Here is a 54513-nt window from a genome sequence, read left to right on the forward strand (position 1 = left end):
CCCTTCGGCATGGACAATGACCGGATTTATTGCCACAATCAGATCAGGGGTCTCATCCTGTGCCGATACGTCGATGACGATGACGCGCTGGTGCACACCGATCTGCGGCGCAGCAAGCCCGACACCGGGGGCATCGTACATGGTTTCGGCCATATCCTGCACCAGTTCACGGACGGTGTCATTTATTACAACCACAGGAGCGGACTTCTTTTTGAGCTCGGGATTGGGGTACGTGAGGATGGTACGGATCATGGTCTTCCTTGCAGCATGGTTTCTTTAGTGAGCAGCAACAGCAGGTACAGTCGCATCAAATTGTCGAGAATAATTGTAAATAATAATCTTTACTGCTGAAAAAATCAATTTCAACTTTATCCGGTCACGGAGGCGCGAAATGACTGAACCGCTATCAAGAATCAGCACCATCAAGGAAGCAGGCAAAAAAAATGCACCGGACACACGCCTGAAACACGAAAAAATCACCCGGCATGCAGAAGAAACCGATGAAGACTGCGTTGAAATTTCGGAGGAGGCACGGGAAAGGTCCGCAAGCAAATAACGCAGTGACAATCTCGACAATCTGAACGAAGAATCCGCGTAGATCAACTGAAGAAACTTTTGTCCTTCTCGTAAGCTTCCGTGATTTTTTCCAGCAGGAGCTCAATGCGGGCTTCATCCAGATTCAACAACGTGGCAGGCACGGTATCGTGGAGCAGCAGATCATCATCCGGCTCGCGCACTCCGATCCCCAGCTTGTGACAGAACAGATTTGCAAGCCCCACCACACAGGTCAACCGCACCTGGTAGGTATCCTCATCTTCGGCAAAATCAAAGCTGTGATGCTTGAGGACAGCCTGCATGAGAATTGCAGGGAAATTCCACTTCTTTATGACCAACCCCCCGACCTCGGCATGGTTGTAAGAAAAAACCTGCTGTTCAGCATCCAGAAACGACATGCCTTCATTGTAACACTTCTGGACAACCAACTGAAATTGTTGATTATCCAGGTTATTCAGGATGATCTTGCCGATATCGTGAAACAGGCCGCCCAAAAAGGCTTCTTCCTCATTGACGATCCTGGTACTGTTGGCAATGACACGGGCAGCCAGGCCGGCACCGAACGAGTGCTCCCAGAGCATCTTCTCGGTAAGCCCATAGGGTTTGTACACCTGTTTAACCGACGCTGCCACGACCAGACTTTTAAGTGTGCCGAAACCAAGCACCATGATGGCATGTGACAGGGTTTGTATCTGGCGCTGACAGCCGTAAAACGACGAGTTGGATATCTTCAGAACGCGGGCCGCAACAGCCGGGTCTGAAGCCACGACCTTGGCAAGCTCCTCAGCAGATGCACTCTCGTTTTCGATCAGCTGCATGACCTTGGTAGCAACCACCGGAATTGTCGGCAGGTCACTGGCAGACATGATCATCGATTCGAGCTCTTTATTCATTATCTATACCCTCTTGTTTCGTCAGTATATCCAAGTAAATCTGGAATACATTTCTGTCATGTTTTGCAGAAAGGAATCCCGGAAGGTACCCATCCCGTTTATAAGAGCTTGGACGGTTTACTCGACTGTCGGCATTATCTCACACTGTGACAAATAATCAAGAACTTCGCCTAAATAATTGAAACTTTGCCGGATGGCATGTATAATCCCCCACCACTAACGCGCCAATCAAGGAAAATGACATATGCAGAAACCATGGAACTACCTGATGTTGCTTTGCGCCACCACCCTGCTGACCGGCTTCAGCTGGGGGTTCGGAAGCGATCCCTGCAAGAATGCATTGGAGTTGGCCGGTTCGCTTGAATCCCTGCGTGATGAAGTCCAGGTTCGCCAATCCGAGGCAAAGATTCTCTCCCTCTGTCCCGATGGCGCCGCCGGGCACTTTGTATCGGCGGTGCAACTCGAACGCGTCGGAAACCTGGACGGTGCCATCAACGAATATCGCAAGGCACTGCAGCAGGAACGCACCTTTCCCCTGGCCAGCGGCAACCTGGGGCTGCTCTATGCCCAGAAGGGCATGAATGACGATGCCTCGGTCGAGTTGGCTCGCGGCCTTTCTGCGATCCCCAATCCCAGGTATCATAAGGCCATGGCCCGTATTCTGGCAGAACGCAAGGTGTTCCCCCTGGCGATTTACCACTACAATGAGGCCGCCCGGGATTTGACCCGCGACGCCGAAGTGTTTACCGGCCTGGCAGCCGCCTATGCCGCAACCTCCCAACCCGACAAGGCCCTGGAGGAATACCGCCGGGCGTTGACGGCCGACCCCAATTCCGAATCAGCCCATATCGGCATAGCCTCGATTTATATCTCACGAAACGAGCAGGACAAGGCCCTGGAATCCCTGAAAAAGGCTGAAACCGGCAACCCCCAGAATCGCGAGATTCACCTGATGATGGCCGCTATCTACGAAAAAAAGGGCGATGCCAAATCTGCTGAATACCAGTATCTGCTGGGGGGTAAGCCCAAGAACGCCGCAACAGCCGCTCCGCATTCAATAACAGCGGGTGAGGGCCATCTATCCGGCGACCCCGCCAAGGATGCAGAATCAATAAAAGCCGCCATCAAGGAAAACCCGGGTTCGGCAACACTGTATGAAAAACTCGGCAACCTGTATCGCTCAATCGGCAAGGATGCCGAAGCGATTGCAGCCTACAAAGAGGCCGCCCATCTCAACAGCACCAACCATGAAGTCTATTTGAACCTGGGCATTCTTTTTGAGAAGCGCAGCCAGCTTGATGAAGCGGTCGTTGCTTACAAACAGGCCATACGTATCAAGCCGGACAGCGCCGATGCCCACCTGCGCCTGGCTGACGTGCGCAGCAGCCGCGGCCTGTATCAGGAGGCGGTAACACACTACGGCGAATTTCTCAAATTGAAGCCGGACAGCCCCGACATTCAACTCAAACTGGCACGCATTTTCGCCCGCAACAAGGAAACCGGTCTGGCCATTGAGGCCTATTCGGCCTTTCTGAAACACTCGCCTGACAACGTCGAAGCCAACCGCGAGATAGCCGCCCTGTACAGGGCCAAGGGCACCAATGACAAGGCCGTGGAGCATTATAAAAAGGCCTTGGCACAGCAGAAGGACGACATGGACACCCGCAACGCCCTGGTGTCCATCTACGTAAAAAACAAGCAGTATGATGAAATTACCGAGTTGCTCAAAGGAACGGCGGAACTGTTCCCCGATGATCCCAACAACCACTACAAGCTCGGACTGATCTACGAATTCAAGAAAGATTACGAAAATGCCATCGCCGGCTATAAAAAGGCGATTGAGCATAAAGCCGACCACGCCCGCTCGCTCAATGCGCTCGGCCGGCTCTACATGAAAACCGGCCGGATCAACGAAGCCAAGGAAATGCTCGAGGCAGCCAAAAAGGCGGACCCCAGCATGGAAGAGACCGCTGTTTTACTCAACAATATCCGTGACGAGTTCAATCCGGAACCGCGCAAAATCAGCAAAAGTAAAAAAAGCAAATCCAGGAAAAGCAAAAAAGGTGCAAAGGCATCCAAGGGCTCAAAAAGCAAAAAAACGACTGACAAAAAACCGGGTACACAGAAAAAACAGCAGTAGCCAGCCCTTTGGCCGGCAGACAACCTGGGCGGGTCAGCCCAGCACCCCCAACTTGCACACTGTTTCAGACCACCGGGTACTCTCATGACTGAATACAGCTCCTCGGCACCCTATTTTTCCCATATCATCCAGATCGATGCACAGCACTGGCGACAGCTCGATCTGGGACCTCTTTCGCGCCTGATTGCAGATCGCGCCATCCCCGACATCATCTTCTATCGACAGCTGGCATTGCGAATCAACCGCCGCCGAACGGGCGCAACCCCCTTTGTCCATGCCGGTCAGCTCAACATGTACGCCACACTGCTGAAGGTCTACCACCACCTGATTGATGTAATTGCCACGGAGGCAACGCCTGATGTGCTGGTGGACGCACTGAGGCGCTCCGGGCGTACTGCCGCCGACGCGACGACTGCTCTGACCGCTACGAGTTTTGTTGAATTGTTCCCGCCTGACGGGGTACCGCCCGCCGAAGGCAGGCAATGGCTCCATGCGCCGGAATCCGCAATTCCACGCCAGCGGCTGGTTCTGCGGGAACTGCTGCTCCTGCGTCTGGCTGCCGGTAACCCGGCTCTCGACAGTTTCCGTGAGATCCTGGACGACCGCCAGTTGGCGGCAACAGCCCCCGCCTATCCGCAACTGGTTGCAGACCTGGAACTCGCCCTGTCTTACAGCCCGCTGCTGCCGAATCTGGAGATGACACTGGCAGAGGCCCTGAGGGCACCGATCCTGGCCAGCCCGGATTCGCTCTCCGGTCAGGTGGGTTTCATCCGTGAACAGTGGGGCGCGCTGCTGCCGGCCGAACTGTTGGAGGAGCTGCTGATGTCCTTCGACATCCTGCTGGAGGAAGAGCGGGGCTGGGGCGGCACCGGCGAACCGGGACCACCTCCGGTGATGGAATTCGGACGGGGGGGACGTGCCGGCGCTGCGGGCAGCGGGGTTGGCGGTGCCGGCCATGCCGACGGCAGCTCAATCTTCGGCGGCTATGAGTATCCCGAATATGAACATTTCTCAGCGGATGCCGACTGGATGTCCAATGTTGTCCTGATGGCCAAGATGGTCTATGTCTGGCTGCACCAGCTCTCGAAACAGTATGCCCGACCCATCACCCGCCTCGATCAGATACCGGACGCTGAACTGGATCGTCTGGCCGACTGGGGCTTCACCGGACTTTGGCTGATCGGCATCTGGGAACGCTCACCGGCCTCCCAGCACATCAAGCAGTTGTGCGGCAATCCCGAGGCCATTGCCTCGGCCTATTCGCTCTACGATTACGAAATCGCCGGCGACCTGGGGGGCTGGGAAGCGCTGCACAATCTGAAAGATCGGGCAGCACGCCGCGGCATACGCCTGGCCAGCGATATGGTGCCCAACCATACCGGTATCTATTCGCGCTGGGTATTGCAGCACCCGGACTGGTTTGTCCAGACCGACTATCCACCCTTCCCGACCTACCAGTTCAACGGTGAAGACCTTTCCCATTCCCCGGATGTCGTCATCCAGGTCGAGGACGGCTACTGGACCAAAACCGATGCCGCCGTTGTATTCCGCCTGATCGAGCGGGGCACAGGCCGTATCCGCTATATTTATCACGGCAACGATGGCACCTCGATCCCCTGGAACGATACGGCCCAGCTCAACTACCTGATCCCCGGGGTACGCGAAGCGGTCATCCAGACCATCCTGCATGTGGCCCGCAGCTTCCCGATCATCCGCTTCGATGCCGCCATGACCCTGGCCAAGAAACACTTCCAGCGGCTGTGGTTCCCGGTGCGCGGATTGGGCGGCGGGATCCCCTCCCGCGCCGGGCACGGCATGAGCCGCGAGGAGTTCGACACCGTCTTCCCGACCGAATTCTGGCGCGAGGTGGTTGACCGGGTAGCGGCAGAAGTGCCGGGCACCCTGCTGCTGGCCGAAGCATTCTGGCTGATGGAAGGCTATTTCGTCCGTACCCTCGGCATGCACCGGGTCTACAACAGCGCCTTCATGAACATGCTCAAGATGGAGGAGAACGCCAAATACCGCCAGACCATCAAGAATGTGCTGGAATTCAATCCCGAAGTGCTCAAGCGTTTTGTCAACTTCATGAACAACCCGGACGAAAAGACCGCCGTCGAGCAGTTCGGCCGCGAAGGCAAGTATTTCGGGGCCTGCGTGCTGCTGGCAACCATGCCCGGCCTGCCCATGTTCGGGCACGGCCAGATCGAAGGGTATCATGAAAAATACGGCATGGAATACAAACAGGCCTACTGGGATGAAGCGCCCGACGGCCACCTGATCTGGCTCCACGAACAGCGCATATTCCCGCTCCTGCGCTGCCGGGGACTCTTTTCCGGTTCAGAGCATTTCGTGCTGTACGATTTTTACGCGGGCGACTCCGTCAACGAGGACGTTTTTGCCTATTCCAACCGGGCCGGCGAACAGCGTGGCCTGGTACTGTATCACAACCGCTATGCGTCCACCGCCGGCTGGGTCCGTGAGTCGGTCGCCTTTGCAGCACATGCGGATAGCGAGCACACGGACCTTCGCCGCACAACCCTCTCAGCAGCCTTGAATCTTGTCAATGATGACCAGGTGTATTACAGCTTCCGGGACCATACCCTGGGGCTGGTCTTTCTGCGCAACAGCCGGGAACTGGCAGAAAAAGGACTCTACGCCGAACTGGGTGAATACGAATTCCATGTCTTTACCGATTTCCGGGAAATCAGGGAGGACGCCGAAGTATCATGGGGCCGACTCTGCAGCACACTGAACGGCCGTGGCGTCGTCAGTCTGCAGGACGAACTCACCCAGATGAAGTATGCCAGCCTGAATGCCGCCTTCCGGGCCGTTCTGGAACTGGATCCTGCGACCATCACGACAGAATCAGCCTACAGGAAGAAACTTGCCCCGCTGGTGCGGAACTTCCTGGCCGCTCTGCCGGCGCAGTCCGGCGCGGGAGCCGACCTTCAGCGTGCCGTACGGGTACGGTTGCCGGCCGGCCTGACATTCCTGACCATGCTGAAAGGCATCAAGCCATCAGCACCTGCTTCCCGGAAGATGCTCTCCGGAGCCCTGAAGCTTCTTGCTACGCCCAACGGCGGTCAGCTGCTGCTGATGCTGCTGCTGCTCAAAGGCAGTCGTGTCGATCTGGAACAGTATGGACTCGATTACAGCCTGAAACAGGCTGGCGGATATACCGCACCGGAAGAAGGCCAGCGAGCGGCTCTGCTTCTTCAGGCGCTGCTGTCCCGCGATTCGGCCGACTCAGCGGATACGTTCACGCCGTTTGAACGCGCATTCGCTACTCTCGCCGGCAGAAATTTCATGCAAGTACATGTCAGCGGGGGCACGGAATGGTTCAACAAGGAGCGCTTCGAAGAACTGCTGGAATGGTATGCCATCATCAACCTCATGGAGCACGCCGCAAGTCAGCCATCTGCCCGCACGGTTGCAACCTGGCTGGGCCGCCTGGCGGCTGAAAACAGGCAGCAACTGGAGCTGGCGGCCCACGCCGGCTATCGCACGAAACTGCTGTTGCAATTGCTGAAACCGGTCGAAACAGCCCCGAAAAGCGGTGCTGATCCTGTACACTCCAAGAAGCCTGCAAGGAAGAAGACGGATGTTCAAGGCACTACTCGAACGAAGACGGCAAAAACACCGGACAATAAACTACCCCGCTGAGCCGGCGGTACTTCCGGAGCAGTTCAGGGGCTATCCGCGCCTCAATCAGTCCTTGTGCCCTGCGGGATGTCATCTGTGTGTGGAGGCCTGTCCGGTCGGTGCGGTCTGCAATCTCAACGGCCTGACACTGGATATGGGTACCTGCCTGTTCTGCCCTGAGTGCACCCGGGCCTGTCCGACCGGCGCGATTGCGTTTGAACGCAACGAGAAGCTGGCCACATCCGAGCGCGAGGATCTGGTGGTCCGTCAGGACGAAGAGCAGCGGCTGGCACATGCCATGGGCAGGGAGTTGCTGACACTGTTCGGGCGTTCGTTCAAGCTGCGCGAGGTCAGCGCCGGAGGCTGCAACGCCTGCGAAGCCGATACCAATGTTCTTTCCACCGTTGGTTTCGATCTGGGGCGCTTCGGCATCCAGTTTGTCGCCAGCCCGCGACATGCCGACGGCATCTACGTGACCGGACCGGTCACCGAACATATGCGCGTCGCCCTGCTCAAGACCTGGGAAGCGATCCCCGGCCCCAAACTGGTCATCGCCGCCGGCGCCTGCGCCATCAGCGGCGGACCGTACCGCGGCCACCGCGAGGTGCATGACGGCCTGGATACCTTCCTGCCGGTAGATCTCTATATACCGGGCTGCCCACCCCACCCCCTGACCATCCTTGACGGCCTGCTGCGCCTGATCGGGCGGTTATAATCCCCACCTGATCATGAATGTATCCGGCCGGAAAAACCGTTACCAGACTTCGTTCATGAAAGCATTGACCAATCTACAAAACAGCTTCCGGACATGCGACCTGCGCCGCTGGCGGCTCATGCAGATCGCCCTGATTATGCTGGCCGGCGGGGTGGCGTATTCAAATACGCTGCAGGTGCAGTATGTCATGGATGACTTCAGGAATATCCGCTCGATCGGGCCACAGGATATCCTGACAACCCTGCTTCACGGTGGTTCGCGGCGAGTGACAGACGCCACCTTCGCCCTCAACTACCATCTCCATGGCCTGCAGGTAGCGGGCTATCACCTGGTCAATCTGGCGATCCACCTCTCGGCAGCGATCACCCTCTATTTCCTGATTGTTTCTGCTCTGGCTGCCCTGCGCACATCGTTTCCCACCACTGACAGCAGCGAGAAAGGGACGGCCTTTGCAGAATGTCTTGTTCCTTTCTCAGCTGCATTGCTGTTTGCCGTTCACCCGATCCAGACCCAGGCGGTCACCTACATCATCCAGCGCTATACGTCTCTGGCAACCCTCTTGTACCTGCTGTCGGCTCTAGCCTTCCTCAGGGCACGGCTTGAATGCGATAAACGCAGCACCCTGCTGTACCCTGTGCTCCTGGGAGTAACCTGCCTTGCGACAGGAATCCTGGCCGTGGGCAGCAAGCAGATCGCAGTCACACTGCCGCTGATGCTGATATTCCTGGAACTGTTTATGTTCCGGGGACGGCTGTTCAACCGCAGGTGTTATAGGGTCTGCGGAATACTGGCCGTACTTGTACTGGCAGCAGTGCTGACAACCTGGCACGACCGTTCGCTGCAGGATTTTCTCTCCAGCCTGCATCACGCAACGACAGAGGATCATTTCATTTCACGATCGACGTACTTCCTGACCCAGACCCGTGTTGTGGCAACCTACCTGAGATTGCTCTGCCTGCCGTTCGGCCAGAGCCTGTTTCACACCTACCACATCTATACCACCCTGTTTTCCCTGCCGGTTATCGCCTCTCTGGCCCTGCACATCTCCCTGCTCATGACCGCTGCGGTATTGTACCGGGTGTCCGGACGAAAACTGCTCGCAGGTGCCCGGTTACAGGGATCTCTCCAACGGCTGGCCTCCCTGGGGATTGTCTGGTTTTATATCGCAATGACAGTTGGGTCGAGCATTTTTCCGATTACGGATATAATCTTTGAACATCGCATCTATCTCCCCTCTGTCGGTTTTTTTATGGCACTGGCTTCCGGTGCCGCCTTGGCAGCCCTTGGCAGAAAGTCCGGATCCACGGCAGCCTGGTCGCTGCTCATGACAATCTGTCTTGTTCTGGGCGGTCTGACCTTTGCCCGCAATCAGGTGTGGAATGATCCGTTGCTGCTCTGGCAGGATACGGTCAGTAAAGCCCCCGCTAACGGCCTCGCTGCGGCTAATCTGGCAGGGGAATATATGAATGCGGCCCAGCCGGACAAGGCTCTGCCGCATTTTGTACGCGCCCTGGAACTGAACCAGGTCTATCTGACGATGACAAAGGTCCACCTGGGTATGACACTGCAGCGCTTGAACGTGAATAATTCACGATTCACTACCGGCGAAGATATTCTATCCAGCGGTGAGCAGGTGGGAGATGCGGCACTAAGCCGCGAGGAGCATGACCGGCTGCAATGCATCATGTATAACAATCTGGGGTTGGCCTATGAATATCTTGGGGACTTGCGTAAAGCAGGAGAGCCCTATCGGGCAGCTTTGTCGATGAATCCCGACTACGATCTGGCGTGGTACAACCTGGGGCTGCTTTCTATCCGGCTGGGTGATATGGAACAGGTCGTCAAGGCGCTGCAGCAGTTGACAAGGCTCAATCCCGCACTGGCTGAAGCACTGGCAAGACCCAAGCGGTAATCATCCGGCTTAGAACACTGAGAACTTGATATACTTGCGCGGATGCTCCTTGAAGTCTTTGACCAGGGCATCCACATCCTCAATCATCCGGTTCATGCGATCGTACATCTCTCTGTCATTGACCAGCCGCCCGGCAGCCCCCTCGCCAGTATTAACCTTGAGGGCAATACTCTCGATGGATTTAACGGAATTATCCGCCCTGGTCAGCAGTGACAGCCCTTTGTCATAAAATTCGCGATCATTGATCAACAACCCCAGGGTGCCGTCCTTGGAGGTGATCTTCCTGTTCAGTTCACGGACATCATCGGCCGCCTGGTTGCTTTTTTCCGCCAGCGCCACCAGCTTGTCATAGAGCGTCTTGTCGTAGATCAGTTTATTGAGCGTTCCATCCGAGGCCTGGATATCCTGCAGGGTCCGGTCGGCGCGATTGAGGATCGTGATCAGCCGGTCATAAGGCTCCGGGCTGCGGGCCAGCTTGCCCAGGGTGCCATTGCCGTGATTGATGGTGACGGCCAGTGAATTCAGCTCACCGGTCAGCTTGACGATATTCTGATACAGGGCCGGGTCGGTGGTCAGCTTGCCCAGGGTCCCCTTGCCCTGGGTGATCGCATCCACAACCGTGTTCAGGCGCTCGAATGTAGCCCCGGCTTTCTGGACCACATCATCCAGCTTCATGATCGATGTACCGTGGAGGACCGTGACGGGTGTTTCGAAATACTGCTGCGAGGGGGTGATATCCACATATTTCTCGCCCATCAGGCCGCGGGTTTTGATGGTTATCCTGGAGTCCGGCCCGATCTTGCGCAGGGCGCCATGATCGGCCTCCAGAAAGATATTGACCTCGTTGGTCTTGCGCGGGTCCGTAAAATCGATCGCCGTCACGACCCCCACATCCACCCCCGCCAGCCAGACCGGCGCGCCTTCCTTGAGTCCGGCCACATCATCCATCACCACGCGCAGCTTGCCCTTGGCAACGAACATCTTGGTCTTCTGGCCCATCAGCAGCACCCCGACGGCAATAAAGACCAGCGCCACGAAGATGAATACCCCGGCCCGCACCTGCGCCCAGCCAATACGATTGCTTCGTTCCATGTCATTTCCGCCTGTTCATGGTCATGTTTATCCTGTCAAAGCATTGTGCAGTATTCAAAATTTAAACAAACAGCGACTGATCCGTCGGCTGCAGAAATTCACGCACCTCGGGGATGTCGCTTGCCCGCATCTCCGCCTCAGTTCCCTCGAAGATCATGCGGGCCTGGTGCAGAAAGGTGAAACGCTGCGAGGTGCTGAAGGCGGTCGCCAGATCGTGGGTCACCATCAGCGTGGTGGTGCCGGCTGCCTGCAGGCGCTGCATCAGGTTGCAGATGTTGTAGACCCCGATCGGATCGAGGCCGGTGGTCGGCTCGTCGAAAAAAATGTAATCCGGGTCCGACGCCAGGGCCCGGGCGATGGCCACCCGCTTCTTCATACCGCCGGAAAGCTCGGCCGGATACAGGTTGAGCGAGGTCTCCACACCGACGAAACCGAGTTTTTCCCGCACGATCCGCTCGATTTCATCATTTGAGAGCCGCCCCTCTTCGAACAGGCGATAACCGACATTTTCGCCGACGGTCATGGAATCGAACAGCGCCCCACCCTGGAAAACGATGGCAATGCGCTTGCGCAGTTCCATAAAGCGGGATTCCGGGACCCCGGTAATACAGGTATCGCCGATGCAGACCCGGCCCGCATCAGGCTGCAGCAGCCCCAGCAGCAGTTTGAGGATGGTGGTTTTACCGGCCCCGCTGATCCCCAGGATGGTGCGGTTGACACCCCGTTCCAGACAGAAATCAAACGACTCCAGGATCTTTCTGCCCCCGATGGAATAGCACAGCTTTTCCATGCGTATCGAATCGGCGCTGCTCATCAGGACGACAGCCCTCCCATGGCAAGGATCATGCCCCACTCTTCCGCTGAAACCGGCTGGATCGAGAGGCGGCTGCGCTTGACCAGCGGCATCTCCGCCAGCGCGGGATTGTTCCTGATCTGCTCCAGGGTGACCGGCCGCGGCAGGGGCTCGCTATAGCGCACATCCACCATGTACCAGATCGGATTCTGCGCAGAAGCCTTGGGATCAAAATGTTCGTTGTTCGGGTCAAGTGCCGTATGGTCGGGATAGCCCGCACGCACGACCTCGGCGATGCCGACGACAACCGGCTCGGGGATACTGCTGTGGTAGAACAGCACCCGGTCGCCGACCCGGACCGTATCCCGCAGGAAATTACGGGCCTGGAAATTGCGCACCCCGTCCCACGTCTCGGTCATGTCCGGACGGTTCCGCAGGTCATCGAAGGAGAAGCAACCCGGTTCGGTTTTGAAAAGCCAGTAGTTCATGGTGACACCTTTGATAGTTGGTGTAGAGAATTCTTTTTTGAGCCTCAAAAGCGCCCTTGCACAACCTGCTTCTGGCTCGTTCCCATCTTCACCGTTGAGAGCAAACGGGTATGAGGCTGACCGGCCTGGTTTTCATGGGCCGGTCGTGCCTTGTTGGCGATTTCTTTCGTTTGACATCAATCATTCAGCCGGTTAATCAAATTCACAATCACTTTGACGATTGTGTCCTTTTCATCGGGCTTACTCTCGGCAATCAGAAGAGTCAGTGCTACCAGAGCGTTGTCTGCCAAACGTTTGCTGCCGTCGGAGCGATAGAGAATACCATTCATGCCCAGGAAGTAGATAAAGATGGCGGCGGCAATCCGTTTGTTGCCGTCACTGAAAGCGTGGTTTTTAACAACAAAGTACAGGAGGTTTGCTCCCTTCTCTTCGATGCTGGGGTAGAGTTCCTTGCCGTCAAAGGTCTGGTAAATTGTCCCTAAGGCACTCTTGAATCCTTGGTCCTTCTCAATACCAAAGAGACCATCGAACTCGTGCTTCATGGAGGTGATTATTTCAAGTGCCTCGTTGTAGGTGATGACATGCAGCGTCTTCCGGGTGGTTTCCTCAATGGTCAGGGTACCGTGGTCATAACGGTCCAGAAGCGTCAGGGCATAGGCATAATCGGTGATAACCCGGAGAACGTCTTTGCCGGTTTCGCTGACCAGCTCCTGATTGGCAAGGGTGCGGGCCAATAATTCCACGGTCTGGCGCATATCTGCCAGCTTTTCGGCCTGCTCACGAAAACGCTGCTCGTTAAGCGTGTAGCCTTTGACGATGTGGTCTCGAAGAACTCGCGTGGCCCATTGGCGGAACTGGGTCCCTTGTCTGGATTTGACCCGATAGCCAACGGAGATAATGACGTCGAGATTATAAAAACGGATTTTTCTGCGTACCTTGCGGGTACCTTCGTTTTGAACTACCGAGGAATCCTCGGTAGTTCCATCTGGTTGCAACTCCCCCTCTTTGTATGCATTACGGATATGCAAGCCGATAGTATCGCTGTCCTTATCAAACAGATCCGCCATCTGCTTTTGAGTCAGCCAGACGGTTTCATGGTCAAGGCGAACGTCGAGCGAGGTGGTACCATCGGGACTCTGATAGATAATGATGTCGTTAGTGTTGTCGGTAGTCATGGGATTCCCAGTGGCTATTTGCATTACGTTATTTCTATATGCACGTCTATAAGGGGACAGGCTGATTATTGACGCCCCTTTTACGACCTTTTAACCATCCGCGAGATCGTACCGTTGATTCCAGTCCCATTTTCCCACACAGATCGTCTCTCCAATCCTCTTTACCAAAGGGTGTCTGGCGGTTCACGCTGTTTCTGAGCTTTTCTATTTCTGCATCAGTTATTGGCGTATCGACATAACGGGTCCAATTTTCAGGGAGTGGTATCGGAAATGAGTCGATATTTACGCCATCACGTTCGGTGCCGCGTACAGCATGGGAAGACCAGAGCCATTGCGCGGCGCTCTCCGAAAGTCCCGCCCTTACAGGATTGGCCTCAATATAACGGGCTACTGTCAACAAATGATCATTATCCTGGACAATAAAACTCTTGTATCTTCCTTGCCAAACATGGCCACTGGTACCGTAATGCTGGTGATAACGACGAACATGACTTGTCATTAACCATTGCATCATTTTGTTCAGTTGGTCGGCCTGTTCTGGTTGTACGAGAAGATGGAAATGATTTGGCATTAAGCACCAGGCATGCAACCGCACAGCAAACTTTTCCCGCGCAGTCTGCATAAGATCAATGAAAGCGCGGTAATCACCGTCTTTGTGAAAAACCTGCTGTCTGCCGTTACCTCGATTGATAAGATGATAGAATGCGTTGTCGGTTAATGCTCTTGCAATTCTTGGCATAGTTGCACCTCAATAATCAGCCTGTCCCCTTATTCCTTCTATTCTTTGTACCCTTCACAAATTGTCACTCGTTGTCAGATGTGTCGAAGTCGTTGACTGCAACGAACTCATCATTTCCTGATTCTCGTTCAAAGGCTGATCCAACCGGTGCGTCCAGATACGGTGCTATTGACGGATCGATCGCCACGATGGTCGACGCATTGTACCAAGCTAGGTGACTCGCGTCGTCGGCGTATTCCTGTGTTTCGTCTCCACTGAACACACGCCAACCGCTGTCGTGCTCATGGTGTGGCACCTGCCGGAACATCCAACACACTTTGCGACCTTCCTTGGCGATGTGATCTGATGCCAGAATCGGTCCGCAGATGATCTTCCTATCTGTCACTTCAACTACCTCGTTCAACTTGTTATTGACCGGTTAGACAATGTTCCCCATATAGGCAACCGGTTCCCTATATGGGGAAATTGTTACCTCTATAGGGAACCTTGAGGGCTTCGAATGTTCTTGGCTTCTTCCATTACAAATCCGGTTCTCCCCGACTCTCAGCGGAACGCCACAAAAACCTTGGTAATGAAAAAATCCGACACCAGGATGATCACCGACGACATCACCACCGCCCGTTTGGCGGCATTGCCGACCCCCTCGGCGCCGCCGCGGGTGTTCAGCCCCACATAACAGCCGGTCAGGGCGATCACGAACCCGAAGAAAGCCGGCTTGGCCAGACCCTCGATCAGGTCCTGAAAAACCATGAACTGGGGGATGCCCTTGATATACATGGTCGGGTTGATGCCGTAGCCCGAGGCCATGATGTAGCCGCCCAGCAGCGAAATGGCATCCGCCACGACCGTCAGCAGCGGCATGGCCAGCAGCATGGCCAGCAGGCGCGGCGCAACCAGGCGCTTCATGATATCGGTCCCCTCCACCCGCATGGCGTCCACCTGCTCGGTAACGACCATCGTACCCAGCTCGGCGGTAATGGCCGAACCGACCCGGCCGGCCACCATCAGGGAGGCCAGCACCGGCCCCAGCTCCTTGATCATGGTCACCGCCACCATGCCCCCCACGTAGCTGGTGGCGGCAAAGGGCTTGAGCTGGATCAGGGCCTGCAGGGCCATGACCATGCCGGTGAAGAGACCGGTCAATATGCAGATAAAGAGGGAGGAAAAACCGAGCTTGTCGAACTGGACCGCGAATTCGCGGTAATAGAAGGGGCGCCGGAACATGCGCACAATGGTCCGACCCGCCAGGGCGAAGTACCCCTGCAGGTCGGCGAAGAAATCCAGTAATAGTTTGTCGATGATGGCAATGTTCATTGCTTCCCTGCGGGCAGCCGGGCACGGGCACTACTGGCTGCTTTCCATGACGCTGCACTATATCAGCGGCACCGGCGGGAATTCAATTGAAATCAATCAGGATAGCTGCAGCCGCCGTACAGCACATCCGCGGGCCGGGGTACCCATAGCGGCCGGGCAGGCGGCGGATGCCATGCCCTGACAAAATCGCCAACGTCTTCCGGCGACAGGGGCCGGCTGAAATAGTAGCCCTGAATAACGCCGCACTCCCGTTCCGCCAGATAGTTCAATTGCGCTTCCGTCTCGACCCCTTCCGCCACCAGCTCCATATCCAGACCCTGGGCCATGGCAATGATCGTGTTGACGACCGCCGCATCGTTTCTGGTCGTCAGCATCCGGCGAATGAACGACATATCGATCTTGAGCTCATTAATCGGCAGACGCCCCAGGTATTCCAGGGAGGAATAACCGGTACCGAAATCATCCAGCGAAAAGGTGATGCCGGCTGCTGCCAGGGCAGTCAGTTTTTCCATGGTACGGGCGCTGTCGATCATGATCATGCTTTCGGTCAGTTCCAGACAGAGATGGCGCGGATCAAGGCCGGTGGCATCCAGCACCCGCCTGACCGTTACATCCAGATGGCTGCGCATGAACTGCAGGGCCGAAATATTGACCGACATGCGCATGTCCGGCAGATGCTGTTCCCGCCATTGCACCGCCTGGCTGCAGGCCTGCATCAAGACCCACTCGCCCACCGCCACGATCAGCCCGCTCTCCTCCAGAATCGGGATAAACTGGGCCGGGGAAACCGGTGCCTCACCGGTCGGTGTCCAGCGCAGCAGCGCCTCCACTCCGACGATGGTCCCCTGGGCCTGGTTGATCTGGGGCTGATACTGCAGGCTGAACTCGCCGCGCTCCAGGGCCTTGTGAAGCCGTGTTTCCATGGCAAAACGCTGCTCCAGCTGGCGATTCAGTTCGCGGGTATAAAAACAGATGGCGTTCCTGCCATCCTTCTTGGCCTGGTACATGGCCGCTTCGGCGTTTTTCAGCAGGCTCTCGACACATTCGCCATCTCCGGGATACATCACCACCCCGATGCTGGCGGTGGTAATCACATCGGTGCCCTTGATCTCAAAACTGCCGTTCATGGCGCTGCGGATCTTTTCGGCCAGGACCACGGCATCGCCGGCTTCAGTCAAAAACGGCGGAATGACTACGAATTCGTCACCCACAAAGCGGGAGACAAGGCAGTCATGGCCGCACACGTATTCCAGACGATAGGCGATCTCCCTGATCAGCAAATCACCGAACTCATGGCCGAAGGTATCGTTAACCGACTTGAGGTTGTCGATATCCAGCACCATCAGCGCCAGGCACTGGCTCTGCCGGTCGATCAGCTCAAGCTGCGTTTCCAGATGGTTCTTGAAGTAATAGCGGTTGGGCAGACCGGTCAGGGCGTCGAAATGGGCCTGATAATACAGCTTTTCCTCATACCTTTTCCGCTCGCTGATATCCTCCTTGATGGCCACAAAATGCGTAATGCTGCCGGCTTCATCCTTGATCGGCGCAATATTGCACAACTCCCAATACTCACGGTCATCCTTGGCCTTATTGCAGAACTCACCCTGCCATTCCCGGCCGGAACAGATTGTTTTCCACATCTCGGCGTAATAGCTGTCGGGCTGTCGGCCTGAATTGAGAATGCGCGGATTCCTGCCGATCACCTCGTCAGGCAGGTAACCGGTCAGTTGGGTAAACTTGGGATTGACGTATTCAATCAGCCCTTCCAGATCCGTAATGACGACCGAATTGGCACTCTGCTCCACGGCGGTGGTCAGCTTGCGCAGCTCGGCGGTACGCTGGACGACCTGATGTTCCAGATTGTCACGATATGAGCGGTTTTCCCGCACCAGACGGGCGCGCTCCAAACAGCGGGCTATGATCAGCTCCAGTTCCGCCATTTCCTGCACAGGCTTGGCGATGTAATCCCAGGCCCCCCTCCGCAAGGCCTCGATCGCATCCGCCAGAACTCCCGTACCGGACAGCATGATGACCGGCAGGTTGTCATCCATCCGGTGCAGCGCAGTGATAACCTCCAGACCATCAAGCCCGGGCATGCGCAGGTCGGTGATGACCACATCCAGTTGCACCTGCCGCGCAATTTCCAGCCCGTCGCGGCCGTTAGCGGCCTGAATGACAGCGAAGCCGTTATCCTCGAAAAAAGCCGCGACGCTACAGCGAATGGATGCTTCATCATCGATGGTCAGCAAGGTCGGCTTGCGAGTCGATGTCATGGCTGATGCTCCCTGCCGGCAACCGCCAGCACCCGCGACGTAAGCAGACTGAGATCATGCACCGGTTTAAGCAGCACATCGTCAGAGTTCATACCGATTGACCGCAGCTCTTCCGCCAGCACATAGGCTGAACCGGTATGTATCATAAAGCGGGTCTGGGGACAGATTTCGATCGCTTTGCAGATGAAGCGTTCACCGTTCATGCCGGGAAGCCGCATGTCCGTAATGCAGACGGCCGGATTCAGGGCGGAAATCGCCATGAGGGCCTCTTCGGCACTGGCTGAAGTGTGCACCGAAAAACCTTCATCCTCCAGAAAGGCGGTCATGCAATCTCGAATCATCTCATCATCGTCCACAATCAGTATCTGGATTGAACACTTCATTAGGACCTCCCCTTGATCGGCAGGCGGATCGTAAACCGTGCACCCTCACCCGGCTGTGACCAGGCCTCAATGCTACCCTGATGGTTATTGGTAATAATGGCATAGGAGACCGACAGGCCCAGGCCGGTGCCCACGCCGATATCCTTGGTCGTAAAAAATGGTTCGAAGATCCTGTGCCTGGTTTTTTCCTCCATGCCGGGACCATTGTCCGCGATTTCGATGATCGCCTGAGTGCCTGAACAACGCGTTCGCACCGTAATGCGGGGCTCGTGCGGCAGGCCGGCTGCTGCTATGGCCTGGGCCGCATTCTTGATGATGTTCAACAGTACCTGCTCGACTTCCAGGACCGTGATGGCGACCGGCGGCAGTGACCGGTCATAGTTCCGCACAATCCGGATATGCCGGAAGTCATAGCTTTTTTTCATATCGTAGTCATTGGCGGCCAGTTCCAGGACCCGGTCAATAATCAGCGCCAGGTCCACCTGCTCTATGCGGGATTCGCTTCTGCGGCTGAAATGAAGCATACTGGTGATGATCCTGGAGGAGCGGGAACCGGCCTCCCGGATGTGGCTGATAAACCCGGGGATCCCCCGCTTCTCCAGATATGCCCGCACCTTATCCAGGCTGACGCCAACCTCCCGGGCAGCCTCATGGTTGGCCGCGATCTCGGGAGAGATGCGCCGCTCGATATTCTGGGCATTCTGCATGATGGCCCCCAGCGGATTGTTGATCTCATGTGCCATACCCGCCGCCAGTCCGCCGACCATCATCATCTTCTCGGTCTGCATCATGATATCCTCGATGCGGACATGTTCGGTAATGTCGTCGATGCGGACAACCGCCCGCCCGGCACCCTCGGAGGTCAGCGCACAGATCTGTAAATCGTAGAATTTCCTGCAATCCCCCTCCTGCAACTGGACCTTGCCGTGGCTGCAGGGCACTTGCCGGTCAATCACCTCGAACACCTGCCCCAATTGCCACGCGAACTGCGGCAGGAGTGATGCTGCCAGCTCGCCGCGGGCAGCGGCGGACTGAACGCCCGAAAAGAGTTCAGCCTTTTCGTTCCAGAGATCAACCCGCCCCTGACGGTCCACAACCAGTATGATGGATGGCAGGGAATCGATGATATCGGCCAGCGTGCCCCTGAGACGTTTGATTTCCTCAACAGACCCGGCTATGGATGAGAGCAGCGGCATCGCGGTCAGGACCTTTGCTTACAGCTTGAACTGCCTGACCATCTGCTCCAGGTCGGTTGCCAGACGGGACAGGATATTGGCGGCCTCGGTGGTTTCCTGGTTTGACTGGGCTGTTTCCTGAATAATGTCCGTAATCTGGTGCACATTGTTGCTGATCTCGCGGCTGGTGCAGCTCTGTTCTTCAGCGGCTGTTGCGATCTGGTTGATCTGGCCGGTGACTTCATTGATCTGGTCCAGGATCTGCTGCAGGGCGCTGCCGGAACGGGCGGCCTCCGAGGTTCCGGCTTCAACCTCATGGACACCCTCTTCCATGGAAGCAACCGCCTGGCGGGTCTCCTGCTGAATCGCCTTGATCATCCCGGCGATCTCCTTGGTGGCACGGGTGGTGCGCTCGGCCAGGGCCCGCACCTCGTCGGCCACGACTGCAAAACCGCGCCCCTGCTCACCGGCACGGGCCGCCTCGATGGCAGCATTCAATGCCAGCAGGTTGGTCTGGTCGGCAATATCCTCGATGGTGCCGATAATGGCGCCGATTTCGTCGGAGCGCATACCCAGCCCCTCAACCTGACGGGCGGTCTCCTTGACCCTGCCGGCAATGCGCTGCATCCCCTCGACCGTCTGATGAACGATGGCGGCGCCACTGGTTGCCAGTTCACTGGCATGGCGGGAATTGTCGGCCGCCGAATTGCAGTTGTTGGCGATGTCGTGGGATGTGGCGGCCATCTCCTCGCCGGAGGTGGATACCGTGGCAACCTGGCAGGCCACCTCTTCGGTGCCGGCCGCCATATTCTTGGAGGTGGCATGCAGCTGGATGGAGGCCGCCGAAACCTCTCCGGCGGAACCGTTCACCCGTTCCATGACCATCCGCAGCTGGCCTACCATCTGCCGCATCGCCTCATAAATACCGCTGCGGTTCTCCTCAAAGCGCATGGACAGATCTCCGTCGGCAATCTGGCGGGTGATCTCCGCCAGGTGTTCGGGCTCGGTGCCGATATGCCGCAGCAAACGGCGGGTAACAATGACTGACAGGATGGAGATAATAATAATCAGGACCGCCGTTACACCGAGAATCAGGTAGATCCCCTGCATCAGGTGTTTCTTGTTCTCATCGCCGGCTTTTTTGACCAGCGCTTCCAGATCATCGACATAATTGCCGGTGCCGATGACCCAGCCGAAGGGCTGGAAGAGTTGAGAATAGGAACGCTTGGGAAACGCCTGGGTGTCACCCGGCCGGGGGAACCAGTAATCCGTATATCCGCCACCCTGCTGCGCGGCCTTGATAATCTCTTGAATCAGATATTTTCCTTTGGCGTCCTGGATGTTCAGACGATTGGTACCTTCTACCGGCTTGCCGAGCATGACCACGTTCAAGCCTTCCGTTGTGTCGGCCCACAGGTAGCCATCCTTGCCGTACTTCAGGTTGCGCAGCACGTCGGCGCCCAGTTTCTTGGCATCCTCAGGGGTCATTTCGCCCTTCTGCTGGCGATCATGAATCCTTTGCAGGATACTGACGGCCAGCTCCACTTGACCTTTGGCCTGACTGTCAAAATCGCTGAACAGGGATTTCCGGTAGGATGCAATGAAGCTCTGATAGGAGTCAACATACTCCTTCAGGGCGATGGCGGTGGTGACAAGCGATAGCCCGATACTGCTGACAAGCACCAGGATCAGAATTTTTGTTCCAAAACCGATCTTACTTTTTTTGTCTGACATGTGATCTCTCCTCTGAATCTGTTGACGCATCCATGACTGTTGTAGGCGACTGTAGTGAGCAGATGCCGTGCCAATCTCAACAACAGCTGCAATATCGGACAGTTGCACCATTACTGCGTCCAACAGGCATACGACGTCCGTTGCATATGGTTCGTCAAACAGGTGTGCCGGGGACAGATGGGTTTTACGTCAATCGGGAGGGAATCAGGATTCTATCGGCAGTTGCTGGTGCTGGCAGTTGTCGGGGTGCAGCGGCAACGAACGGGGCTCCCTGCAACAGGTGTCGCAGGGGTTCTTAGGCAGGTGGGACGGAGGAAACTGGGCATGATTCAGGAAATTGCCGTTAGCTCCCCCTACCGCAAGGGGAGGGTGGATTTTACCGGCAATAACCAGGCATGATCATTCTTTTGTGCGGTTGAGCCGCTTGTTGATGGCCTGGCGGGTCACTCCCAGATAGCGGGCGGCAACGCCCTGATTGCCGCCGGCCAGGGTCAGGGCCTGGGCGATGAGTGCGTCCTCGGCCTCCCGCAAGGTCGGGATGCGCCCATCCGGAAATCTCAGGCGTTCGGTGGAGGCATCGCCGGCAGCAACGGGGGCCGCCGAAGTCCCCCCCATGGCCTCAATGAAACTCTCCATGGAAAGAATTCCGCGCTGGTGGCGGGCCACCGCATCATAGACCATCGAACGCAGTTCACGGATATTGCCGGGGAAGGCATAGGATGCCAGGTAGCCGACCAGTTCAGGCGGCGGGGTCGGCACATCCTTGCCCATGGATCGGGCCGCTTCGTTCAGCAGGTGCGACAACAGCAGGGGGATGTCTTCCCGACGTTCCGCCAGCGAGGGGAGCGCAACCTGGTGGGTGCAGAGGCGGTAATACAGATCCGCCCGAAAGGCGCCGGCCTGCTGCAGCCGGTTCAGGTCGCGGTGTGTGGCGGCCACAATGCGGACATCCGAGCGGCGGGGGGTGTCGGAACCGAGCGGGAAGTATTCGCCCTCCTGCAGCAGTCGCAGCAGCTTGATCTGGGAAGCCGGTTCCAGGTCTCCGATCTCGTCCAGGAAAAGCGTGCCGCCGGCCGCCTTGGCGATCAGCCCTTCACGCTTTTGATCGGCCCCGGTAAAGGCGCCCCGCAGGTGTCCGAAGAGCGTGTCGGCAAACATCTGGTCATCCAGGCCGGCCACGTTGACCGCCACAAAGGCCCCTGCACGGCCGCTGGCGGTGTGCACGGAACGGGCCAGCAATTCCTTGCCGGTTCCGGTCTCGCCCCTGATCACAACCGGCTGGGAACTGCGGGAAACCGCATCCAGATACTGAAAGATGCGCTGCATGCGGCTTGAGCAGGTGATGCTGTCGGCAAACGCCCCCTCACTCTGCAGGACACCGTCCAGCAGCTGATCCTTGAGAAAGGCCAGCTCGGAGCGCAGCTCACGCGCCTCCAGGGCACGACGGGCACTGGCGATCAGCCGCCCCTTCTCGACCGGTTTGACGAAGTAGTCGACCGCGCCGACCTTCATGCAGGCCACCGCCATCTCCAGTTCATTGGCCGCGGTCACGATGATCACCGGCACATGGGGGTGCTTTTCCCGGATCAGCGAGAGCAGCTCATAGCCCCCCAGGTACGGCATCTGCAGATCGAGCACCGCCAGGTCCACCGCCTGCTGCTCCATCAGCGCAAGCACAGCGCGGCTGTCAACCTCGGTCAGCACGTGGGAAAAGCCCGCACTGCGAAACATGACCGAGTAACTGAAGAGGACATCCTGTTCGTCATCGACCAGCAGGACAGTGAATGGGTTTGCAGGGCTGATTGATTTCATGGAATCATACCTCGGCAACCGGCAGCCGGACTGTAACCACAGTCCCCCTGCCCGGTTCGGATGTAAACGTGATGGTTCCGCCATGGTCGCCGACAATCGAGGAACTGATCGAAAGCCCCAGGCCGGTGCCCCCCTGATCGAGGCGGGTTGAAAAGAATGGTTCCGTGACACGGGCACACACATCCGCAGGCATGCCGATCCCCTCGTCCGCCACCGTGAGAATGACCTGTCGAGCAAGAGGATCGTGACGGGCCTCCACCCGCACGGCGCAGCTGCGGTTCGGTAGCGCCTGCAGGGCATTGACCAGCAGGTTGATCAGCACCTGTTCGATCTGCTGGTGGCTCCCCCGCACAATCGGCAGGTCTTCTTCGCAGAAGACCTGAAAACAGTCGGTGCGCCCCTGGATGTGATGATCGAGAATCGCACGGGCATCGTGTATCACCCGGGCCAGCTGTATGACATCGTTCAGACCGGACGTATCTGTCCGGGAGAAATCCTTGAGTCCGGTGACAACCGTATTGATGCGGGCCGAGCCGCGCATGATCCCGTCAATCAAGCGCGTTCCGTTTTCAGCGGCCTCTGCTATCGGAAGCCCGCCCAGGGTCATGCCGTCATCCTGCCTGCCACACTCCTCCAGCAGCGGCTGCGTATCCCGCCAGATGTCGGCCAGCAGAGCAGCGTTGACCCCGATGAAATTGTTGGGATTATTGATCTCGTGGGCCATGCCGGAGACCAGGATCCCCAGCGAGGTCATCTTGTTGGCCTGAATCAGGCGGGCCTGGGAGGCCCTGATTTCCTGTTCGAGGTGGGCTTTTTCCGTCATGTTGCGCATGGAAAAATAGAAAAACGAGCGCTGCTCGATGGCTACCAGCCACCCCTTGAAGGAGATCGTCACCAGGGAGCCGTCATGGGCAGCGGCCGTCAGCTGTTCATAGAGCAGGATGTCCTTGTCCCCGAGCAGGGCGAGACGCTGTGCGATCCCCTGCCACTCGCTCTCGGGAAAGAGCAGCGCAGCCGGGCAGCCCCGGATTTCTTCGGGATCGTAGCCGAACAGTTCCCTAAAGGCCGGATTGACCTCGACAACCTTCAGGCTGTCAGCGGCACACAGCAGGATGGCGTCCTCATGCTGCAGAAAGAGCTGACGGTAGCGTTCCTCACTCTCCGCCAGCTGCCTGGTACGTTCCTCCACCAGCCCTTCCAGACGCTGGCGGTATTCCCGGTTCTCACGCATCAGCCGGGCACGCTCCAGCACCCTGCGGACAGTGATTTCAAGCACATCCAGATCTTCAACCGGTTTGGTGATATAATCCCAGGCCCCCAGGCGCAGGGCCCGGATGGCTTCACTGATGTTTCCGGCACCTGATATGACAATCACCGGCGTTTCGGGAAAGCCGGCCGCCAACTGCTCCACCACGGCGAAACCGTCCAGAACCGGCATGCGCAGATCAGTAAGCACCAGGTCGGGTGTTTCCCGGAGGCACAGGTCTATCCCTTCACGACCGTTGCCGGCTTCCTGCACACAATAGCCCACATCTTCCAGGTACACCGCCAGCGAGGTGCGCACGAGCGGTTCATCATCGATGATCAGCACCGTCAGGCGTGATGATGTTTCCATGGTAATCTCCATTGCCCGGGTCACGACCGGATTCCAATCAGGCACCGCACTGCGGAGGTGGGCAGGCATGCTTGGCAGGTCTCTCGTGGCGGCAACATACCACACTCATCAAATATCTATAAACCTAAAAAGAGCATTTATCGCAGAGGACGCGGCCAAGGCAACCGGCAATCATCCGCCTCCCCTGCGACAATCGTCGCACCCGCTCCGCAGGTTTCACACCCGGTACCCGCCGCTTCACGCCCCTCCATTCCGGCGTTGCGCCATGAGTTCCTTCGGACCTGCAACCTTTGGCGCACCCCTGACACAAGGCATCCTTTGCATAACATACCAAAACCACGGGTATTTACGGCTGCTTATTGTATTGGCACTGTAACTGCTTACGATCAACCTGCAGGTGCAAAACGTACAAAAATCCGCACGATGAACCGGGTTCAGGACCTCTTCGGCGGGGTCGCAACGATCTTCAAGGAGTCACAATAATGAATGCCAGGGTACTGCTTGTCGATGATGAGGGTATGATCAGGGAGTCGGCGGAGGCGCTCTTTGAGTCCGAGGGGGTCACGCTGCTGACGGCTGCTAGTGGTGACGAGTGCCTTGAACATCTGGGGGCGGGCTTCCGGGGTGTGATCCTGATGGATGTCATGATGCCCGACCTGAACGGCTGGGATACGATCCGCAAGATCGTCGCAGGCGATCTGTTTGACGGCAACATCATTGTCATGCTGACGTCACTGGGCGCGCCCGACAACAAGATGGAAGGGATTCAGGAGTATGTCACCGACTACCTGACCAAGCCGTTTAATCCTGATGAGCTGATGGATACCATCCGGTATTATTTCAGACTGCTGGGTGCGCTGAAGCAGGTCAAGGCTCCGGGCAGCACCATCTCCAAGCAGTGAATATTACACATACAACTGTTTTCCCGCATGAATTTTCAGCAGGATCATGCTATGAGTTCCTCATCTATGGAATCCTACCTCTTCATCAACCCGCACTCCGGCCGATATGACCAACGCCGCATCGACATCGTCATCACGCGCCTGAGCGATGCCGGGCTCTCGCCGATACTGTGCACAGTGACCGCAACGAACGACGGCCCCTCCATCTTCCACACCATCAACACGTCCAGCGAACAACCGCTGGTGATTGTGGCGGCCGGTGACGGAACCATCAATGCGGTTGTCAACGGCCTGAACCCGCAGGCGGCGACCCTCGCCATCCTGCCGCTGGGGACCTCCAACGTGCTGGCAGCCGAACTCGGCATCCCTTCAATTGAAGACGGCCTCGACCGGATCATTGCCGGGAAAACGCAAGCGCTGTCTGTGGGGGTGATTGAAGCGGAGGGGGCCAGCCGGCGTTTCGTACTCATGGCCGGCATCGGTTTTGACGGTGAAGTTGTCAGGGATGTCTGGCTGCCGGGCAAGAACCTCCTGAAGCAGGGGGCCTATGCAATCGCCGCCCTGCTCAGCTGCCTGAGATGGGACAGGAGCCTGGTCGAGATCAGTACACCCGGACAGAGGATAGCATGCCACAGCGTCATCATCTGCAACGCATCGCGCTACGGCGGCAGCTTCAGGCTGGCCCCCGACTGCTCTGTCTTTTCTCCCGGCCTGGAGGCCGTCTGCGTCCAAAAAAACAGCCGCAGAACCTACCTGCAGCTGGTGTTTGAAATGTTTTCAGGACGGCTTGCGACAAGCCGCTCGTTACTCCGCATCCCGGTTGATGGCTGCGAGATCCGGGGGCGCAAGCCGATCCAGATTGACGGTGACTTTATCGGCTATAGTCCGGCACGCTTGAAGTGTGTGGCCTATTTCGCCCGGATAATCGTTTAGCGCTGCAAAGAGTATCAACTCCCGCTCCCCATTACTGTCACTACGTCACAAACACGACCCGCAGGCCGAAAGCCTTCTCAAACAGGTCTTTCTTGGCGGTGGCCCCGAAGATCTCCAGGGACATGTCTTCGGACCCGTTCAAGCGCACGCTGAAGAGCATGCCGCCGAATGTGCAGTCAATCGACTGAACAGTCGAGCTGCGACGGCGGTCGAGCCCGTCGGCCAGCCGCAGGATCCCCCCCAGCCGCCGGACGCGCTGCTGATCCTCTTCGTTCAGGACCTGAAAGGTTTCATGCTTGCGCTTGGGCAGTGATTTGCGGTGGTAGCGGGCGATCTGGGCGATCAGTTCACGATCGCGGGGCGTAAATCCGAACAGTTCCGCATGGCGGATCAGATGATAGGAGTGTTTATGGTGACTGCTGTAGGCGATGAAATAGCCGACGTCGTGCAGTATGGCGGCCGCCTCCAGCAGTTTGCGGTCTGATTTCTTCAGGTTGAAGGGGGCCGAAAGCCCGTCGAATACGGACAGGGCCAGCCGGGCCACATGCAGCGAATGCGGTTCGTCGATGTGGCAGGATCGGACAAAATCCAGGGCCGCCTCCCGCCAGTTCCGCGGTGCCGTGGCGACCGGGATCAATCCGTGTTTTTCCAGCGCCCGGATGATGAGCCCCTCGCGGATGCCGCGCTCATTGACCAGCAGCTGGTTGGCGCCGAAAAAGCGCATGAGTTCCTCTATCACGGCAACACCGGCTACGATGATATCGGCCCGGTCGGCATTCAGCCCCGGCACCAGCCGTCGTTCGGCCAGGCCCTTGCGGGTCAGCATCGCCAGCATGTGGACGACCTCGGAACGCAGCACCTCATAGCCATGGATGGAGGCATAGGATTTGCCGACAGCGCTCATGACCATGGAACCAATGGCTGTCGTCGTGCCACCCGAGCCGATCAGGGTATGCAGCTGAACCCCGGATCTGCTGACCTGTTTTTTGAGGGTGCTGCGCACGTGGCGCTGCAGAAGCTGCAGGTCAACGGGCCGGGTCGGATCATGGCTGAGAAACTGCTCGGTCATGACAACGGCCCCCAGATCAAGCGAATAGCACTCTTCAATGTGGTTTCCCAGGGCGGTTGTAATCTCCAGGCTGCCGCCGCCGATGTCGAACACGGCATAGCGCTTGTATTCCATATCAAAATGCCGCTGGGCGGACACCATGGCCAGCCCGGCCTCTTCCTCGCCGGAGATGACACGAATTTCATGGCCGAGCTCGGCTGAAAGGGTGTCCAGCAGATCCTGGCCGTTACTGGCCCGCCGCATGGCGCTGGTGGCAATCGCCTCCACGGCTCGCACCTTCAGACCGGCGATCAGTTTCCTGAATCGGCCGACCGCCTCGGCAGCCCGTGCCGACGCCTCGGGCGAGATGGCCCCGGTCCGGGTGAGATCCTCTCCCAGCCTGACCGTGCTTTTCTCATCGTCCAGGACCTTGTAGCCCCCCTTATGGTCCGCTTCCACAACGATGCAGCGAATCGAGTTCGTTCCGATATCAATGGCGGCCAGTCGTTTCGTATTCACGTCAAGACTCCTCACAGATGAAAGCTATACAGCAGCGGTCGTGACAGGGCCAGCTGGATAAACGCGGCAAGATATACAGCCGTATCCCGCTCCAGTGCGGCGTTGATCCCCTGCGACTCATCCGGCGGCAGTTTCAGCCTGTTGCTCAATACCCCGAACTCGACCATGTCGTTCAGCTTGCCCAGCAGTGCCTGGTACTCCTTCAGCTCCTCCAGCGTGGCACCGTACTCCTGACTGCAGACCTGCCCGATGGTCTCCAGCAGATAGCGCCATTTCTTGACCGCTATGCGGAGTTTATGGCGCAGTTCCCCATTCTCCGGGATGATGGCGGGCGCCAGCAGCGCGTGCAGCGCCTGAAAGCGCTGCACGGCTGTGTCCGATAAATAGACCGGCAGGGCTTGATCCGTGCTGTCTCTGCACGTCCTTTCGGCCAGGCTGGTCATCGCTTCCCTCAGTACCGTTCCCATTGCCCGGCAGGGAAAGCGCTTGAGAACCTTGGTGACGGTTTTTATCTCCTGCTTCCGGATCCGGCGCAGCCCCTCAGTCAGAACGGGAAGAGCCAGCGGCAACGATGTCACATACAAAAGGGCTTCATCAATGTTGCGCACATGTCCTAATTCACGGGTAATCCGCCTGAGCCCCTTCGACAGGGTCTTTGCCGCTCTTTTGGATATGAATGGCTCAAACAGCCCCAGCGATGCCCGCATGCGACGCGATACGACCCGCAGGTCATGAATCGAGTCCGTATCATGATGACAAAGAACCATCTTCCGTAACCTGCGGAACTCGTCCCACTGGGCATGCAGCACCTGTATTGCCTGCCCACCTATGCCGGCGCTATGCAGGTCATTTCTGCCCACGTTGTCGTTGCGGCTGTTTTCAGCCATGGCCCGGTAGCTCCATATATCCGTGTGACGCCAGCCAGCTGTTGGTGGAGGCGGCATGTGCTGATGGCTGCCTGCAATACGCCCTGATATCTTCCACGGTATCGATATCCTGGCGAGGATCAAGCAGCGTATAGGTCACATAATCACTCGCGCAGATGTCGAGCGTTGCACCCAGGACCCGGGATGTGCTCCAGGGGATATTTCGAAACAGTGCGGCGTTAAAGCCATCCTTGTGTGCGGCGACCAGGCAGTAGCCGCCGTCAAAGGCCGGGGAAAACACCACGTCAACCCCCTCCATGGCAACACTGGCCGACTGCAGCAGCTCAGCGTCAACCCCCGGTATATCGCTGCCGAGCAGCATGACCCGCTGCCAGCCGACCGAGAACAGCCATCCAAACGCGGCTGTCATGCGTTCACCCAAAGAATCGCCCTCCTGCATCATAACACCTTCGGCAGCGGTCACCCACTCTTCAGGAAGACCAACAGCATCCTGACCATCATGGAACAGGTACATCGGCAGAGCGCTTGCGGTAATATTCGCAATGCAATCCGCCACCATAGCCCGGTAGAAATCACAGGCGGCCTCGTTGCCCAAATCGCAGGACAGACGGGTCTTGACACGCCCGGGAACCGGGTGGCGTACAAAGAGCGCTACGGAGGTGTGCTGCGGGGTAGATTTCATTGCACTGTTCCTGTTTCAATACGTTGCGACAAGCGGACATTCATCGGGAGGCCGGATACCCGGCACACATGAGGAATGTGATCTTCATGTGTGACTTTCGCCGCGTGATTACTTCCTCTCTATGATCAAAGACACAATTCCCCGAAAGAATCAATATCTATCGCCTGGCGACCCTGTCACGTCAGCGGACGACAAGCAAAAACTGGATCGAATTGCAGCGCGGCTTTCATCGACCACAAACGATGTGGTTGTCATCTGCCCGCGGGGCGGCGGCGGTGCCAAAAACACGTATGACTATCTGAAAGAAAAGGGCATTGACGAGAAGAGGATTTTCATCCTCAAAGAGGGCATGCAGGGCTGGCCACATAAGGAATTAACGGTAGTTGGCAAACATTATCGTTTTTATTTTAAAGCAGTTACATACATACATCCTTCAATACAACAGAGCAAGCAGTGTCCTCCCAGTTCCCCGTATTCCTTTTTCAATTTTTCGGTATACGAATGTCATTATCTTCAAACGAACCATATTCGGCCAGTTTGTGACAGGCTACGCAGTTGATCCTGGACTTGACTGAGCTTCGCTGGTAAATCGCCTGATTTATCGGTTTATGTTTTTCTTTCCAATAGGGGATATCGGTAATTCTCGCCGGGGGATTTTCTTTGTTGATCGAGCGGAGAAATTTGAGCGACGCTTCCTCATGGGACGTTTCCGCAGCATACTTGACAAGAAAAGCCTCGATCTCTTTCTTCGCAACGTCATTGATGGAGGCATCGTCGCCAAAATGGTCATTGAGGCTGGTCATCATCTTTTTCCAGCTTTCAGCCGAGAGTGAATTCGGTGGGAATGCCATATGGCAGGAACCGCACTCTTTCAGGTAGATTTGCGGTATTGACAGCTTCACCGGTTGTTTTGTTTCCATTGCACTGGTCAGATAGAGCATTGCCCCTAGCGGTGAAATTACCCATAAGTAAGAGATTAAGCGCATTGGTGTGACAGTCAATATCGGTTTTTCGGTTTCATCAGAGAGTTTTGTTCCCGTAAACATGGCAGAGATGATGCCGGTTTTGTGTCGTATTGTTTCGTTCAAAACTCCGCACACATGGCCGAAAATTACTCCGAGCAGGAGATAGGAGAGCACCCGATGCAGCAATTTCAGTTGGTCGGCATAAGCGTAATAATCGATGTACAGGAATCTGAAAATGCCCCTCCCTTCGTCTATACCGAAAACAATCACTCCGGTTAACACCGCCAGCAGACCGAGCGTGATTATGCCGAGGGCGCTCCAGGAAGCTGCGGGATTATGGCCGGTATTGTTTGTTTTTTCATTCCTGGTGATTGCCTTAAAATAGCTGAAAAGCTCTGCCAGCGAGAGATGCAGGGAACTGAAGCGCGAATAATGGGGGCCGTTGAGCCCCCAGAATATCCTGAAGAGCAGGAGGATCGCAACCGCAACGCCGGTGCCGATATGAAAGGTAAGCCAGCTATCCTTGTTGACCAGGTCAATGCCGAAAAAACTGAGTATGTCAGCGGTAACAACAGTGCAGAGTACGAATATCACCAGAGACCAGTGGAATATACGCGTCTGGATGTCCCAAACATTGATTTCTTTCATAGCATTGCCCTTTGCATGACGGCTGTTGCGTTATTTTTCAGGGTGGTAAACGAAAAGCCCGTTCATTATTTGGGGATCTTCACCTTATGCTCGTCAAAGTCACCTTTCTCCGCCGTCAAATGACAAGCGACGCAGTTCGAAGCTGTACCGATGGACTTCCTTTTGAAGACTGCTGCCCGTACCTCGTCATGTTTTCTTTTGAAGTACCCAGTGTCTGTTATCCTGAGAGGGGCTTCCGATTTACCGATTGAGGCGAGCAGTTTGACCGACACCTTAGAGGAACTTTTATCAGCGCTGTTTTTTACGAGATAGTCCCGTATCCCGGATCTGGTCGTCTCATCAAGGGTGGCGCTGTCGCCGAAATGATTATCCAGGGCGCCCATGATCTTTTCCCAGGATCTCTTGGGAAGGAGTTGAGGCTGGAAAGCAAAATGGCAAGCGCCGCACTCCTTGAGATAGGCACTGTTTGTTACCGACCCCAGTATTGATGAGGTTTTTTCCCGGGAACTTCCTTCCCGGTTTTCACTGGCCAGGACAGATGCATAGACGGTGCAGATGAGCAGAACCGCCAGACAAATTCCTCTGTTGAGTTTCATATTCTGTTCTCCTTCTGAAATTATTGTTTATCGATGAATGTCAGGACGTCACCCTTTTCCCTGGCCGTACCCTCTCGGCCATATACCTGTTTGAAGTTTCTCGCCAGCCACTTTTCCGTTTCTTTGACATCGGTAAGCCTTTTGGGGTTGGCTGATGGGGCAAGTGGTTCGATGGCCTTTCCCACGAGGGTTTTGCCGCTCTTCTTCAGGTCAGAAGTGTGGCAGGTGGCACAGGATATGGGGCCGGACTTGTCATTCGGTCGCGTTTTAAAGAAAAGTTTTTTGCCCCTCTCCGCGTCAAATCCTTTAAAGCCGCTTTCCTTCTTTGCCTGTGCTTCCAAACCCTGCACGTATTTCTTCATTTCCGCGTTAAGCCCTGCAGCAAGACCAAGCGCCGGAGTCATTACAGCGACCAGACAGACTGCAGTGATCACAGACAGAGCGTTCATAATTTATCCTCCTGAAAATATAATGTTAAAACATACTCAGTCCTGAATTGTGCAGACGTTTCTACAACAATGGTTTCGGCGTGGCATCTGAATTAGGCGGCATGATCGGATACACGACTTTCGGTTGTTTGCCATTAAGAGTTAGGAGAAAAGCAACTAATTTATCGGTTTCATCGTCATTGATGCTGATCCCGATCTGAGCCGTCCCCATGATCTTTACTGCGTCACTGAGTTTCCATACCTTGCCCGAGTGGAAGTAAGGGGGTGTCAGTTCAATATTGCGCAGCGATGGAGACTTAAAGACATATTTGTCAGCTGCAGTATTGGTAACCTTGAATCGGCCAAGATCTTCCGTGGGGCGGACATTGGCTGCAGGGTTTTCTTTGACACCAAAGGTGAAGTATCCGGCACCGCCAATATTTACACCATTGTGACAAACAGAGCACCCTTTGGCCATAAACAGCCTTAACCCTTCGCGCTCTTTGGCTGCAAGTGCTTTCCGGTTTCCTTTGAGGTAGCTGTCAAAACGGGAATCAGGAGTAATGAGAGTTGCTTCGAAAACTTCAATGGCTTTGGCCATGTTGTCAAACGTGATCGGATCTTTATCGCGGGGAAATGCTTTTTTGAATAGCGGCAGATAGCCGGGAATACTTTTGAGGGTTTCCACAACCCGCAGCGGTGTGTTGTGCATCTCAACCGACGCCTGTACCGGGCCCTTGGCCTGGGCCGCAAGATCTTCTGCCCGACCATCCCAGAACTGGGCCAGGTTGTACACGGAGTTCAACACTGTGGGAGCGTTACGCGGGCCTTTCTGCCAGCCGTGACCGGTGGAAGTCTCCTGGATGTCCACTCCGCCGAGCCCGACATTATGGCAGGTATTGCAGCTGATCAGATTTGATGACGATAGTCGCGGCTCAAAAAAGAGCATTTTACCCAGTTCAATTTTTTGTGGCGTGGCCGGGTTGTTCTTCAGAACCGGCGGTTTTGCCGGAACAGGCTTGAAGGTCATCTGGGCCTGACTCATTATGTCATCCTTTCCCCAGGCAACACCTCCCACCAGCATTAACACCACGAGACCACTTGATATTTTCCATTTCATCATGCTTCTCCTTTTTTTGGTCAAATTTTAAAGACGCACCGGCCGTTGCAACATACCTGAAGCATGCAAACACGTGCTGGCACACATACTGCGCAAAAGCTGACTACATCAACTGATTGTGGATTTCATGGAAGAATCAGGCAGTGATTTTAGGGGGGGAAAATACCGGGAGATAGACCATTGGCAGGTGGTTATTATGCACAACAGGATAAAATCTCCCGGTTGTGGAAGATACTGGCTGCAGTAACTCGCTGGAATTTTTTGCATATTCCGGGCTGTTGTCATGATCACTGCCGACTGTATCTTCATCAAAATCGGCACATTCAATATCCATGTCATCGAATTGCAGACTGAGCTGAACCTTGACGGCATCGCCGTCATACTGGGGCAGGGACGAAACATGGTCACACCTGATCAGCACGAGAAGCAGCAGGAATACCACCTGCAACAGAAACATGACTATACGTCTATGTGAAGTTATCATGGCTTGTTTCACCCGCAAAAAAGAGGAACTTAACAGCATGCTGCTTCCGCCAACCTACTTCCAGCAAGGCTAGCACGATTAAACAAAAACTCAATCGCATCACGTTACCACTCCGTTACAGACCTCATCCAACAAGACAAACATTGTCTCTTTTATCATGTTTATTTATAAAGTCAACCAATAAAAGAGGAACAGCTCAAGGGGTTGTTGCTGAAATAGCAGGAGCTGGAAGTCCGGCTGGAAGAAATGTATCGGGACATGCTGGATGGAACTATTGCGGCAGATGCATACAAACGGCTGAACAACAAATTCAGAATTCAGAAGCGAGCTCATCCCAAGCGCCAGAAAACCTTTTGGGTTACTTGCACATACCAACCGGGAGCACCAAATAAAAAAGGTCACTTCCCCGGAGGAAAATGACCTTTCTGAAAGTTGGCGTCCCCTACCGGATTTGAACCGGTGTCGCCGCCGTGAAAGGGCGGTGTCCTGGGCCGGGCTAGACGAAGGGGACGTTTGTTTTACGTATCGCACCTGTTCCGCAAAAGCGGTCCCTGGCCCAAAGCAGGCGCGATAGACGTCAATATATACCGGAATAAAATTATCCCGTCAATATATTTTTATTACAAATGGAAATATTTTTTCTCCGCAATATCATTAGGACCACCGTGTGACGAGACAGATGCTACATGAAATAGTGGGATAAGCTGGGATATGGTGAATTATCGTGGGATCGCTTGTATTGATGCGGGTTTATGGCGTGGCGCGAAAATTTTTATCAACCAGGTATTGGACAGATGAAAAATTATCAAATCAGAACCTAGACACATGATTTATGAAATGGACTTAGAGCACACTTCGGCCAAATTCATTTTATATCCTTGGAAATATACTCTCGTGAAAATCCATTCCAGTCATGAAACTCAACACGCTTGAGACCGGATTGTTTTGCAAGAGACACAATGTCAGGGTCATGAATAACATCAACAGATCTATTATGTTGGAACATCACATAAACGATGAGTTTTTTTCCTGAAACTTTAACTTTTGTTGCCATACGATGTTTCGAGAGCGTTAGATCCATTACTTTATTTGATAATTCTGTATTTGCTTTTGGTTGGGACACTGCATCCGCCTGCCGATTTTCAACAGATAGCGCCAAAAGCAGTATTATGGCAATTACACACAACCTCATCACATCCTCCTGGCCCAACAGTTTTTAAGCGCCCCAGGGCGTAATTACCCCCCAGGAGGAACAGAACAAATGCAGCAGCAGCAAACCATTTTGGTCATAGATGACGACTACAGAGAGCTTGATATTATGACCAATGTACTATCCACCGCCGGTTTCCGAGTCCTCATCGCAGAGGATGGTGAAACAGGTTACCATCGTGCTATATTTACGCAGCCCGACCTGATCTTGCTGGATATCATGATGCCGGGGATTGACGGCTATGAAACGTGCAATCTATTAAGGGAAAACAAACGCACTAAAGACATCCCTATTTTTTTCAAGACCTGTTTAGGCAACAAACAATCAACAATCATAGAAGGCTTTCTAGTCGGAGTTGATCACGTTATGACCAAACCGAGTAATCATGGTGAACTGCTCCGTCTGATCAAGTCCCGGTTGGCCGCAATTCAATCTCGGCATTTGCGGACTCATTATCAAGTGCTTGCTTGATGCGCATTTTAAGAATTTCCCGAAGTTGGGCTTTCCCGTCCTCGTCCAAATTTTCCACGAGTCTAGCAAACGCGGCACGATTGACGGCCTGATCGTCCTCATCATCGTTTTTCACTTCTTGATGTGAGACGACAAACTTTATCACCTCAGACGCCTCAATGTCCGTCATGGCGTCAATATAGCTGACCGCTGCCTGTTTAACCGGGGAGCGGTCAGCTCTTTTTGTCTCTTCTACCTTTTTCGGCCCTTCTGCACCCGCCTCTATGGCCTCTCCCAGCTTCATACCACCTTTGCCAGTCAACAGCCAATTAGCATTAAATCCCATTTCGGACAGTGACATAAAAACACGTCCACCAGGCACATTATTCCCCGCTTCATAGTCTTGCCATGCACGGAAACTTGTGCCCAGCGAAATAGCCATCTCTTTCTGGCTTTTCCCTATCGATTCGCGGGCTGATTTAAGGCGCTCAGCTAATGACATATCCATATCCTCACCGTAACAGTTCGGGACAACCAACCATTACGCAAACTGTTACGTTATTCGAAAGCGTAACAGTCAAAATATATTTAGCAATAACAAATGGTTACAGCAAAGGCGCAGGTACGGCGAAAAAATGCGACTGTTACGCGATATTTCTCTTGACTACACGGTATTTCTCCGTGTATTTTCAGTCTAACATTGCCCCACGATTTAGACTCAGCGGGTAAAAAAAGGAGGCGGTTAATGCCACACAATAATACATGTCCAAAGAGTCTAGCCGCCAGAGATATTCTTTGTATGTTGCATGTAAAGCCAACGGGTACTGATGTCTGGAAGCGGCACCTTAAAACTGCGCAACTTCACAACTGTGTTGCTCTGTCTTACAGAGAGATATTGAAGCTTTCAAAGCTTCCCATTGCCACTCTTCAAACCATGGGACAGCTTGTCCTACAGCTGGATCTCCATCGGGGCCAACGTGCATGAGCTTAACTATGATTTGCCGTGCCCAGTCTTTTTCCGCTGCAGTGAGCTTGAGATCAAAATACTGTTCCCGGCCAATTTGAGTGAAGAAACAAGAATTATGATTGATCCGCCGTATAACCTGTTCTTTGGCGAGCAAAAGAGGAGTTCGTATTTCAGCTGCAGTACGAGACGTAACGAGTTTTTCTAACAGATTATTGTACTCATCTACATGTGGCCATGGAATACAGCGCACATGGGAACGTATGTATTTAAGTTTGTCAATTTTATGTAGCCGCCTGGCTGTAAGTATTTTTGGCCATGTTTCTAACCAAAACACAGACAAAACGCTCAACGCCATTTTTTCAGTAATTCCATAATCTTCAAGAGACATAAAAGGATCTCCTCATGAACTACCTACAGCAACTGATAGAGCTACGCGGCATGACTGTCCAGGACCTGGCCACGGCGATCGGTCTCGGCTACCACTGCGTGCAAAAGACCGTTAAAGGTCACAAGCACGGGGTACAAACCCGCAATGCCATTGCTGCCCACCTCGGCCTTGATCCGGTCAAGGCATGGGGTCGTGGATATGCAATCTACCTCCGCAGGGTGGTTGCGATCGAGGCCAATATAGTTGCCCAGCAAAAGGCCGAAACAGCCCGTACTGAATTCCTGAAAAAGTACTCTGACAGCGCAACATTACCAGCTAAACGGAAAGTGTGCAATGTCTAACCCTCAGAAAAAAATAGACCACGCTGCGGCGGGTCAGTTGAGCCTGTTCGAGGAAGTAATCCGGCAAGAGATGGAGATTGCCAAAACCACACCGGTCCCCGGTAGTCTCAACATCAGACAACAGATCATCGCCGTGCTTACCTCGGCCCTGCGTCACGCCGGCAAATCCCGCGAGCAGATCGCCGACGAGATGAGCTTTCACGCCGGCGAAGAGATCACCGTTCACATGATCAACGCCTGGGTGTGCCAGTCCAAAGAAAATCACCGTTTTCCGTTGGAATTCCTGCCGGCGTTTCGTAAAGCCACTGGCAACCTGGATGCACTCAACGTCACCTCCCAGGCCTGCGGAGCCTTTACCCTGCGCGGACCGGATGCACTGCGGGCGGATATACGCAAGTTGGAAGAACAGAAGACAGCCAAGGCCGCCGAAGCCAAGGCCTTGGATGCCGATAAGAAGCGCCTGGAGACGCTATTACAGGAAGTGGAGGGGCGGCCATGAAAACTCACTACACGCCACAAGAGTTGGCTGATTTAGTGAAAGGCGGGCTTCCCGGATTGCCAACTGCCAAGAAAAACATAATCGCAAAAGTCCGTCGCGAGGGAATAATCGGCGTTGATTATGAGTTCCGTGGCAACACAATATACATCGCAATAACATCTCTCCCCGCCGAAACCCGTCTGGCCCTGGCCGCCCTCAATACCAAAGTCGGTTATGACGCACCAGTCATTCAGGCCGCCAGCAACTATGCCGCCCAGATCAAGCTCTCTGCAGAGGAGCAAGAACGTCAGCGCCTGGCTGCCCGTACCGAGTCTCTGGCCATGTTTTACCGTTTACCCGACCGGCAGCAGCTCAAGGCAAACGCCAAAATGGCGATCATCAAGGCCTGCCACCACTACATCACATCACACCGCCTGGCCAAGAAACACGGCCAGGACAGCTTTGCCCATGAATACGTACTCGGCCGAATCGACGTGGCACCCTGGGTGCGTAACGAGATCTCACATCTTCATCCCGGTACCATGCGGGCCTGGATCAAGGCTGAATACGAGCTGGGCATGATGGGTCTGGTCAATCTGGACGGTAACCGTAAAGATCAGGGCAAAATCGAGACCTGGAACAAAACCACCCTGCCGGACGGTACAGATAAAGCCCCCATGGCCGATACCCTCACGGCTTTGATCCTGAAGTACCCGCACATTACCGAGAAGAAATGCAACCAGGCCCTGCGCGGACTGATGCCGAATGCTCCCGAGGTTTCCGACAAAACAGTCAAGCGCTTCATGGACAAATGGAAAGCGAAAAATGTCCATCAGTTTTCCCTGGCTTCCAATCCTGACGACTTCAAGAACCGCTTTCAGCCTGCCTTCGGCTCACGCTCCGAAGGGATCGACGGACCCAACCAGCTGTGGGAAATCGACGCCACCCCCGCAGATCTGCTACTCACCGATGGCCAGCGTTACAAGATTCTCGGCGTCACCGACGTCGGTACCGCCCGGCTGAAATACTATGTGAACAAGACCGAAAAGGCCCGCGACAACGCCTTTATCGTGCGCAACTGCATCATTGATTGGGGCGTGCCCGCCAACGGCACCCTGGTCACCGATCAGGGCGCACCGTACATATCAGAACATTTCGATCGTATCCTGAGAGATCTGCTTATCGATCAACACATCTGCAACCCCTTCAGCGGTGATGAAAAACCGCATATCGAGCGCTCATTCCGTACCTTCAGTCACGATTTGATCGAACTGACACCCGGCTATTGCGGCCACAACGTCGCCGATCGCAAAGAGATCGAATCACGCAAAACCTTTGCCCAGCGCCTCATGAACAAAGAAGAGGTGATCGAGATATCCGTCAGCGCCTCCGAGCTGCAGGCGTTCATCGATCGCTGGACTGCCAACTATCACAACACCGTCCACTCTCGTCTCGGCAAAACCCCGAATCAGGCCCTGGCTGAATGGCCGTACCCGATCAGCGTCATCAGCGATGTACGCGCCCTGGACATGCTGCTGTCCGAAGCGGCCCGCCGTGGCGGCCGACTGCCGATCATCGGCAAAAAGGGTATCCGGGTCAACGGCGGCTTCTACATCCACACGGCCCTGGGCGTACACACCGGAGAGGCGTGCCGGGCCTTCCAGGATCCCTCCGACCTGGGGCGGATCATTGTCCACATCATGAATGAATATGGTGTCTGGGAGTTTCTCTGTATTGCCGAGGATCCCAAGCGAACCGGCATCTCAATGGCCGAGGTCGCCCACGCCACCCGTGCCCTGCACAATGAGCACAAGAAAGAGATCACCCGCCTGACCCGCGAAGCCAAGAAGGATCTGAAAGGCGTCGACGTGGTCGATGCCGTACTGACCTATCGCGAGAAAGAGGCGGCCAAGGCCCAGGGGAATGTAACGTACTTCCCCCGTCCAACCATAGAACACACCACACCCGGCCTGACTGCTGCCAGGGAGGCCGCCAACGCACTGGACGGCATACACAAGCCTTTAACCCCTACTTTAACACCTGATCAACAGGCCCTTAAAGAGCGCTTAAAAGCCGAGATATCGGCCAAGGTGAACACCAACGTGCGCAGCCTGGAAGTAGAATCCGCCCGCAGTAAATACCGGCGCATGAAGGGGCTCAGATCGGTTTTGACCGACGGCGGCAGCATATCTGAAGAGGAATACAAGACGCTCATGATCTATGAGCAGAGTAACGAATACAAGGCAATCAAGGGAATGGAAGAGGAAGCGGCCAAGGCCGTGAAATAGACGTTTTCAATAGAAAAGGCCGGGAACTCGCGACCCCCGACCTTTTCAAATCAAAACTAGGAGGCTTAACAATGTCACAACTCGTATCATCCGTCAAGGGCACCGTAGCAGCCCTCAATAACGTCATACTGGCCGTAACCTGCATGGAGCGGCTGGTAAACGCATCCAGCCATCTGCCCAGAATCGGCGTCCTCTATGGCCGGGCCGGCCTCGGCAAATCATCGGCAGCCATCTACCTCATGAACTACTACAAAGCCTACCGGGTCGAATGCAAATCGGTATGGAACCGTAAGACCGTCCTGGTAGAGATCCTCAAGCGCATGGGCATCACGCCCGGTAAAACCATGCCGGACATGCTTGACCAGGTCTGCGCCCAGTTGCAGACATCCGGACGGCCGCTGATCATCGACGAAATGGATCACCTGGTCGACAAGGGCGCAGTCGAGATTGTCCGCGACATCTATGACGGCAGCCAGGCCCCTGTGCTGCTGATCGGCGAGGAGTGCTTTCCCGACAAGCTCATGCGCTGGGAGCGCGTCCACAGCCGGGTGCTCGATTGGTCCCCCGTCAAGCAGCTCGACATAGAAGACGCCCGCCTGCTGGCCGAATACTACTGCCACAAGATCACACTGTCTGACGATCTGCTGGCGCACATCCACACCCGCTCCGAAGGCTCCGCCCGCCGGATCTGCGTCAACCTGGAGCTGGTCGAAGAGACCACCTTGCGCATGGGCCGCGACACCATCGACCTGGCCACCTGGGGCAATACGCCTCTCTATACCGGGAAGGCTCCTGCAAGGGGTGCCAAATGAGTCGAAAGCCGATCGACAAACAGCAACCGTCGGAATGTCGTCAGGCCATCTGGAACTGGATACGGGTCCGCGAAGGCATACATGGACCACAGGCAACCTTCACCGCTGGAGACGTCGACGCAAAGCTTGATCTGGGCAGCATCCGCGAATATCTGACCGGCCTGACGAAAGCCGGGTACCTGGACGCTACCAGAAGTGCGGGCCATCCTAAGGGCACCGTATTCTACACCCTGGTCAAAGACACCGGCTTCGAAGCCCCCAGGGTACGTAAGGACGGCAAGCCGGTCACCATGGGTCAGGGCCGCCTGCAGATGTGGAACGCCATGCAGGTGCTGAAAACATTCACCGTCCGCGACCTGGCCTTCAACTCCTCCACCGAAGCCCACGAAGTGGCCGAGTCCGAGGCAAAAACCTACTGTGCGGCATTATGCGTCGCCGGGTACCTGGTTGGACGTTCCAATCAGACATATTGCCTGATTAACGCCATGTGGACCGGGCCACAGCCGCCGCAGATCCAGCGCACCAAGCAGGTATACGACCCAAACCTGCGACGGGTGGTATGGAGTCGGATTGAAGGAGGGGCCGAGTGACTACGAGCGACTTGAGAGCGATCCTCGAACAGGCCATTGCCGAACGCAACAACGAAAAGGGCAAAGGCGGTGCGGCTGCCGTATCAAAGATGCTCGGTATATCTGATAGCCAGATGTCCCAATATCGCGGAGGCACCTATGCCGCCCCTGATACCATTGAACGCCGCATTCGCGAAGTCCTGGGCAGCGAGACGGTTAATTGTCCCGAGCTGGGAGAGATCACCCTGGCTGAATGCGCCGGCTACAAGAAGCGCACGACAACCACGGACAGCTTCTATGCCCGCATGTACCGGGCCTGCCTGACCTGTCCCCAGAACGGAGCCAAATAGATGCTGCCCTGGATACTATTAACCCTCTTCGCAGTTGGCAACCTGTTCTGCTGGTCTCTCTGCAGAGCGGCCGCGAGGCCAATGCCAAAGCAGACACGAAAGGAGCACGACAACCATGATTACCCGCATACTGAAACGAATCCGCATGGAGCGACTGGCAGCGACCCTGCTCCGGATCCGACCGCTCTCCACCATCACCATCATTCGACTGGAGTTGTTCAAATTCCGGTTGCGCAAGCGGGCCATGAACCGGGCTCTGGAGTACGCACGATGAACCCGATCGCGCAGACCGCCTATCGCGCCCTCGATCGCGCCATGGATGCCAACGCTGCCGGAGAGATCCGGGGCTTTGGCCCAGCCTGGGCGTGCGAGGAGTACGCCGGGCCTGATCACAATTATTATGACTGTCCGGATTGCAAGGGCAATTTTGCAGCCCGTATGTCCACCCTGGAGGCCGCATGACCGCCCGTGGCTTACTTACCATCGTCAATGCCCTGCTAATCGGGGCCGTGATCGGATGGGCCGCCAGGACGCACACTTTAGATGATCGCTACATCCTGTCCCTGGCGCTGAAACATGAAACCGCTGCCAGATACTACAACGAACGAACGGATCAGATGATCCGTGAAAACCAACCAAAAACAAAAGGAGTCAAGAAACCATGAATTTTTACAGCTACAGCGCCCATCAGGGCATGGAGTACCACCCAACCGGCAAAGCGGCAAAAGACGCGGCCGATGATGCGCTGATCGCCATGAACAACGATTTTAACCGTCCGAAATATACGACCGCTGATCTGAAATCAGTCACCTGGGGTGAAGTCACCGAACGTGCCGCATCCACCGGTGAAGTTGGCTATGCCCTCAAACGCCAGGACCGGTTGAGTTACGAGGCCTCACATCCCCAGGTCGTCAACGGTCGCATGGAAAACGGTTCCGGCGATCTGGTCCAGATCAAGAACATCAAGGAAAAGACCCTGCTGGAGCACGACATGGTACTGAGCATCGCCTGCATCTGGCTACACGTAAGCGCCCAGCTGTGTCGTTTCAAGCAGCACACCTTCGAGGATATCACGACGTTTGTGGATCTCCTGTTCGACTCCTATGCTACCAAGCGAGGCGGTTCCGAGGGCAACATGCAGTTCACCACCTTCGACAAGCGCTTCAAGCTGGTTGTGGGGATTCAGCACACCATCGACTTCGGACCGGAGATAGAGGTAGCCAAGCAGAAAATGCTGGAGGCTGTCGAGATCTACCCCGAAGAGGCCAATGACTTGAAAACAATGTTGATGGCCGCCTATACGAAGGTCGACGGTAAATTGCGGGTCGCGGAAGTACTGCGGCTGCGTACCTTCAAATTCAATAATCCGCTCTGGAACGAGGGCATGAAGATCATTGACGACGCCATAGAGGTTATCTCCAGCAAGAAGCAGATCAGACTTTATAAGCGTGACAACCCGGGTGATGAATACGTCGCTGTACCGCTGCACATCGCGGCGTTGTAGGGGGGATGGATTATGGCTCAGCTTATCTTAGACATCCCTGTTGAGAACGTCAGCGATCTGAAAGCCCTTCTGAGCGTACTGCCTGACGACATGCCAACCTCGGACGCAAACGGCAATCCGATGCGCGTCCGGGTCTACGAGCAATTCGATAAAAAGCATATGGAGGTGAAGTGATGCCAGATGAGATCACATGCCTGACCTGTCGTGCCGCCAATGCCTGCGGCGAATGCTGCCGCACCTGTACCAAGCATTGTAACGGCCAGCAGACCTGCAAGCGGGAGGTGGTGTGATGGCCTACACAGCCGAAAGCCTTATGAACACGAGCGTTGATGATTGCATCATATCGCTGTCATCAGTCGATGACATAGCCATGCTGAAAAACCTGCACACCAAGTGCCTGGCATGCGGGCACAAGACGCGGGCTCTTTATGTCAAGCGCAGGATCAGTAAGCTTGAAAAGGAGGTACCACATGGGTTGGGTGTCGATCAGCTGTAAATGTGGTCACTCAGCGGAACTAGACCTGTTTTGCCGGACCCTGATCAACGGAGAATTGCCACCCGGCCAGTTTCAGTGCCCTGGTTGCGGCTTCGCCTGGCAGCGGAAAGAGTCAGAGCATCGGATCATCAGAGCAGGATCAGAGGCAATGATCATACCGGGGCGGGTAGAGTGTGTGGCGATCGATCGGCGACTGTGACCGAGGCAAAACGAGTGAAAAACGATACCAAAAAAACTAAAAAACGGCAAAAACGCACGCAGTTTATGTGCAGCCAAATGTTGAGATGGATCCGCCAGCAGATGCTGTTTGACCCGAGAGACATGCGGGCAACCCTGGTACCGCCAGGGTGCCCGCCGATGAACCGCCGGACATACGAGGATTATGAGGCCGGAAAAAGGGGCATCCCGGCCGAGTTGGCCACGCGGATCCGCGAGATGTTCCAACGCGATCGGGAATTAAAAGCCGGGCTCAATGATCGCGTCGACGCGGCATGTGCGAAAAAATACAAAGGCAAACTGATCCCCGCAGATCATGTCGAAAAAGAGGAAGAGTGATGACAAAAGAAGACTGGGACAAGGTAGACCGCTCCATGCAAAGCCCTTACGGCAGGGTATCGCTGTTGTGTGATGGATTTGAGATCACCATTGAGACAGGTCTCTATAAACGGAAACTTTCCAGCATCATCTATGTTAATGGCGTTTTTAAAGGTGCCTGGATGCTGGAGGATTGCGAAGAACGTCGCCGTTTCTTCCGGCCTATTAAGCACCTGGTCTGGAAAAAGAAGATAACCAAAGGTTTCAGCAAAAGATCGCTGAAGAGCCTGAATATCGATCCAAACGAAACACGCATCTCTTTTTCTGCTGAGTGGTCCTCCTTCCACTCCCTCAAGGCCCACCTGATCAAGAACAACGCCAGTGTTGAGCTGGCACCGGAGGCGTCATGAAGTGCGGCAAATGCGGTGGACTTATGCAGTTACGGCGTCTGTCGATAGATACGGAAGCCCATGTCTGCACCCTGTGTGGCCGGGACAATATGCCCAGGCGAACCATAGCAGATCTACCTGCTGAGCCGGTTGTGGTTGTGTCAGGAACGAAGGCCAAGGCCAAACCTCCGACAGGATCATGGAAGCAGCCCAGGACGTGCCCCGGTTGCGGCAGAGGCCCCCTTAAATTCACCGGTCGCTGTCAGCGTTGTCGCACCAGGGCGGCACGCGGCCTGAATCTGGTTACCGGAGAGCCGATCATAAATGAAATCGAATCAAAGCAAGGGAGGGCCGTCTGACATGGGACGTAAAAAAGACCACCCGAAATACAACATACTCAGCTGCAGGGTCTCCGACCAGGTAAAACAAACCGTTGCCACTACCCTCGGCGATCGCACCATTCAGGACTTCTTGACCGCAGCCGTAGAAGAGAAACTGCTGCGGGAACAATGGTCAGCCAATGACCCGCGCTTTGCAGCCCTTTACGGGAAAATGCATGCCTTAGACGTCAGGGAGCATCGCCGATGAATCAGCTGACCGTCCAGGGCTTCCCCGCCCGCACGGGGGCCTACATCCCCAAAACAGTCCAGGGCATGCAGTCACTGACCGCCTGGAGGGATGCCAATACAGAACGCCCCGATCACTGGCTGTGCGAAGAGATCAGCCGGGGATTCCAGAAATTGTTACTGCTGCGCCTGGACGGTGCACCGGCCGCCGAGCTGGTCGCCATGACCGCCGAGCTGTGGGCAGATACCATCGGATACGGCCTGAATGCCGATCAGGATGCCGAGCGGATCAGACACGGCTTTGTCCAGCTGCTGCTCAAAAGCAAAAAGTGGCCGCAACCGGTCGAGCTTATGGCTGTGCTCCCAACCAGGATGAAACGTACAGAGCCTGCCGCAACCGAAGCGCCGATCAGCGACGAATCACACGCCAAAGGGGTTGAGGCTTTCGAGAAAATCATGGAGAAGCTGAAATGATCCGTATGATCGATCACCAACATTATCCGCAAAGGACTTAAACCATGGCTTTCAAACCCTATAAAAAACGCACTGACGCCGAGCAGTGGGATATCGATCGCCCGCGCATTCATGTTCTCAAAAACAAGGTCATGGAGAAGACCCCCGGCTACAGTGACGACAACTACCGCGACCTGATTCACGATATCAGCAAAGGGCGTGTTGACTCCTCAAAGGCGCTGAAGCCGTCTGAGCGGCAGGAACTGATTGACCGACTGTCAAGCCTGGCCGGGGAAGAACCGCGCCCGGTATGGCAGCCCAGACGCAAGAAGGATTACCCAGGACGTCCGAAGAACATGGACCGACCGGGTGCGTCCCGCGATGAGCAACTGGGCAAGATCGAGGCGCTGCTGACGATCGGGAAACTCTCCTGGAGCTACGCCGATGCCATCGCCAAGCAGATGCGCCTGGCAGATAAGGTGCAGTGGGTTGCCACTGAAAACCTCTACAAGATCATCACCGCCCTCACCAAGAAGGCTAAAAAAGAAGACTGGGACCTCTCGGGAGCAAAATGAAACGCATCGATCTCGACATATACCGCGAGTACTACCGTAGCGGTCCCCTGGCTGATATCTGGGACAAGGTCACCAACGTCCTGGAGGAACATGGCATGCCGCATGCTGGTGCCGAGCACACCGGTCTGCTGATCACCGAGTGGATCCGCAGCACCTGGGGCGGTGTGATTCTGGTCGAGCGGCATAACGGCGACTCCAAAGAGGTCAACCGCTTCGACCTGCTGCGCGATCGTGCCCTTGCCATACTCGCCGAGATAGCTCCAGGGGCGCACTGTCATGAGGCTGTGATTGCTGAGATCGTCAGGGTCGTGCGAGTCGATTACCGGGGCAAATACATAACCAAGATCAAAGGTCTCGATCTGCTGCAGCGTGATCTCTCCATCTGGAGCAAGGCCAATACCCCAGCCCAGATGGAGAGTTTGGCCCTTACAAACGGGATAACAGTGGCCCGCGCTTACCAGATCAACAAGGCCATTCAACAACGCAAGGACAAGCGGGATCAGCCGATGCTGCCGTTTGGATAACGGCTGACAGTTCAGCCCCTCTACTTTGGTGGAGAAAACATAAAAAGGAGATACACATGAAAAAGTTGACAACGGCAATAATTTTGGTGAGCTGCATCTGTTTGTTATCTGGCGGAGCAGCTGCTATGTCGGAGATCGAAAAGGCTGACTTGGAAGCCAAGATTGAAATGGCATCTACTGTTGCAGCTATGGGCGCGGATATTACCACGTCACAATCAATGAAAAAGCTGCGAATGATTATCAACTCTGATTACTACAACAGCTGTCCGGAAATACAAGATGCGATTGTCTATGAACTCCTTTTTAATTTTGAGGGCGTCCCTGATGATTTATCACTGAGAGCGAGGGGCTACGCTAAATTTTGGGGTGAACTCAAAAATGCAACTCCAGTCAATCATCGGTACTACAAGCGTTTCGCGGCTGATTACAAATACTGGTCAGATGAGGCGGAACAACAGGTGACCGAAGCGATCAAAAGAACCAGATAACATCACTTTTGTGAGAGGGCACCGAATGAAACGATCAAACATGAAATTGATGAGAAAAGAGATGGAAAAAGAAAACCGCAAGCGGCCGGCTCGGCTCCAGGCGTTACCACAAGAACAGTGGCCGGAAAGCGGTAAACTCGAAAATATGACTGAAGTCTGGTTAAGCAATCGTTATCTGGTACAGGTTTTTAACGAGGGTAATCGTATTCTGCGCGTTTCAGTCTGTCGGACTTCAATTGATGAGAACGGTGAATGGGAGCAAAACTTGTCATGGGATGAGCTGATGGAGGTAAAACGGCAAATATGCCGTTCTAACAGCTACGCCGTTGAGGTGCTGCCACCAGACAAGGATATAGTGAATGTCGCCAACATGCGGCATTTTTGGATACTACCGGCCCCGGTTGTAGGATGGGAAAAGGATGCGCATAATGGAAACAATGGGTAACAGAATTGCAGAAAGAAGAAAAGCGGCCTGTCTTACTCAATCCGAGTTAGCAACCAGCTTGGATGTCTCCACTGCGTTTATTAGTCAGATCGAGAGCAACAAAAGAAATCCTTCCTTTGAGCTGTTGTTGCGCATGGTCCAGGAACTGAACACGACTATGGAGTACATCATCAACGGGGCTCCAGGCGCGAAGATCGGCAAGCTCACCTATGCGGTAGAGCAGCGCTTGCGCCTGATCGACTTCTTGCTGCATCAATACGGCACGCTAAACAGAGGTGCACTGATTGACTATTTTGGGATCTCGACCCCACAGGCGAGCACTGACATCAAGACCTATCTTGCATTAGCGCCAGAGAATGCTGAATACGATACGACCGCGAAAACCTATCTGCGTAGATCAACATTCAAGCGGGTATGGGGTTAACTCCTTGAATATTTATTCTCCTGGTGGTACATAAATCCATATAATTTTGAGGAGATTAACCCATGAAAAAGTGCTTCGCTGCTTTATTAATCACATTATTAATTATAGTTGGAATTCTCGTAAAATATAATATGCCGAAATTCCAGGAATATGTTGCTGAACGGGATGAAGCTGCTAAGTTTAAATGATATTTCATTTAATTGCAGTATGGCTTCTCCGTTATTGACATTCTAACCCCATCGCGATATAAGGCCCAAATCAATCCAAATCACCCAAAGCCCCTCCACCCCCGGAGGGGCTTTCCTGTTTTAAAGCCGCTTTAAACCACCCTTTACCATCCATCCCGTACTATCCCCACCTGATGCAATTCCAATCTTCGACCGGCGGCACAACACCGACTCCAGGCGGGAGGTAGCCCATGCTCCAGGGAGGGTAACGCCCTCCCAACCCCGCCCCGGTCCATCTCAGGAGGATAGTATGCCGCCAATCCCGCAACGCCAAATCAATAACATCGTAGTTCACTGCGCAGACACTCCCAACGGCCGACCGCAAACGGTCGCGGATATCGACTCCTGGCATCGTGATAACGGGTGGCATCGTGTGCCGCACTGGCGGATCAATAAGAGCTTCAATACCAGCCTGACCAGCATCGGCTACCACTTCGTGATCTACGTCGACGGCAGCGTTCACACCGGCCGCCATGTTGATGAAATCGGTTCTCACGTGCTCGGCCACAATAGCCAGAGCCTGGGAATCTGTATGGTCGGTAAGACCGCCTACACCCTCCAACAGTGGGCCAGCCTGAAAAAACTGGTCGAGCAGTTACAGGCCGACATCAAGGCCAGCGCCCATCATCTCAATGCCCGTGTCATGGGTCATTATCAGTTCGATACCGCTATCGCCCAGGGCAAAACCTGCCCCAACTTCGATGTCCCCAGCTGGTTCAAGGCAGATATGACCCCCGATCCCAAGAACATCTTCACACCAAAGGAGGCGTAATCATGTTGAGCAAACTCGGAAGTTTTTTCAGGAACTTTTTTCGCAACGTGGCCGCTGATCCGGCATCATCCGCAAAAGGTGTTGTCCAGCTGGCAGCCGCTGGGGCCGCCTGTTACGGCATGGCCACCGGTGTCGTGCCGATCAACGTCGGTGCCCCAATGGCCGCCTCATTCGCAGCCAGCGGCGTACACGCCCTGGGTACGGATTCAACCGGGACCACAGCTCCGGAGGCCGCCAAAGCCGAGCAGCTGATCCAGGCCGCCGCGATAGTCGTGCCCCAGGCATTGACAATCACCGATCACTTTCAGGCTATTCAACAGCAGGCCGGCCAGGCCCAGGCTGTTTTGACGGCAGTCTCTGAAGCGGCTTCGGTATTATCCGCTATTTCCCCCGCTCCGGTCCCTGCTGAAGCGGCCTCTTTGGGAGGTCCTGGTGCATGAGCCCGTCCAATCGCAATGATCTGTATGCCCCTCCCGGTTACATCAGCGCCTCTCCGGAAGTAATCGCCCGCATCGTCAATGGCTGCGGTCCCGGAGGATGGAAGATCGACCTGGTTCCGGACACAATCTGGGGACTGGATATACACGAGGCCTGCAACATTCATGATTGGATGTATGCCGCTGGATCCACCCTGGCGGACAAGGATGAAGCCGATCGCGTGCTGCTCAACAATTGCCTGCGGTTGATCGATGCGGCCGGGGGCTGGTGGATATTGAAACGTCTGCGGAGAAACCGTGCTGCAGGATATTACCAGGCAGTGCATCTGTTCGGTGGCCCCGCCTTCTGGGCAGGGAAGAACCCGGTGGAGAATCTGATGGAGTCAACAGTTTATGCCTGATGATATGGAGTTCGTTCAGGACATCACCGAACAGTTTCGGGTAGATGCCCTGAATGAGCAGACGCGTAACCGTGAGCCGGATGACAACACCAGCGATGAATGCATTACGTGTCACGACGAAATACCAGAAGAGCGGCGGCGGGCTAGGCCCGGCTGCCGCCGCTGTATCACATGCCAGGAAGCATCTGAAATCCACAAACACTGGAGGGCGTTGTAAATGAATTTCACCCTGACACTGCCGATGGTCGTTCTGGCGATCAGCCTGTTACTCGGATGGACCGGATTCCTTTTGGGTGCCATTAAATGGCTGCTGAACCGCCAGATAAACGCCCTGGAGTCCCGCACGGCATCAGCCGAGAAAAAGGCTTCGGAGGCCGCGACCGATCTGTCTACGCACAGGCAAGAAGTGACCAATGCCTTTTCAGCCATGAGATATGAATTCGCCCAAAAGCTGACCTGCGGCAACCATCAGCGAATGGAGAGCAATGACAAGGACCTGTTTGTCCGGCTGGATCAGTTGCATGGCGACATCCGTGAACTGTGTGGCGGCGTCAAGGGCCTGGCCAACTCCATGGAGTTAATCAATCAGCATTTATTGAATGGAGGCAAATAACATGAGTTTCCGCGATGCCATTACCGAAAACATCCGCCTGATCATCCTGCGCGAGCTGAAGGATACCAACGGCTATACCAGCAACGACAGCGTGCTGCAGATGGTCCTGGACAAGTGGGGTCAAAAACTCAGCCGTGATCGTGTCCGGACAGAGCTGGCCTGGTTGGCAGATCAGGCGTTGGTCACCCTGGTTCCCCTGGGTGATTCCGGGGCTCAACGCGTAACCATTACCGAGCGAGGTCTTGACATAGCCAGTGGGGCCGCTTCAGTGCCGGGTGTACAGCGCCCCGGCCCCAGAGGTTGACGGTGTCTACCCCTTCGACAGTAGACAAGATGCCGGATGATATCCGCCTGCAGCTGCAGATGCTGCTCCAGGATCCCCGCGTCTCGATCCTGGACGCCACCGCCCGGATCAACGAAATATTAGCGGAGGAAGGGCACGAGGACCGATTGAGCAAGTCCGCTGTGGGCCGGGCTGCCCAGCGCTGGAAGCGCATCAATGATCGTATCAAACAGACCCGCGAAATCGGGGAAATGTTCATTGCCAAGGTTGGTGCCGCGCCCCAGGGTCAAACCGGCCTGGCGATCAACGAGATCCTGCGCACCATGGCCTGTGAATTGTCTGAGAAGCTGCTGGACGCTGATCTGGAAAACCCGGAAACCATGTCCGCCACCATTGACCAGGTCAAGAGCCTGGCCTTGGCAGTGCAGCGCTTGGAGTCCGCTACAACCAACAACGTCAAGCGTGAGGACGTGATTCGCAAACAGGAACGCGAGAAGGCGCTCCAGGAAGCGGCCGACGCAATCAAAGAAGCCACATCCAAGGCCCCCATTGGTGGGAACTTCCAATATGATCCCCAAACTCTCGATTACGTCACCACGGTGCTCTATGGTCTTAGGCCGAAATAACATACATATCCTGCTGCTGTCCCTGGCGATAACCATTCTGGTCTGGTTGAGCAGCCCGGCTATCGCCCTGGCCAACCAACAGCCCGACACGGCAGGTACTCCCACGCACATCCCCACCGGAGATGCCGTCGCACCGTCCAGCGTCGCCACGATCGCTGGCCCTCTGATCCCGTTGACCCTTTACCAGCAGCGCTGGGTACAGGATGACTCCCGTCTTAAAATAGGCATGATGTCGAGGCAGGGCGGCAAATCCTTCGGTACCGCCCTGGAGGCGGTCATCGACTGCTTCAAGCGTAAGACCACCTGGGTATTCCTCAGCGCCGGCGAGCGTCAATCCAAAGAGCTGATGGCCAAGGCCGCCATGCATGCCAAGGCCATGAACCTGATGGTTCTGGAAATCTCCGACACCTTCAAGGATGATAACGACGTCCGGACTGAGTACAAGCAGCTGGAGATCATCTTTCCAAACGGCAGCCGCATCATCGGACTGCCCGCCAATCCGGCCACCGCCCGTGGTCATTCCGCCAACATCTTGCTGGATGAATTTGCGCTCCACAAGGATTCCCGCGCAATCTGGACGGCGCTGTATCCCTCTATTACCCGTGGTTACAAGATCCGCGTCATCAGCACGCCGCTCGGCAAGAAAAACAAGTTCTACGAGCTGTGGACCGGCCTGACGCTCCAGATCTGGGACGGCATGGAGTATCGCCACGTTGGAGATAAGGGCGGCTGGTCCAAGCATAAGGTCACCATCTACGACGCCGTGGAGATGGGACTGGAACTCTACGATGATGATTTTAACGTCACCACGGACCCGGAATACCTGCGCCTCGGCCTGGCCGATGACGAAGCCTGGCATCAGGAATACCTGTGCGAGTTCATCGACGAATCAACCGCCTGGCTCCCCTATGACTTGATCGAGACCGTAGAGGACGTCCGCCTTGATGCCTCACCGGCCTGGCTGGATGAACTCATTTCCGAGGCAGTGATCTATCACGAACAATGGAAGACCGTCGAGCGTCCTCCGGTTGGTTTTGAGGTCGGTCACATCCTGGACAAGTCGCTGATCAGCGGCGACCTGTATGCCGGGTTCGACGTAGCCCGCCACCGCGACATGTCCCTGATCTGGCTGGATGAGATGGTAGGTGAGACCGCCCGTTGCCGTGGCGTTGCCAACCTCACAAAGCAGCCCTTTGGTGTTCAAAAGCTGGTCCTGTTCGCCATCCTCAAGCATCCCAGGATGCGCCGTTGTTGCATCGACCAGACCGGCCTCGGCGCTCAACTGGGCGAGGAGGCCGTGACCATGTTCGGAGCCAAAGCCGAAGGGGTCACCTTTACCAACGCCAGTAAAGAGGCCTTGGCTATTGGTATCAAGCGGAGCTTCCAGGATCGTCGGGATGCCATACCGACCGACACCACAATCCGACTGAGTCTGCACACGGTCAAAAAGATTGCCACAGCAGCCGGCAACTTTCGCTTTGATGCCGACCGCGATGAGAAGATCGGCCATGCCGATCACTTCTGGGCCAAAGCCCTGGCAGTTGAGGCGCGAGGCACGGTGGTCAGTGACGCCTGGGTGGCATCAAAAAGCCCGGCCGTCTCCCAGGGCAACTTCGCCGGTTTCAGCAGCGGCAGAGCAAAAGACATTCTTGCGGGGTACAACTAAATGACAAACGGCCTCTACCTCCCCGACGGCACCTTCATGCGTTTTTCCGATAATACGAGTACGAGCGACCCTGCATCGATCAGCGCAGAAATCGCGGTCCGCTCGCGCAGCATCGATTACTACGCCATCGGCAACATGTACCTGCCCAACCCCGACCCGGTACTGAAAGCCCAGGGCAAGGACATCCATGTCTACAACGACCTGCGTATTGATGACCGCGTATCGGGCAGCATGACCAATCGCTTTAACGCCACCCTGGCGCTCGACTGGCAGATCGACAAAGGCAAATCCAACAAGAGCCGCCAGGCCAAGGCGGTCAAAGCGGTTTTCGACAAGCTGCCGCTCAACCGGATTATCGGCGAGATTCTCCAGGCCCGATCATTCGGCTATGCGCCCCTGGAGATCATCTGGGGGCAGCGCGACGGCATCAATGTTCCGTTTGACCTGGTACTGAAACCACAACGCTGGTTTGTCTACGGACAGAGCAACGAACTGCGCTTCCGCTCGCGTGATCACCTGATGGACGGCGAGGAACTGCCGCCACGGAAGTTCATTTGTCCGACCAATGAATCGAACTACGAGAATCCCTATGGCCTGGGACTGCTCTCCCGCTGTTTCTGGCCGGTCACCTTTAAAAAGGGTGGCTGGAGATTCTGGATACAGTTCAGTGAGAAATACGGGCAGGTCTGGCCTGTCGGCAAGCTGCCACGTAGTGCTACACCCGATCAGGTCGGTGATCTGTTGGATAATCTGACCCGCATGATCTCCGATGCCTGTGCCGTTATCCCCGATGATAGTTCCATCGAGTTTAAGGAATCGGGTACCAAGGGTGCCACATCGGCCCTGTACAAGGATATTATCGCCGAAGCCAACAATGCCATATCAACCGTCTGGCTCGGTCATGCCGGGGCCGGTGAATCGGTCGCCGGCTCGCTGGGTGGCAAGGATGTCTCCGGTGATGTCCGCGACGATCTGCGCGATTCGGATAAATCGCTGGTTGAGGAAACGCTGAACCAACTGATCGACTGGATCTGTGAGGTCAACTGGGGCAGCTCCGATGGCGCGCCCCGTTTCGGCCTGTGGGAGGAAGAAGAGGTTGATGGCAAACAGGCCGTGCGGGATAAGGATTTGACTGAATCGCTGAATCGTTCCGGATTGAAGCTGACGCGGGATTACTTCCTGCGGGAATATAACCTGGAGGACGGGGATATTGAGGATGCACCAAGCCCTCCACCTGCTAAAGGGTTATTGGGTGGGGTCGCTTTTGCCGACCCGGCCGCTCCCAAATTTACCCCGGCCCAACAGAGTATAGAGGGGCTGAAGAAAGCCGCCATCGATCAGACTACAGCGGCTATGGACGGTATGCTTCACCAGGTGGTAGACATCATCCAGGGTGCCACCTCCTTTGAAGAGGCACAGGCGCGCCTGGCCACGGCATACGATGCCATGGATGAAACCGCCCTGGCCGAGATACTGGCACAAGCCTGTTTCTCGGCCCAGGTCGCCGGGCGCATCGACAGCACCCCATGATCAATGATGTGCTCGACATTGCCCCCCTGCCGCCAGAGCAGGCCA

Annotated in this window: 68 protein-coding genes and 1 tRNA gene (2 of these 69 cut by a window edge); 43 read left to right on the forward strand and 26 right to left on the reverse strand. The window is 55.4% G+C overall.

Going from position 1 to position 54513, the window contains the following annotated elements:
- Window positions 1-252, reverse strand: the start of a protein-coding gene (gene def / locus ACOCF6_RS08130; RefSeq protein WP_482459881.1) for a peptide deformylase. 264 nt of this gene lie to the left of the window's left edge; the window shows 252 of its 516 coding nt (coding positions 1-252); its start codon is at window positions 250-252; its stop codon lies beyond the left edge, outside the window.
- Window positions 253-391: 139 nt separating this feature from the next.
- On the opposite strand from def, the gene ACOCF6_RS08135 reads away from it, so the two are divergent.
- Window positions 392-556 carry a hypothetical protein gene (locus tag ACOCF6_RS08135; RefSeq protein WP_482459882.1) on the forward strand — a complete coding sequence of 55 codons (165 nt, stop codon included), beginning with the start codon at window positions 392-394 and terminating at the stop codon, window positions 554-556.
- A gap of 43 nt (window positions 557-599) precedes the next feature.
- On the opposite strand, the gene ACOCF6_RS08140 is transcribed toward ACOCF6_RS08135, so the two are convergent.
- Window positions 600-1448: an HDOD domain-containing protein gene (locus ACOCF6_RS08140; protein WP_482459883.1), complete on the reverse strand. Its 849-nt coding sequence runs from the start codon at window positions 1446-1448 to the stop codon at window positions 600-602.
- A gap of 244 nt (window positions 1449-1692) precedes the next feature.
- Here ACOCF6_RS08140 and ACOCF6_RS08145 point away from each other — a divergent pair, with 244 nt between their 5' ends.
- From ACOCF6_RS08145 to ACOCF6_RS08160, 4 genes are all read left to right on the forward strand, one after another.
- A complete protein-coding gene (locus ACOCF6_RS08145; RefSeq protein WP_482459884.1) occupies window positions 1693-3588 on the forward strand; it encodes a tetratricopeptide repeat protein in 1896 nt (631 codons plus the stop codon).
- Between the two features lie 84 nt (window positions 3589-3672).
- Entirely contained in the window at window positions 3673-7251 is a 3579-nt protein-coding gene (locus ACOCF6_RS08150; RefSeq protein WP_482459885.1) for an alpha-amylase family glycosyl hydrolase, read from the forward strand.
- Entirely contained in the window at window positions 7190-7945 is a 756-nt protein-coding gene (locus ACOCF6_RS08155) for an NADH-quinone oxidoreductase subunit B family protein (RefSeq protein ID WP_482459886.1), read from the forward strand. Before ACOCF6_RS08150 ends, ACOCF6_RS08155 begins: the two co-directional genes overlap by 62 nt.
- Window positions 7946-8000: 55 nt before the next feature.
- Window positions 8001-9857, forward strand: a complete 1857-nt coding sequence (locus ACOCF6_RS08160; RefSeq protein ID WP_482459887.1) for a tetratricopeptide repeat protein — start codon at window positions 8001-8003, stop codon at window positions 9855-9857.
- A 9-nt stretch (window positions 9858-9866) separates the two neighbouring features.
- Here ACOCF6_RS08160 and ACOCF6_RS08165 read toward each other — a convergent pair whose 3' ends face one another.
- From ACOCF6_RS08165 to ACOCF6_RS08215, 11 genes are all read right to left on the reverse strand, one after another.
- A complete protein-coding gene (locus tag ACOCF6_RS08165) occupies window positions 9867-10949 on the reverse strand; it encodes an MlaD family protein (RefSeq protein ID WP_482459888.1) in 1083 nt (360 codons plus the stop codon).
- A 61-nt stretch (window positions 10950-11010) separates the two neighbouring features.
- A complete protein-coding gene (locus ACOCF6_RS08170) occupies window positions 11011-11763 on the reverse strand; it encodes an ABC transporter ATP-binding protein (RefSeq protein WP_482459889.1) in 753 nt (250 codons plus the stop codon).
- Window positions 11763-12230, reverse strand: coding sequence for an EVE domain-containing protein (locus ACOCF6_RS08175; RefSeq protein WP_482459890.1), 468 nt, complete (start codon window positions 12228-12230; stop codon window positions 11763-11765). Before ACOCF6_RS08175 ends, ACOCF6_RS08170 begins: the two co-directional genes overlap by 1 nt.
- A 176-nt stretch (window positions 12231-12406) precedes the next feature.
- On the reverse strand, window positions 12407-13405 hold the full coding sequence (locus tag ACOCF6_RS08180) for a virulence RhuM family protein/type II toxin-antitoxin system death-on-curing family toxin (RefSeq protein WP_482459891.1): 999 nt from the start codon (window positions 13403-13405) through the stop codon (window positions 12407-12409).
- A gap of 46 nt (window positions 13406-13451) precedes the next feature.
- A complete protein-coding gene (locus tag ACOCF6_RS08185) occupies window positions 13452-14144 on the reverse strand; it encodes an REP-associated tyrosine transposase (RefSeq protein ID WP_482459892.1) in 693 nt (230 codons plus the stop codon).
- Between the two features lie 64 nt (window positions 14145-14208).
- Window positions 14209-14529 carry a DUF2185 domain-containing protein gene (locus ACOCF6_RS08190; RefSeq protein WP_482459893.1) on the reverse strand — a complete coding sequence of 107 codons (321 nt, stop codon included), beginning with the start codon at window positions 14527-14529 and terminating at the stop codon, window positions 14209-14211.
- Between the two features lie 158 nt (window positions 14530-14687).
- Complete coding sequence (locus ACOCF6_RS08195) at window positions 14688-15458, reverse strand: MlaE family ABC transporter permease (RefSeq protein WP_482459894.1); 771 nt, start codon at window positions 15456-15458, stop codon at window positions 14688-14690.
- A gap of 92 nt (window positions 15459-15550) precedes the next feature.
- Entirely contained in the window at window positions 15551-17731 is a 2181-nt protein-coding gene (locus ACOCF6_RS08200; protein ID WP_482459895.1) for a putative bifunctional diguanylate cyclase/phosphodiesterase, read from the reverse strand.
- Window positions 17728-18114: a response regulator gene (locus tag ACOCF6_RS08205; RefSeq protein WP_482459896.1), complete on the reverse strand. Its 387-nt coding sequence runs from the start codon at window positions 18112-18114 to the stop codon at window positions 17728-17730. The genes ACOCF6_RS08200 and ACOCF6_RS08205 overlap by 4 nt, the downstream gene beginning before the upstream one ends.
- The gene (locus ACOCF6_RS08210; protein ID WP_482459897.1) at window positions 18114-19310 is read right to left on the reverse strand and encodes a two-component system sensor histidine kinase NtrB; all 1197 of its coding nucleotides are present in this window, start codon (window positions 19308-19310) and stop codon (window positions 18114-18116) included. Before ACOCF6_RS08210 ends, ACOCF6_RS08205 begins: the two co-directional genes overlap by 1 nt.
- Window positions 19311-19328: 18 nt before the next feature.
- On the reverse strand, window positions 19329-21023 hold the full coding sequence (locus tag ACOCF6_RS08215; RefSeq protein ID WP_482459898.1) for a methyl-accepting chemotaxis protein: 1695 nt from the start codon (window positions 21021-21023) through the stop codon (window positions 19329-19331).
- A gap of 54 nt (window positions 21024-21077) precedes the next feature.
- Here ACOCF6_RS08215 and ACOCF6_RS08220 point away from each other — a divergent pair, with 54 nt between their 5' ends.
- Window positions 21078-21422, forward strand: coding sequence for a hypothetical protein (locus tag ACOCF6_RS08220; protein ID WP_482459899.1), 345 nt, complete (start codon window positions 21078-21080; stop codon window positions 21420-21422).
- Here the strand turns inward: ACOCF6_RS08220 and ACOCF6_RS08225 are convergent, their stop codons facing one another.
- A complete protein-coding gene (locus ACOCF6_RS08225; RefSeq protein WP_482459900.1) occupies window positions 21423-22835 on the reverse strand; it encodes a sigma-54-dependent transcriptional regulator in 1413 nt (470 codons plus the stop codon).
- A gap of 4 nt (window positions 22836-22839) precedes the next feature.
- Window positions 22840-24450, reverse strand: a complete 1611-nt coding sequence (locus ACOCF6_RS08230) for a hybrid sensor histidine kinase/response regulator (protein WP_482459901.1) — start codon at window positions 24448-24450, stop codon at window positions 22840-22842.
- A 482-nt stretch (window positions 24451-24932) separates the two neighbouring features.
- Here ACOCF6_RS08230 and ACOCF6_RS08235 point away from each other — a divergent pair, with 482 nt between their 5' ends.
- Window positions 24933-25352, forward strand: a complete 420-nt coding sequence (locus ACOCF6_RS08235; RefSeq protein ID WP_482459902.1) for a response regulator — start codon at window positions 24933-24935, stop codon at window positions 25350-25352.
- Window positions 25353-25403: 51 nt separating this feature from the next.
- A complete protein-coding gene (locus ACOCF6_RS08240; protein WP_482459903.1) occupies window positions 25404-26285 on the forward strand; it encodes a diacylglycerol/lipid kinase family protein in 882 nt (293 codons plus the stop codon).
- A gap of 40 nt (window positions 26286-26325) precedes the next feature.
- On the opposite strand, the gene ACOCF6_RS08245 is transcribed toward ACOCF6_RS08240, so the two are convergent.
- The 7 genes from ACOCF6_RS08245 to ACOCF6_RS08275 all read right to left on the reverse strand — a co-directional run bounded on the left by ACOCF6_RS08245 (window position 26326) and on the right by ACOCF6_RS08275 (window position 33178).
- Entirely contained in the window at window positions 26326-27852 is a 1527-nt protein-coding gene (locus ACOCF6_RS08245; protein WP_482459904.1) for a Ppx/GppA phosphatase family protein, read from the reverse strand.
- 11 nt (window positions 27853-27863) lie between these two features.
- The gene (locus tag ACOCF6_RS08250) at window positions 27864-28739 is read right to left on the reverse strand and encodes a CHAD domain-containing protein (RefSeq protein ID WP_482459905.1); all 876 of its coding nucleotides are present in this window, start codon (window positions 28737-28739) and stop codon (window positions 27864-27866) included.
- Complete coding sequence (locus ACOCF6_RS08255) at window positions 28732-29421, reverse strand: TIGR04282 family arsenosugar biosynthesis glycosyltransferase (RefSeq protein WP_482459906.1); 690 nt, start codon at window positions 29419-29421, stop codon at window positions 28732-28734. The genes ACOCF6_RS08250 and ACOCF6_RS08255 overlap by 8 nt, the downstream gene beginning before the upstream one ends.
- A 482-nt stretch (window positions 29422-29903) precedes the next feature.
- Window positions 29904-31034, reverse strand: a complete 1131-nt coding sequence (locus ACOCF6_RS08260; RefSeq protein ID WP_482459907.1) for a cytochrome b/b6 domain-containing protein — start codon at window positions 31032-31034, stop codon at window positions 29904-29906.
- Window positions 31035-31099: 65 nt separating this feature from the next.
- Entirely contained in the window at window positions 31100-31630 is a 531-nt protein-coding gene (locus ACOCF6_RS08265) for a diheme cytochrome c (RefSeq protein ID WP_482459908.1), read from the reverse strand.
- A gap of 20 nt (window positions 31631-31650) precedes the next feature.
- The gene (locus tag ACOCF6_RS08270) at window positions 31651-32079 is read right to left on the reverse strand and encodes a DUF1924 domain-containing protein (protein ID WP_482459909.1); all 429 of its coding nucleotides are present in this window, start codon (window positions 32077-32079) and stop codon (window positions 31651-31653) included.
- Window positions 32080-32140: 61 nt separating this feature from the next.
- On the reverse strand, window positions 32141-33178 hold the full coding sequence (locus tag ACOCF6_RS08275; RefSeq protein WP_482463302.1) for a cytochrome-c peroxidase: 1038 nt from the start codon (window positions 33176-33178) through the stop codon (window positions 32141-32143).
- A gap of 283 nt (window positions 33179-33461) precedes the next feature.
- Here ACOCF6_RS08275 and ACOCF6_RS08280 point away from each other — a divergent pair, with 283 nt between their 5' ends.
- The gene (locus ACOCF6_RS08280; protein WP_482459910.1) at window positions 33462-33653 is read left to right on the forward strand and encodes a hypothetical protein; all 192 of its coding nucleotides are present in this window, start codon (window positions 33462-33464) and stop codon (window positions 33651-33653) included.
- 442 nt (window positions 33654-34095) lie between these two features.
- On the opposite strand, the gene ACOCF6_RS08285 is transcribed toward ACOCF6_RS08280, so the two are convergent.
- Window positions 34096-34173 (reverse strand) — tRNA-Glu (locus ACOCF6_RS08285).
- Between the two features lie 354 nt (window positions 34174-34527).
- Complete coding sequence (locus tag ACOCF6_RS08290; RefSeq protein ID WP_482459911.1) at window positions 34528-34854, reverse strand: hypothetical protein; 327 nt, start codon at window positions 34852-34854, stop codon at window positions 34528-34530.
- 69 nt (window positions 34855-34923) lie between these two features.
- Between ACOCF6_RS08290 and ACOCF6_RS08295 the strand changes: the two genes are divergently transcribed.
- Window positions 34924-35343, forward strand: coding sequence for a response regulator (locus tag ACOCF6_RS08295; protein ID WP_482459912.1), 420 nt, complete (start codon window positions 34924-34926; stop codon window positions 35341-35343).
- On the opposite strand, the gene ACOCF6_RS08300 is transcribed toward ACOCF6_RS08295, so the two are convergent.
- Complete coding sequence (locus tag ACOCF6_RS08300) at window positions 35279-35830, reverse strand: helix-turn-helix domain-containing protein (protein ID WP_482459913.1); 552 nt, start codon at window positions 35828-35830, stop codon at window positions 35279-35281. The genes ACOCF6_RS08295 and ACOCF6_RS08300 overlap by 65 nt on opposite strands.
- A gap of 337 nt (window positions 35831-36167) precedes the next feature.
- The gene (locus ACOCF6_RS08305) at window positions 36168-36677 is read right to left on the reverse strand and encodes a hypothetical protein (RefSeq protein ID WP_482459914.1); all 510 of its coding nucleotides are present in this window, start codon (window positions 36675-36677) and stop codon (window positions 36168-36170) included.
- 14 nt (window positions 36678-36691) lie between these two features.
- On the opposite strand from ACOCF6_RS08305, the gene ACOCF6_RS08310 reads away from it, so the two are divergent.
- The 33 genes from ACOCF6_RS08310 to ACOCF6_RS08470 form a co-directional block, all read left to right on the forward strand.
- Window positions 36692-37018: a helix-turn-helix domain-containing protein gene (locus tag ACOCF6_RS08310; protein WP_482459915.1), complete on the forward strand. Its 327-nt coding sequence runs from the start codon at window positions 36692-36694 to the stop codon at window positions 37016-37018.
- Window positions 37011-37517, forward strand: coding sequence for a hypothetical protein (locus ACOCF6_RS08315; protein WP_482459916.1), 507 nt, complete (start codon window positions 37011-37013; stop codon window positions 37515-37517). Before ACOCF6_RS08310 ends, ACOCF6_RS08315 begins: the two co-directional genes overlap by 8 nt.
- Window positions 37514-39784, forward strand: a complete 2271-nt coding sequence (locus ACOCF6_RS08320) for a transposase (RefSeq protein ID WP_482459917.1) — start codon at window positions 37514-37516, stop codon at window positions 39782-39784. The genes ACOCF6_RS08315 and ACOCF6_RS08320 overlap by 4 nt, the downstream gene beginning before the upstream one ends.
- A 71-nt stretch (window positions 39785-39855) precedes the next feature.
- Window positions 39856-40596: an AAA family ATPase gene (locus ACOCF6_RS08325; protein WP_482459918.1), complete on the forward strand. Its 741-nt coding sequence runs from the start codon at window positions 39856-39858 to the stop codon at window positions 40594-40596.
- The gene (locus ACOCF6_RS08330; RefSeq protein ID WP_482459919.1) at window positions 40593-41186 is read left to right on the forward strand and encodes a hypothetical protein; all 594 of its coding nucleotides are present in this window, start codon (window positions 40593-40595) and stop codon (window positions 41184-41186) included. The genes ACOCF6_RS08325 and ACOCF6_RS08330 overlap by 4 nt, the downstream gene beginning before the upstream one ends.
- The gene (locus tag ACOCF6_RS08335; protein WP_482459920.1) at window positions 41183-41515 is read left to right on the forward strand and encodes a hypothetical protein; all 333 of its coding nucleotides are present in this window, start codon (window positions 41183-41185) and stop codon (window positions 41513-41515) included. The genes ACOCF6_RS08330 and ACOCF6_RS08335 overlap by 4 nt, the downstream gene beginning before the upstream one ends.
- A 115-nt stretch (window positions 41516-41630) precedes the next feature.
- A complete protein-coding gene (locus ACOCF6_RS08340) occupies window positions 41631-41789 on the forward strand; it encodes a hypothetical protein (protein WP_482459921.1) in 159 nt (52 codons plus the stop codon).
- Window positions 41786-41977, forward strand: a complete 192-nt coding sequence (locus tag ACOCF6_RS08345) for a hypothetical protein (protein WP_482459922.1) — start codon at window positions 41786-41788, stop codon at window positions 41975-41977. Before ACOCF6_RS08340 ends, ACOCF6_RS08345 begins: the two co-directional genes overlap by 4 nt.
- On the forward strand, window positions 41974-42180 hold the full coding sequence (locus ACOCF6_RS08350; protein WP_482459923.1) for a hypothetical protein: 207 nt from the start codon (window positions 41974-41976) through the stop codon (window positions 42178-42180). The genes ACOCF6_RS08345 and ACOCF6_RS08350 overlap by 4 nt, the downstream gene beginning before the upstream one ends.
- Window positions 42177-43019, forward strand: coding sequence for a DUF3164 family protein (locus ACOCF6_RS08355; protein ID WP_482459924.1), 843 nt, complete (start codon window positions 42177-42179; stop codon window positions 43017-43019). The genes ACOCF6_RS08350 and ACOCF6_RS08355 overlap by 4 nt, the downstream gene beginning before the upstream one ends.
- A gap of 12 nt (window positions 43020-43031) precedes the next feature.
- Window positions 43032-43193, forward strand: a complete 162-nt coding sequence (locus tag ACOCF6_RS08360; RefSeq protein WP_482459925.1) for a hypothetical protein — start codon at window positions 43032-43034, stop codon at window positions 43191-43193.
- Window positions 43194-43308: 115 nt separating this feature from the next.
- Entirely contained in the window at window positions 43309-43515 is a 207-nt protein-coding gene (locus ACOCF6_RS08365) for a hypothetical protein (RefSeq protein ID WP_482459926.1), read from the forward strand.
- 276 nt (window positions 43516-43791) lie between these two features.
- On the forward strand, window positions 43792-44070 hold the full coding sequence (locus ACOCF6_RS08370) for a hypothetical protein (RefSeq protein ID WP_482459927.1): 279 nt from the start codon (window positions 43792-43794) through the stop codon (window positions 44068-44070).
- Complete coding sequence (locus ACOCF6_RS08375) at window positions 44070-44459, forward strand: hypothetical protein (RefSeq protein WP_482459928.1); 390 nt, start codon at window positions 44070-44072, stop codon at window positions 44457-44459. The genes ACOCF6_RS08370 and ACOCF6_RS08375 overlap by 1 nt, the downstream gene beginning before the upstream one ends.
- On the forward strand, window positions 44456-44797 hold the full coding sequence (locus ACOCF6_RS08380) for a hypothetical protein (protein ID WP_482459929.1): 342 nt from the start codon (window positions 44456-44458) through the stop codon (window positions 44795-44797). Before ACOCF6_RS08375 ends, ACOCF6_RS08380 begins: the two co-directional genes overlap by 4 nt.
- Before the next feature lies 1 nt (window position 44798).
- Window positions 44799-45026 carry a hypothetical protein gene (locus ACOCF6_RS08385; RefSeq protein ID WP_482459930.1) on the forward strand — a complete coding sequence of 76 codons (228 nt, stop codon included), beginning with the start codon at window positions 44799-44801 and terminating at the stop codon, window positions 45024-45026.
- Window positions 45023-45478, forward strand: a complete 456-nt coding sequence (locus ACOCF6_RS08390; protein ID WP_482459931.1) for a hypothetical protein — start codon at window positions 45023-45025, stop codon at window positions 45476-45478. The genes ACOCF6_RS08385 and ACOCF6_RS08390 overlap by 4 nt, the downstream gene beginning before the upstream one ends.
- A 44-nt stretch (window positions 45479-45522) precedes the next feature.
- The gene (locus tag ACOCF6_RS08395; RefSeq protein WP_482459932.1) at window positions 45523-46032 is read left to right on the forward strand and encodes a phage protein GemA/Gp16 family protein; all 510 of its coding nucleotides are present in this window, start codon (window positions 45523-45525) and stop codon (window positions 46030-46032) included.
- Entirely contained in the window at window positions 46029-46556 is a 528-nt protein-coding gene (locus ACOCF6_RS08400; RefSeq protein WP_482459933.1) for a hypothetical protein, read from the forward strand. The genes ACOCF6_RS08395 and ACOCF6_RS08400 overlap by 4 nt, the downstream gene beginning before the upstream one ends.
- A gap of 56 nt (window positions 46557-46612) precedes the next feature.
- Window positions 46613-47044 (forward strand): hypothetical protein, encoded by a 432-nt coding sequence (locus tag ACOCF6_RS08405; protein ID WP_482459934.1) that lies wholly within the window; start codon window positions 46613-46615, stop codon window positions 47042-47044.
- A 25-nt stretch (window positions 47045-47069) separates the two neighbouring features.
- Entirely contained in the window at window positions 47070-47489 is a 420-nt protein-coding gene (locus ACOCF6_RS08410) for a DUF7694 domain-containing protein (protein ID WP_482459935.1), read from the forward strand.
- Window positions 47473-47913, forward strand: coding sequence for a helix-turn-helix domain-containing protein (locus ACOCF6_RS08415; protein ID WP_482459936.1), 441 nt, complete (start codon window positions 47473-47475; stop codon window positions 47911-47913). Before ACOCF6_RS08410 ends, ACOCF6_RS08415 begins: the two co-directional genes overlap by 17 nt.
- Window positions 47914-47975: 62 nt before the next feature.
- Window positions 47976-48101: a hypothetical protein gene (locus ACOCF6_RS08420; RefSeq protein WP_482459937.1), complete on the forward strand. Its 126-nt coding sequence runs from the start codon at window positions 47976-47978 to the stop codon at window positions 48099-48101.
- 289 nt (window positions 48102-48390) lie between these two features.
- A complete protein-coding gene (locus tag ACOCF6_RS08425; protein ID WP_482459938.1) occupies window positions 48391-48912 on the forward strand; it encodes an N-acetylmuramoyl-L-alanine amidase in 522 nt (173 codons plus the stop codon).
- A 2-nt stretch (window positions 48913-48914) separates the two neighbouring features.
- A complete protein-coding gene (locus ACOCF6_RS08430) occupies window positions 48915-49352 on the forward strand; it encodes a hypothetical protein (protein WP_482459939.1) in 438 nt (145 codons plus the stop codon).
- Window positions 49349-49750, forward strand: a complete 402-nt coding sequence (locus ACOCF6_RS08435) for a hypothetical protein (RefSeq protein WP_482459940.1) — start codon at window positions 49349-49351, stop codon at window positions 49748-49750. Before ACOCF6_RS08430 ends, ACOCF6_RS08435 begins: the two co-directional genes overlap by 4 nt.
- On the forward strand, window positions 49743-49967 hold the full coding sequence (locus tag ACOCF6_RS08440; RefSeq protein WP_482459941.1) for a TraR/DksA C4-type zinc finger protein: 225 nt from the start codon (window positions 49743-49745) through the stop codon (window positions 49965-49967). The genes ACOCF6_RS08435 and ACOCF6_RS08440 overlap by 8 nt, the downstream gene beginning before the upstream one ends.
- Window positions 49968-50363 carry a hypothetical protein gene (locus ACOCF6_RS08445; protein WP_482459942.1) on the forward strand — a complete coding sequence of 132 codons (396 nt, stop codon included), beginning with the start codon at window positions 49968-49970 and terminating at the stop codon, window positions 50361-50363. It abuts the gene before it with no gap.
- Window position 50364: 1 nt separating this feature from the next.
- Window positions 50365-50667 carry a VpaChn25_0724 family phage protein gene (locus ACOCF6_RS08450; protein ID WP_482459943.1) on the forward strand — a complete coding sequence of 101 codons (303 nt, stop codon included), beginning with the start codon at window positions 50365-50367 and terminating at the stop codon, window positions 50665-50667.
- Window positions 50668-50669: 2 nt separating this feature from the next.
- The gene (locus ACOCF6_RS08455; protein WP_482459944.1) at window positions 50670-51272 is read left to right on the forward strand and encodes a phage protein Gp27 family protein; all 603 of its coding nucleotides are present in this window, start codon (window positions 50670-50672) and stop codon (window positions 51270-51272) included.
- Window positions 51253-52938 carry a terminase large subunit domain-containing protein gene (locus ACOCF6_RS08460; RefSeq protein WP_482459945.1) on the forward strand — a complete coding sequence of 562 codons (1686 nt, stop codon included), beginning with the start codon at window positions 51253-51255 and terminating at the stop codon, window positions 52936-52938. Before ACOCF6_RS08455 ends, ACOCF6_RS08460 begins: the two co-directional genes overlap by 20 nt.
- Window positions 52939-54468 (forward strand): DUF935 domain-containing protein, encoded by a 1530-nt coding sequence (locus ACOCF6_RS08465; protein ID WP_482459946.1) that lies wholly within the window; start codon window positions 52939-52941, stop codon window positions 54466-54468.
- On the forward strand, window positions 54465-54513 hold the beginning of the coding sequence (locus ACOCF6_RS08470) for a phage head morphogenesis protein (protein WP_482459947.1). It continues 764 nt past the right edge of the window; only the first 49 of its 813 coding nucleotides appear in the window; its start codon is at window positions 54465-54467; the stop codon falls past the right edge of the window. The genes ACOCF6_RS08465 and ACOCF6_RS08470 overlap by 4 nt, the downstream gene beginning before the upstream one ends.

This window comes from Geobacter psychrophilus (assembly GCF_056821595.1).

Bases quoted from the DNA above. Each gene is read 5' to 3' on its own strand.
- ACOCF6_RS08195 (WP_482459894.1), bottom strand. From the start codon at position 15,458: ATGAACATTGCCATCATCGACAAACTATTACTGGATTTCTTCGCCGAC.
- ACOCF6_RS08180 (WP_482459891.1), bottom strand. From the start codon at position 13,405: ATGACTACCGACAACACTAACGACATCATTATCTATCAGAGTCCCGAT.
- ACOCF6_RS08230 (WP_482459901.1), bottom strand. From the start codon at position 24,450: ATGGAAACATCATCACGCCTGACGGTGCTGATCATCGATGATGAACCG.
- ACOCF6_RS08370 (WP_482459927.1), top strand. From the start codon at position 43,792: ATGTTGAGATGGATCCGCCAGCAGATGCTGTTTGACCCGAGAGACATG.
- ACOCF6_RS08435 (WP_482459940.1), top strand. From the start codon at position 49,349: ATGAGCCCGTCCAATCGCAATGATCTGTATGCCCCTCCCGGTTACATC.
- ACOCF6_RS08345 (WP_482459922.1), top strand. From the start codon at position 41,786: ATGAACCCGATCGCGCAGACCGCCTATCGCGCCCTCGATCGCGCCATG.
- ACOCF6_RS08425 (WP_482459938.1), top strand. From the start codon at position 48,391: ATGCCGCCAATCCCGCAACGCCAAATCAATAACATCGTAGTTCACTGC.
- ACOCF6_RS08355 (WP_482459924.1), top strand. From the start codon at position 42,177: ATGAATTTTTACAGCTACAGCGCCCATCAGGGCATGGAGTACCACCCA.
- ACOCF6_RS08450 (WP_482459943.1), top strand. From the start codon at position 50,365: ATGAGTTTCCGCGATGCCATTACCGAAAACATCCGCCTGATCATCCTG.
- ACOCF6_RS08315 (WP_482459916.1), top strand. From the start codon at position 37,011: ATGTCTAACCCTCAGAAAAAAATAGACCACGCTGCGGCGGGTCAGTTG.
- ACOCF6_RS08445 (WP_482459942.1), top strand. From the start codon at position 49,968: ATGAATTTCACCCTGACACTGCCGATGGTCGTTCTGGCGATCAGCCTG.
- ACOCF6_RS08390 (WP_482459931.1), top strand. From the start codon at position 45,023: ATGAATCAGCTGACCGTCCAGGGCTTCCCCGCCCGCACGGGGGCCTAC.
- ACOCF6_RS08265 (WP_482459908.1), bottom strand. From the start codon at position 31,630: ATGAAACTCAACAGAGGAATTTGTCTGGCGGTTCTGCTCATCTGCACC.
- ACOCF6_RS08300 (WP_482459913.1), bottom strand. From the start codon at position 35,830: ATGGATATGTCATTAGCTGAGCGCCTTAAATCAGCCCGCGAATCGATA.
- ACOCF6_RS08165 (WP_482459888.1), bottom strand. From the start codon at position 10,949: ATGGAACGAAGCAATCGTATTGGCTGGGCGCAGGTGCGGGCCGGGGTA.
- ACOCF6_RS08295 (WP_482459912.1), top strand. From the start codon at position 34,924: ATGCAGCAGCAGCAAACCATTTTGGTCATAGATGACGACTACAGAGAG.
- ACOCF6_RS08330 (WP_482459919.1), top strand. From the start codon at position 40,593: ATGAGTCGAAAGCCGATCGACAAACAGCAACCGTCGGAATGTCGTCAG.
- ACOCF6_RS08290 (WP_482459911.1), bottom strand. From the start codon at position 34,854: ATGAGGTTGTGTGTAATTGCCATAATACTGCTTTTGGCGCTATCTGTT.
- ACOCF6_RS08305 (WP_482459914.1), bottom strand. From the start codon at position 36,677: ATGTCTCTTGAAGATTATGGAATTACTGAAAAAATGGCGTTGAGCGTT.
- ACOCF6_RS08240 (WP_482459903.1), top strand. From the start codon at position 25,404: ATGAGTTCCTCATCTATGGAATCCTACCTCTTCATCAACCCGCACTCC.
- ACOCF6_RS08415 (WP_482459936.1), top strand. From the start codon at position 47,473: ATGGAAACAATGGGTAACAGAATTGCAGAAAGAAGAAAAGCGGCCTGT.
- ACOCF6_RS08430 (WP_482459939.1), top strand. From the start codon at position 48,915: ATGTTGAGCAAACTCGGAAGTTTTTTCAGGAACTTTTTTCGCAACGTG.
- ACOCF6_RS08155 (WP_482459886.1), top strand. From the start codon at position 7,190: ATGTTCAAGGCACTACTCGAACGAAGACGGCAAAAACACCGGACAATA.
- ACOCF6_RS08440 (WP_482459941.1), top strand. From the start codon at position 49,743: ATGCCTGATGATATGGAGTTCGTTCAGGACATCACCGAACAGTTTCGG.
- ACOCF6_RS08250 (WP_482459905.1), bottom strand. From the start codon at position 28,739: ATGGCTGAAAACAGCCGCAACGACAACGTGGGCAGAAATGACCTGCAT.
- ACOCF6_RS08465 (WP_482459946.1), top strand. From the start codon at position 52,939: ATGACAAACGGCCTCTACCTCCCCGACGGCACCTTCATGCGTTTTTCC.
- ACOCF6_RS08140 (WP_482459883.1), bottom strand. From the start codon at position 1,448: ATGAATAAAGAGCTCGAATCGATGATCATGTCTGCCAGTGACCTGCCG.
- ACOCF6_RS08380 (WP_482459929.1), top strand. From the start codon at position 44,456: ATGAAGTGCGGCAAATGCGGTGGACTTATGCAGTTACGGCGTCTGTCG.
- ACOCF6_RS08255 (WP_482459906.1), bottom strand. From the start codon at position 29,421: ATGAAATCTACCCCGCAGCACACCTCCGTAGCGCTCTTTGTACGCCAC.
- ACOCF6_RS08385 (WP_482459930.1), top strand. From the start codon at position 44,799: ATGGGACGTAAAAAAGACCACCCGAAATACAACATACTCAGCTGCAGG.
- ACOCF6_RS08135 (WP_482459882.1), top strand. From the start codon at position 392: ATGACTGAACCGCTATCAAGAATCAGCACCATCAAGGAAGCAGGCAAA.
- ACOCF6_RS08185 (WP_482459892.1), bottom strand. From the start codon at position 14,144: ATGCCAAGAATTGCAAGAGCATTAACCGACAACGCATTCTATCATCTT.
- ACOCF6_RS08400 (WP_482459933.1), top strand. From the start codon at position 46,029: ATGAAACGCATCGATCTCGACATATACCGCGAGTACTACCGTAGCGGT.
- ACOCF6_RS08175 (WP_482459890.1), bottom strand. From the start codon at position 12,230: ATGAACTACTGGCTTTTCAAAACCGAACCGGGTTGCTTCTCCTTCGAT.
- ACOCF6_RS08280 (WP_482459910.1), top strand. From the start codon at position 33,462: ATGATCACTGCCGACTGTATCTTCATCAAAATCGGCACATTCAATATC.
- ACOCF6_RS08205 (WP_482459896.1), bottom strand. From the start codon at position 18,114: ATGAAGTGTTCAATCCAGATACTGATTGTGGACGATGATGAGATGATT.
- ACOCF6_RS08360 (WP_482459925.1), top strand. From the start codon at position 43,032: ATGGCTCAGCTTATCTTAGACATCCCTGTTGAGAACGTCAGCGATCTG.
- ACOCF6_RS08405 (WP_482459934.1), top strand. From the start codon at position 46,613: ATGAAAAAGTTGACAACGGCAATAATTTTGGTGAGCTGCATCTGTTTG.
- ACOCF6_RS08145 (WP_482459884.1), top strand. From the start codon at position 1,693: ATGCAGAAACCATGGAACTACCTGATGTTGCTTTGCGCCACCACCCTG.
- ACOCF6_RS08410 (WP_482459935.1), top strand. From the start codon at position 47,070: ATGAAACGATCAAACATGAAATTGATGAGAAAAGAGATGGAAAAAGAA.
- ACOCF6_RS08150 (WP_482459885.1), top strand. From the start codon at position 3,673: ATGACTGAATACAGCTCCTCGGCACCCTATTTTTCCCATATCATCCAG.
- ACOCF6_RS08235 (WP_482459902.1), top strand. From the start codon at position 24,933: ATGAATGCCAGGGTACTGCTTGTCGATGATGAGGGTATGATCAGGGAG.
- ACOCF6_RS08325 (WP_482459918.1), top strand. From the start codon at position 39,856: ATGTCACAACTCGTATCATCCGTCAAGGGCACCGTAGCAGCCCTCAAT.
- ACOCF6_RS08160 (WP_482459887.1), top strand. From the start codon at position 8,001: ATGAAAGCATTGACCAATCTACAAAACAGCTTCCGGACATGCGACCTG.
- ACOCF6_RS08170 (WP_482459889.1), bottom strand. From the start codon at position 11,763: ATGAGCAGCGCCGATTCGATACGCATGGAAAAGCTGTGCTATTCCATC.
- ACOCF6_RS08310 (WP_482459915.1), top strand. From the start codon at position 36,692: ATGAACTACCTACAGCAACTGATAGAGCTACGCGGCATGACTGTCCAG.
- ACOCF6_RS08420 (WP_482459937.1), top strand. From the start codon at position 47,976: ATGAAAAAGTGCTTCGCTGCTTTATTAATCACATTATTAATTATAGTT.
- ACOCF6_RS08365 (WP_482459926.1), top strand. From the start codon at position 43,309: ATGGCCTACACAGCCGAAAGCCTTATGAACACGAGCGTTGATGATTGC.
- ACOCF6_RS08215 (WP_482459898.1), bottom strand. From the start codon at position 21,023: ATGTCAGACAAAAAAAGTAAGATCGGTTTTGGAACAAAAATTCTGATC.
- ACOCF6_RS08260 (WP_482459907.1), bottom strand. From the start codon at position 31,034: ATGAAAGAAATCAATGTTTGGGACATCCAGACGCGTATATTCCACTGG.
- ACOCF6_RS08350 (WP_482459923.1), top strand. From the start codon at position 41,974: ATGACCGCCCGTGGCTTACTTACCATCGTCAATGCCCTGCTAATCGGG.
- ACOCF6_RS08460 (WP_482459945.1), top strand. From the start codon at position 51,253: ATGGTCTTAGGCCGAAATAACATACATATCCTGCTGCTGTCCCTGGCG.
- ACOCF6_RS08270 (WP_482459909.1), bottom strand. From the start codon at position 32,079: ATGAACGCTCTGTCTGTGATCACTGCAGTCTGTCTGGTCGCTGTAATG.
- ACOCF6_RS08210 (WP_482459897.1), bottom strand. From the start codon at position 19,310: ATGCCGCTGCTCTCATCCATAGCCGGGTCTGTTGAGGAAATCAAACGT.
- ACOCF6_RS08275 (WP_482463302.1), bottom strand. From the start codon at position 33,178: ATGAAATGGAAAATATCAAGTGGTCTCGTGGTGTTAATGCTGGTGGGA.
- ACOCF6_RS08340 (WP_482459921.1), top strand. From the start codon at position 41,631: ATGATTACCCGCATACTGAAACGAATCCGCATGGAGCGACTGGCAGCG.
- ACOCF6_RS08320 (WP_482459917.1), top strand. From the start codon at position 37,514: ATGAAAACTCACTACACGCCACAAGAGTTGGCTGATTTAGTGAAAGGC.
- ACOCF6_RS08200 (WP_482459895.1), bottom strand. From the start codon at position 17,731: ATGACATCGACTCGCAAGCCGACCTTGCTGACCATCGATGATGAAGCA.
- ACOCF6_RS08375 (WP_482459928.1), top strand. From the start codon at position 44,070: ATGACAAAAGAAGACTGGGACAAGGTAGACCGCTCCATGCAAAGCCCT.
- ACOCF6_RS08395 (WP_482459932.1), top strand. From the start codon at position 45,523: ATGGCTTTCAAACCCTATAAAAAACGCACTGACGCCGAGCAGTGGGAT.
- ACOCF6_RS08225 (WP_482459900.1), bottom strand. From the start codon at position 22,835: ATGAAATCAATCAGCCCTGCAAACCCATTCACTGTCCTGCTGGTCGAT.